This window comes from Serratia sp. CY56464 (assembly GCF_052168435.1).
Lineage (GTDB): Bacteria > Pseudomonadota > Gammaproteobacteria > Enterobacterales > Enterobacteriaceae > Serratia > Serratia marcescens.
Genome location: NZ_JBJNMV010000001.1, coordinates 2,586,901 through 2,643,034 on the forward strand (window position 1 = coordinate 2,586,901; position 56,134 = coordinate 2,643,034).

A 56,134-nucleotide genomic window follows, 5' to 3' on the forward strand; every position below is an offset into this window, starting at 1 on the left:
TTCGGCGTCGTCTTTGGCCAGCTTATCCAGCATCTGCAGCACGCGCTTGGTCAGCGCACCGCGCAGGTTTTGCGTCACGCGGCTGTCTTGCAGGATCTCGCGCGACACGTTCAGCGGCAGATCGTTGGAATCGATCAGGCCACGCACGAAGCGCAGGTAGTTCGGCATGAACTGCTCGGCGTCGTCCATGATGAACACGCGCTGCACATACAGCTTCAGGCCGTGCTTGTGATCGCGGTTCCACATGTCCCACGGCGCCTGCGCCGGGATGTACAGCAGGCTGGTGTATTCCTGCTTGCCCTCCACCCGGTTGTGGCTCCAGCTCAGCGGATCGGTGAAGTCGTGGGCGATGTGTTTGTAGAACTCTTTGTACTCTTCGTCGGTCACGTCAGCCTTGCTGCGAGTCCACAGGGCCTGCGCCTTGTTGATCTTCTCCCAGGTGACGGTGTCGTCTTCTTCGTTTTTGCTTTCGATCTCCACCGGCAAGGCGATGTGATCGGAATATTTGCCGATCACCGAACGCAGGCGCCAGGCGTCGAGGTACTCATCTTCGCCTTCGCGCAGATGCAGGGTGATTTCGGTGCCGCGGGTCTCTTTGGTGATGTCGGCGATGGTGTAGTCGCCTTCGCCGGCGGACTCCCAGAACACGCCTTCGTCATCGGCGGCGCCGGCGGCGCGGGTGCGCACGGTCACTTTGTCCGCCACGATGAACGCCGAATAGAAACCGACGCCGAACTGACCGATCAGTTGGCTGTCTTTCGCCTGATCGGAACCGATGGACTCCAGGAACGCTTTGGTGCCTGACTTGGCGATGGTGCCGAGGTTTTCAATCACTTCTTCGCGGCGCATGCCGATGCCGTTGTCGGCGATGGTCAGGGTGCGCTGCTCTTTATCGAAGGACAAACGTACGCGCAGTTCGCCGTCGCCGGCGTACAGCTCTGGCGCGGACAGGGCGCGGAAGCGCAGCTTGTCGGCGGCGTCAGAGGCGTTGGAAATCAGCTCGCGCAGGAAAATTTCTTTGTTGGAGTACAGCGAATGGATCATCAAATGAAGCAGCTGTTTTACTTCAGACTGGAACCCGCGGGTTTCTTGACCTTTCATACTCATTGATTACCTCAAAAGACAATGGCTACCAAAATCGAACAATGAGGATCAGATGAGGGTCAGGGTGTTGTTTTTCAAGCGGACAGCGGGAATTTTTTGGCAAAAAACGGTGGGGCCGGGCGGCCCCATCCGGGAAAACATCAGAACTTGATGGCGTGGCGCCCGGCCAGCGAATGCGACAGCGTGGTGCCGTCGACCATCTCCAGCTCGCCGCCCACCGGCACGCCGTGGGCGATGCGGCTGGCGAGCACGCCATACTGGCCGCACATCTCGGCGATGTAGTTGGCGGTCGCTTCCCCTTCCACCGTCGGGTTGGTGGCGAGGATCACTTCGGTGATGCTTTCCTTTTCCAGCCGTTGCTCCAGGCGATCCAGACCGATATCGCCCGGCCCGATGCCGTCCAGCGGCGACAGATGCCCCATCAGCACAAAGTAGCGCCCGGCGAACTGGCCGGTCTGCTCGATGGCGTGGATATCCGCCGGGCTTTCCACCACGCAAATCTGGCCGTTTTGCTGACGGCGCGGATTGGCGCAAATAGTGCAGACGTCCTGTTCGGTGAAGGTGCGGCAGTCGGCGCAGTGGCCGATCTCCGACATCGCGCGCGTCAACGCCTGCGCCAGGCGCATCCCGCCGCTGCGATCGCGCTGCAGCAGCTGAAACGCCATGCGCTGCGCCGATTTCGGGCCGACGCCCGGCAGGCAGCGCAACGCCTCCATCAGGGATTCAAGGAGCGGGCTGGTTTGCATCAGAACGGCATCTTGAAGCCAGGCGGCAACTGCATGCCGCTGGAGACGGAAGCCATTTTCTCTTTCTGAGTCTCTTCGATGCGGCGCGCGGCGTCGTTAAACGCAGCGGCGATCAGATCTTCCAGCATCTCTTTGTCGTCTTCCATCAGGCTAGGATCGATCTCCACGCGGCGGCAGTTGTGCGCGCCGTTGATGGTGACTTTCACCAGGCCCGCGCCGGATTCGCCGGTCACTTCCAATTTGGCGACTTCTTCCTGCATCTGCTGCATTTTTTCTTGCATTTGCTGGGCTTGCTTCATCAGGTTGCCCAGACCGCCTTTACCAAACATAGTCGTCTCTCGTCGCTAGGGCCGCGCACCTCGCGCGGCGTTTAAAGGGGGCGAATACTCTCTTCATCCAGATCCGCGTCGAAGAATCGGCGCAGCGTCTGAATGTTGGTATCCGCTTCGATGGACTGGCGCGCCTGCGCCAGCTTTTCTTCATAGATGGCTTGTCGCCATTCCAGCGGGGTCCGCCCCGCCGGATTATCGTCCTCCACCACGGTCAGCTCAATCGGGCCGCCGTACAACTCACCGAGCGCGTCGGCCAGCGTCTTCTGCGCCGAAGGCGAATTCAGATGGCGCTGCGAAGACCGCAGATGGAGGTTAATTTTGCCCGGCTCCGGCTGCTGCTTGAAGGCGTTCAACGCCAGCTGCTGCACCAATTTCGGGATCTTCAGCTTATCGATTTCCGCCGCCCAGGCGTCGCGCTCCAGCGACTCCACCACCAGCTTGGCGGCCAGCTCCGGTGTTTTCTCGTGCTCCAACGCCGTGCGCAGCGCTTTCGGCGTCGCCAGTGGTTCCGGCGCCGCTTCCGGCTCGGTCTGCGCGCGCCAGCGATAGGCTTCCGGTTTCGCCGGTTTTTCCAGCACCTTCTTCTCCGCCAGGCGCTGCTGGCTGCGCTCGGTCACGGAAGCCAAACGCCCCAGCGCCGAGTTTGCCGGCCGCGCTATTCCTGGCGCCGCCGGCTCATTCTTTTTTGGTGTGGATGCTCCCTGCTGCCGTTGCAGCTGGGACCGCGCTTTCAACAGCTGGGCGGTGGCATCCGGTAAAGGGGCCGATGATTGTCGCTGTGGCGCGGCCGGCTGCCCTAGCGGCGGCGGCGCGTCCTGAAACTGCGGCGGCTGTTGTGAAGCGGCGGCCTGCGGCTGCGCCATCGGCGCCGGCGCGGTCTGCACCAACGCCACCGGCTCCGGGATCACCGCTTTCGGGTGAAACGCCAGCGCACGCAGCAGGGTCATCTCAACCCCCATGCGGCGATCCGGCGCATAGGCCAGCTCTTTGCGGCCCACCAACAGCGTCTGGTAGTAAAGTTGCACATCGGCCGGCGGCAGGGTTCGCGCCAGCTCGCGCAGCCGTTGCTCCACGGCGGCGTACTGGTTGTCGAGCATCGAAGGCAACAGCTGCACCATCGCAATGCGATGCAGCAGCGCCAACGTCTCCACCAGCAGATTTTCCCAGTCCACGCCGCGCGAAGCGGCCTGCGCGACCTGCGCCATCACCTTTTCGCCGTCGGCGCTGACCAGCGCTTCGAGGATCGCCAGCGGTTGCTCGTCATCGAGCGTGCCGAGCATCTGGCTGACGGTGGCGGCGGTCACCTGCCCCTGCCCCATGGCGATCGCCTGATCGGTCAGGCTCAGCGCGTCGCGCATGCTGCCGTCGGCGGCGCGCGCCAGAAGCTGCAGCGCACGCGCGTCGCTGGTGATCTGCTCCGCCGTCAGCACCGTTTCCAGCTGCTGACGGATCTGATCGACGTCCAGCGCTTTGAGGTGGAACTGCAGACAGCGCGAGAGAATGGTCACCGGCAGCTTTTGCGGATCGGTGGTGGCCAACAGGAATTTGACGTGCGGCGGCGGCTCTTCCAACGTCTTCAGCAACGCGTTGAAGCTGTGGCGCGAGAGCATGTGCACTTCGTCGATCAGGTAGACCTTGAAGCGGCCGCGCGCCGGCGCGTACTGGACGTTGTCCAGCAGATCGCGGGTATCTTCCACCTTGGTTCGGGAAGCGGCGTCGATCTCGATCAGATCGACGAAGCGCCCCTGCTCGATCTCGCGGCAGTTGTCGCATTGGCCGCACGGCGTGGCGGTGATGCCGGTTTCACAGTTCAGGCCTTTGGCCAGCAAGCGGGCGATGGTGGTTTTCCCCACGCCGCGCGTGCCCGAGAACAGATAGGCGTGATGGATCCGCCCCAGTGAGAGGCCGTTGGCCAGCGCGGTCAGGACATGTTCCTGGCCGACCACGTCTGCGAACGTTTGAGGGCGCCACTTACGGGCGAGAACCTGATAGCTCATTAATACCGGAGAAGTCGAGGAATCTGGAGGGTCATGCTAACACAGCCCCGCGGCGATCCGCGAGGCCGTTGTGCCCAAGGGGCAATGCCGCATCAATGGCCGGCGAAGTCCACCAGGCAGTAGCAATCGATGCCCAGCTTGTTCAGACGCGCTTCCCCGCCCAGATCCGGCAGGTTGATGATGAACGCGGCGTCGTTCACTTCACCGCCCAGACGGCGGATCAGTTTGGTGGTCGCTTCGATGGTGCCGCCGGTCGCCAGCAGATCGTCCACCACCAGCACTTTGTCACCCGCAGTGATGGCGTCGGTGTGGATCTCCAGCTTGTCGGTGCCGTACTCCAGCTCATAGCTTTCGCTGAGCGTGGCGCGCGGCAGTTTGCCCGGTTTGCGCACCGGCACGAAACCGACGCCCAGCGCCAGCGCGACGGGCGCGCCGAACAGGAAACCGCGCGCTTCGGTACCCACCACCTTGGTCACGCCCGCTTCGCGATAGCGCTCAACCAGCAGCTCGATGCTGGCGGCGTAGGCCAACGGGTTTTCCAGCAGGCTGGTCACGTCGCGGAACAGGATGCCCGGCTTCGGATAATCCGGGATGGTTTTGATACTGTCTTTAATAAACTGAAGCTGCTGCGCAGTAGCGGTCATAATTGTTGCCTGATAAAACTGCCTGAAAACCGGCGCGCCGCTCACCCGCCGCCCCCGGGTGAAACACACCGGAGAAGAAATGGCAGGCGATCCGCGCACGAAAACGCCCAAATCTATGCAAACTGGCGGACAAATGCAACCAGCGGCGCACAATCAGCGCTGTTTTTGTTGCGACAGGTCAATAACCGGCAGGCGCAGCATAAAGGTCAGCAAAATAGCCAGCATCAGCAGCAACAGCCCGCGCACCCACCAGATTTTCACCAGCCACAGCGAACAGGCGAAGGTAAGTACAATAACCAGCACCGCCTTCCACTTCGCCCCCGGCGGCAGCGCGCGATGCTGCTGCCAGTGGCGCAGATAAGGGCCGAACCAGGAGCGGTACAGCAGCCAGTGATGAAAGCGCGGCGAAGAGCGGGCGAAACACCAGGCGGCCAACAGCAGGAACGGCGTGGTCGGCAGCAATGGCAGCACCACGCCCAACGTCGCCAGCACCACCGCCAGCCAACCCAAAATGATCAATAACCCACGCGTCATGCGGCTCTTCGCTCCTCAATCGGTTGCCGCCTACTGTAGCATCGGCGCCGCGCCGGCGGAATATGCGTACGGCGCTTGTTTCACGGCAGGATCGCGGGCAAGCTTACGCCTGTTGAAATCAAGAGGGAGCTTATGTGAGCACTCAGCGTCTATTACAGGTGTTGGCACAGCAGATCGCGGCGCTGGCGGCCGAAGTGACCCCGCGCGGCGACGTTCCGATCCCGCAGGCGCGCTTCGACGCCGCCCTGTTCGCCAATCGCGGCACGCGGCTGCGCGACTACCTGGCCGAAGTGGAGAAAAATTTCGCCCAATTGCAAAGCGCCGCCAACGACAACCGCACCAGCCAGGTGGCCTTTCTGGCCGAAAAACTGGTGGCTCAAATCTCTGCCCTGCAGCGCGAGCTGGCAACCCAGGCGCTGCGGCGCAAGAACCAGCCGAAAGAAGCCCCCGAGGCCGATCTGTACCACAAACTGGCCGAACATCAGGACTACGAACGCCGGCTGATCGCCATGATTCAGGATCGGGAAAGCCTGCTGGGGCGCCAGACCACGCTGGCGGCGCAGCAAAAGCTGCAGCACGAGCTGGCGGCGCTGGAGGGGAGACTGATGCGCTGCCGTCAGGCGCTGGCGCGCATCGAGCGCAATATCGAGCGCAAAGAAAACGGTTTTTGAAGATTTATCACAATATTTTAATGATTATTCCCGGTTGCGCGCCGGGTTCACTATACTCTGCCGAGACACGAGTTTTTCATCCCATTAATTAATAAGCGCAGGTGCTATGTCTCTGGAAAACGCCTCACCCGAACTGCAGCTGGCGGTAGACTTGATTTACCTGCTGGAATGCAACGAGATCGATCCGGCTACCGCGCTGGCGGCGCTGGATATCGTCAAACGGGATTATCAGGAAAAGCTGCAGCGCGCCGGCGTCACCTCGCCCTATCTGCCCGCCGGACAGTAACCGGGGACAGCGCCGCTGTCCCTTTCGCCTCTCATTGCTTATCCGCCGCCGTCTGGCCGCCGTCGTCCGGCGACAGCGTTCTTTTCACTTCCTGCACTTCATTGCCCTGCTGGTTATGCAGATACACCTCCAGCTGGTTGAAAGCGATGTCGATGTCGTTTTCCCGGCACAAGCGGTCGATTGAGCGATTCAGTTCATCCACCGTGTAGCTGCGATCGCGCAGTTCGCGCACATAGAGCCGCAGTTCGTGATCCAGCGTGCTGGCGCCGAAGTTGAGGAAGAACACCTGCGGTTCGGGATCGGTCATCACCCGCGGGTTGTCGTGCGCCGCCTGCAGCAGCACCTTTTTCACCTTGTCGAGATCGGAACCGTAGGCCACGCCGACCTTGATCAGCACGCGGGTGATGGTATCGGACAACGACCAGTTGATCAGCCGCTCGGTGACGAACGCCTTGTTCGGAATGATCACCTCTTTGCGGTCGAAGTCGGTAATGGTGGTGGCGCGAATGCGGATCTTGCTGACCGAACCGGAGAAGGTGCCGATGGTGATGGTATCGCCGATGCGGATCGGGCGTTCGAACAGAATGATCAGACCGGAGACGAAATTGGCGAAGATCTCCTGCAGGCCGAAGCCCAGCCCGACCGTCAGACCGGCGGCCAGCCATTGCAGTTTGTCCCAGGATACGCCGAGCGATCCCAGCGCAACCACGGCGCCCACGGCGGTAATCAGGTAAGTGAGCACGGTGGTGATGGCATAGGACGCCCCCTGCCGCAGCTGCAGCCGCGACAGCACCACCACCTCCAACAAACCGGGCAGGTTGCGGGTGAGCACGTAGGCGACGATCACCGCGGCGATCGCCACCATCATGTTGCCCAGCGTCACCGCCTGCGCCACGCTGCTGCCCGCCACGGTGCTGGTGTAATGCCACAGCGTGATGCTGTCCAGGTAAGCGATGACCGTCACCAGATCCGACCAAATGGCGTAGAAGGCGCTGGCGAAGATGGCGAACAGCACCAGGGTGGTCAGGCGCAGCGACTGTTGGTTGATCTGATCGAGCGCCAGCGGCGGCTCTTCCACCACCGGTTCACCGCCTTCGGCCCCCTCTTTCGCCACGTTTTGCCGCCGCGCCAACGCGCGCCGGTAGGCCAGACGCCGCGCCGCCACGCTCAGGCCGCGCAGGGCAGTCAGGTACACAATATTCCACAGGAAAAACAGATACAGGCTGTCTATCCAGCGGCTGGCCAGCCGCAGCGTGGTATAAAAGTAGCCGGCGAACATCAGCCCCAGCAGGATCAGCGGCGTGGCGGCCAGCGCAGTGACCATCACCAGCCGCACGGCGTGCGAGCCCTTTTCACGCCAGCTGTCGCGACACAGCGGGAACACCAGCACCGTGAGCAGCGCCAGCGTCAACATCACCACGATCTGGCCGATAACGTCTTCCACCAGGCGCAGCGGCGCTTTTTCGCCCAATACCGACCAGAAGATCAGCGGCTGCAGCGCCAGCCCCAGCCGCAGCGTCTGGCGGCGGTAATGCGCGCACAGGTTGGCGCCGAAGTTGAAATGCCGCTCGGCGATGCCGCCCGGTTTCAGCATGCGGTAACTGAAAGCGAATACCAGCCATGACAGCGCCAGCTGCTGCGACAATGCCCAGATAAAGTCGCTGATGCCAAAATCTGCGCGATACATCCAGAAACCGACGCCAAGGAGCAACGCGGCGCCGGGCAACACCTTCAGCAAGGTCAGCGCGATGGCCTTCGGCGTATGCAGTTGGCCGTCGCGCTTCAGTTGCCCCACATCGTTGGCCAGCTTTTGTAAATGGCCGTCGATCAGCCGGTAGCGCCAACGCAATACCCCGATCGCCAACAGCAGCGGGATCAGGAACACCAGCGCATTCACCCCGCCCTGCAATAGCTTGCCGCCGTCGAATTTGAGATCGAGCCCGGCAATCTGATCGCGCACCGCCTCCGGCATCGCCTTCAGCCACGCCAGATCGACCGGCTTGTTGCTGTTGACCCAGAAAATCTGCTGGGTCAGCGTATCCTGCAGCGATCCGTAGACGCTGGTGAGCTGCTGTTGGTTAATCTGCAGGTTGATCGACAGCGACAGCTGGTTGCTGAGCTGCTTGTTCAACTGATCCAGCAGTTCGCGGCGCATGTCGACGATCTCGTTCAACGCGTCGATCACTTCCGGGCCGGCCTTTTCCTTGCTCTCGGTCACCAGCTGGTTGATGTAATCTTCGCCCTTGAACAGATCGTCGCGTTGCTGATTGATATCGAACTGCTCCAGCCGCAGATCGGCGATGCGCGTATCCATATCCGCCAGCAGCGTGCCCTGCGGCAGGCTTTGCTGCTGCTGATACAGAATGCGCGACAGCACCAGGCTGCCTTTCAGCACCTGGATCTGCTCTTTCAGGTTACGCTCCGCCTGCAGCCCGCGGTCGAGCCAGTTCTTGACCCGAATGTTCTGCTGGAACAGGGTGTTGCTCTCTTCGGTGGCGGCGATCAGCCGCTGGCTCAGTTGGCGGTTGACGTCCAGCTGCTTGCTGACCAGCTGATCGTGCTGAATATCGGTGGCGTCTTCCGGGTTCTGCGCCTCTTTGGCGGTCTTTTCGGACAGCGTCAACCGCTTGCTGTTGACGATCTCCTGCAGCAGTTGCACCGACCGATCGAGCGCATCGATATGCGCGGTGGTGTAATCGCGCTGCTTTTGCAGCAGATCCTGCAGCGTGGTATTGGCCTCCAGGCTTTTACGCTGCAGCTCCAGCTGCGCATTGAGCAGCGCCTGCTCGGTGCTCAGCATCACCTGCTGACTGTTGCGCAGCGAATCTTGCCCCGGCGTCTGGCCGCTGAGCTGGCTGCGGATCTCCTGCAGGCGCTGCGAGGCGGCGTACATGGTGCTTTGTACCCGCTCGGGCTGGGTTTGCAGCGACACCAGTTGGCTGTTGTAGGTGGAGAGGCTCTCCTGCGCGCTTTGCAGCTCGTCGAGCGTTTGATACAGCCGGCTTTCCAACTGACGCAGCGACAGCGGCAACAGCGCAGCGCGCGCCGCCGCATTGTCTACCGGCTGCTTCAGCGCATCCAATTCGGCGGTGACCTGACTGAGTTTCGCCGGAGCCTGCTGCACCTGCTGTTTAAGCTGCGCGGCGTCTTGCCGGTTGCGCTCAAGGGCATCCAGCAGCTCCAGCGTGCGAGTCAAATCCTGCTGGGAGAGCTTTTCGACCGGCGTCAGGGCTTTTTGCTTGTTCAGCATTTCCAGCTGGCTTTGCACTTCGCTGCGCTGCGGCAGATCGCCGCTCAGCGCCGCCTGCGCCGGCGAGCTGAACGCGTAAATAAGGAAAAGGAGAGTCGCGGCGGCGATGCGCCGCCGGCATGCGCCGACAAACATGAGCGGCGCCAGAGAAGGCAGAGTCAACCAGCGATGCATGATTTAGCTTCGGATCGGTTAAGAAGCCTGAAGATTATCACGATCGCCGGCAGGCAACGAACAACAAAAGCGTTGCCGGTGATGTCCCATTGTCGCGAAATCAGAAAGTCAGCACTTTCTCCGCCGCCAGCGTCCACTGCGCCAGCTCGACCAAGGTGCCGATCGCCACGCCGTCCGCCAGCGGCAAGCGGCTGACGCCGCGCGCGTCGGCGCAGGTCTTGCACAGCTTGACCGGCACCTGCTGCGCGGTGAGGATTTCCAGCATCTGCTGCAGGTGGTACCCCTCGTGCGGCTGCTGCCCGGCCAACCCGGCCACCACCGCATCGGACATCAGAAACAGCCGCAGATCGAGATCGCTCTGCTGCTCTTTCATGGCGATGGCCAACCGCAGCGCATTGAACAAGGATTCGTGGCCATAGGCGGCGCCATTGGCGATGAGAACGACTGATGACATGAAATCTCTCCTTATAAAGGCAGGGAGCCGGCGTTGGACGGTGCTGCCGTCGGCATATCGGATTTGAGGCGCAAGGTGGGGCAAAACTGCAGCATCTCCAAAAACGCATCCACCAGCGCTTCGGCTTCAGCCCGCAAATCGAAACTTTCCGGCATAAACAGCCAGTTTTCCAGCAGGCCGGTGATATAACCGCGCAGGATGATCGCCGCGCGACGAGTGTGCAGATCGGCCGGCAATTGCCCGTGGTGAATGCAGTTGCACAGCACCGCCTCGATGCGTTCGTAACCGGCGAGGTACAGCACCTTGCGCGAATCCAGCAGCGGCATCATTTCACCGACAAACTCGCATTTGTGGAATATAATTTCCATCAACGCCCGCCTGCGGCCGTCTTCAACCGTAGACGTCAGAATGTAAATCAGAATTTCTCGGATAACCCGCAGTGGATTATCGGGAAACTTTGCCTGATACTCTGTTTCGAGCTGGTCAATTTTCGGCTCGGTAGATTCCCAAACTTCATTAAACAGGTCTACCTTATTCTTGAAGTGCCAGTAAATGGCTCCACGCGTAACCCCAGCAGCGGTGGCAATATCTGTCAGTGACGTTGCAGCAACGCCACGTTCAGAGAACTCTCTCACCGCAGCATCGAGGATTTGCTGTCGGGTTTCTTGCGCCTGCTGTTTGGTTTTTCGTGCCATGGCATTGTTATTTAGGGGGAGTGTGATTTACATACATTCGCGAATGTATGTACCATAGCACGCACATATAATTAACGCAGCAATGGGTTTTAAAGCTTGTGATCCATTGATCATTTTGAAATCGGACACTTGAGGTTTTTCTATGAACAAAAACAGAGGGTTAACGCCTCTGGCGGCCGTTCTGATGCTTTCAGGCAGCTTAGTGCTAACAGGATGTAACGATAAAGAAACCCAACAGCAAGGTGCCCAACAACAGGCACCTGAAGTGGGCGTAGTCACCTTGAAGGCCGAGCCTCTCAACATCACTACCGATCTTCCTGGCCGCACCGCTGCGTATCGTATCGCCGAAGTTCGCCCTCAGGTCAGCGGCATCATCCTGAAGCGCAACTTCGTCGAAGGCAGCGATATCAAGGCCGGGACGTCTCTGTACCAAATCGATCCCGCAACCTATCAAGCCAGCTACGACAGCGCGAAAGGCGATTTGGCCAAAGCACAGGCCAGCGCTTCCATCGCACGCGTGACGGTAAACCGCTACAAGCCATTGCTGGGTACCAGCTATATCAGTAAGCAGGACTACGACAACGCCGTCTCCACGCTGCAGCAAGCGGATGCCGCCGTCGTGGCCGCCAAGGCCGCCGTCGAAACCGCGCGCATTAATCTGGCGTACACCAAAGTGACCTCCCCGATCTCCGGCCGCATCGGCAAATCCGCCGTGACCGAAGGCGCGCTGGTCAGCAACGGCCAGGCGACCGCCCTGTCCACCGTGCAGCAGTTGGATCCGATGTATGTCGACGTCACCCAGTCGAGCACCGACTTCCTGCGCCTGAAGCAAGAACTGGCCAGCGGCGCGCTGAAGCAGGAAAACGGCAAGGCCAAGGTGAAACTGATGCTGGAAAACGGCACCGAATATGCGCAGGAAGGCACGCTGGAATTCTCTGACGTCACCGTCGATGAGACCACCGGTTCCATTACCATTCGCGCCCTGTTCCCTAACCCGAACGATACGCTGTTGCCTGGCATGTTCGTGCGCGCCCGTCTGGACGAAGGCGTGCGCAGCGATGCGCTGCTGGTGCCGCAGCAAGGCGTCACCCGCAACCCGCGTGGTGAAGCGACGGCGTTAGTGGTCGGTGCAGACGATAAAGTTGAGCTGCGCACGCTGAAGGCGGATCAGGCGATTGGCGACAAATGGCTGGTTACCGATGGCCTGAAAGCCGGCGATCGCGTGATCGTCTCCGGCCTGATGAAAGTGCATCCAGGCGCGCAGGTAAAGGTGCAGGAAGTTGACACTCAGGCGCAAAAACAGCCGCAGTCTGAAGCGCAGAAGTCATAAAAAGGAGCCTGTAATACATGGCTAAGTTCTTTATAGACCGCCCAATTTTCGCCTGGGTAATCGCCATCATCGTCATGTTGGCGGGGGTGCTTGCAATAATGAAACTGCCGATCGCGCAGTATCCCACTATTGCACCGCCGGCGGTGAGTATTTCCGCCACCTACCCGGGCGCAGATGCCAAAACGGTGCAGGATACCGTCACGCAGATTATCGAACAGAACATGAACGGTATCGATAACCTGATGTACATGTCCTCCACCAGTGATTCCTCTGGTAGCGTCACCATTACCCTGACGTTTGATTCCGGCACCGATCCTGACATCGCGCAGGTTCAGGTTCAGAACAAACTGTCGTTGGCCACCCCATTGCTGCCGCAAGAAGTTCAGCAACAGGGCCTGAAAGTAGAAAAATCCAGCAGCAGCTTCCTGATGGTGGCCGGCTTCGTTTCCGACGATCCGAACATGACGCAGGACGATATTGCGGACTACGTGGCGTCCAACATCAAGGATCCGATCAGCCGTTCGTCCGGCGTGGGCGAGGTGCAGCTGTTCGGTGCCCAGTACGCGATGCGTATCTGGCTGGATCCGAACAAGCTGAACAACTACCAGCTGACGACTACGGACGTGACCTCCGCCATCACCGAGCAGAACAACCAGATCGCCGCAGGCCAGCTGGGCGGCCTGCCGCCGGTGCCGGGGCAACAGTTGAACGCCTCGATCATCGCGCAGACCCGTCTGACTTCGCCGGAAGAGTTCGGCAAGATCCTGCTGAAGGTGAATACCGACGGTTCCCAGGTGCGCCTGCGCGACGTCGCTCACATCGAGCGCGGCGCGGAAAGCTATGCCGTTACCGCGCGTTATAACGGCAAGCCTGCCGCCGGCCTGGGTATCAAACTGGCAACCGGCGCCAACGCCTTGAACACCGCCAAAGGTGTGAAAGACGAGCTGGCCAAGATGGCGCCATTCTTCCCGCAAGGGATGAAAGTGGTTTATCCGTACGACACCACCCCGTTCGTTAAAATCTCCATCAACGAAGTGGTGAAAACGCTGATCGAAGCCATCATCCTGGTGTTCCTGGTGATGTATCTGTTCCTGCAGAACTTCCGCGCGACGCTGATCCCAACCATCGCGGTGCCGGTAGTACTGCTGGGGACCTTTGCGATACTCGCGGCGTTCGGCTTCTCGATAAACACCCTGACGATGTTCGGCATGGTGTTGGCGATCGGCCTGCTGGTGGATGACGCCATCGTGGTGGTGGAAAACGTCGAGCGCGTCATGTCCGAAGAGGGGCTGCCGCCGAAAGAAGCCACCCGTAAATCGATGGGCCAGATCCAGGGCGCGCTGGTGGGCATCGCCATGGTGCTGTCGGCGGTATTCGTGCCGATGGCGTTCTTTGGCGGCTCAACCGGCGCCATCTATCGCCAGTTCTCGATCACCATCGTGTCCGCGATGGCGCTGTCGGTGCTGGTGGCCTTGATCCTGACGCCGGCGCTGTGCGCCACCATGCTCAAACCGATCCCGAAAGGCGATCACGGGGTTAAAACAGGCTTCTTCGGCTGGTTTAACCGCATGTTCGAGAAGAGCACGCATCACTACACCGACAGCGTGGGCAACATCCTGCGCAGCACCGGCCGCTATCTGATCATCTACCTGCTGATCGTGGTTGGCATGGGCCTGCTGTTCCTGCGCCTGCCTTCCTCGTTCCTGCCGGACGAAGATCAGGGCATCCTGTTGACCATGGTGCAGTTGCCTGCCGGTGCCACCGAGTCCCGCACCAACAAAGTGCTGGAAGAAGTCTCCGACTACTTCCTGAACAAGGAAAAGGACAACGTGGTTTCGGTGTTTACCGTCGCGGGCTTCGGCTTCAACGGTAACGGCCAGAACAACGGCCTGGCATTCGTCAGCCTGAAAGACTGGGGCGAGCGTCCGGGGGCCGGGAACAAGGTCGAAGCGATCGCGGGTCGCGCCATGGGCGCCTTCTCGCAGATTAAAGAAGGCCTGGTGTTCCCGTTCAACCTGCCGGCGATCATCGAACTCGGTACCGCAACCGGCTTCGACTTCGAGCTGATTGACCAGGGCGGCCTGGGGCACGAAAAACTGACCGAAGCGCGTAACCAGCTGTTGGGCATGGTTGCTCAGCATCCGGACGTGCTGGTGGGCGTGCGCCCGAACGGCCTGGAAGATACGCCGCAGTTCAAACTGATCGTCGATCAGGAGAAAGCCAAGGCGCTGGGCGTGAGCATCACCACCATCAACAGCACGCTGAGCACTGCACTGGGTGGTTCGTACGTCAACGACTTCATCGACCGCGGTCGTGTGAAGAAGGTGTACGTACAGGCCGAAGCGCCGTTCCGCATGCTGCCGGAAGACATCAACAAGTGGTACGTGCGCGGTACCAGCGGCCAGATGGTGCCATTCTCCGCCTTCTCTTCGGCTAAGTGGGAATACGGCTCACCGCGTCTGGAACGCTATAACGGCTTGCCGTCGATGGAAATTCTGGGCCAGGCCGCACCGGGCAAGAGTACCGGTGAAGCGATGAACCTGATGGAGCAACTGGCGTCCAAACTGCCAAGCGGCATCGGTTACGACTGGACCGGCATGTCCTATCAGGAACGTCTGTCGGGCAACCAGGCGCCGGCGCTGTACGCCATCTCGATTCTGGTGGTGTTCCTGTGTCTGGCGGCGCTGTATGAAAGCTGGTCCGTGCCGTTCTCGGTCATGCTGGTATTGCCGCTGGGGGTTATCGGTGCGTTGTTGGCCGCGACGATGCGCGGCATGAACAACGACGTGTACTTCCAGGTGGGGCTGCTGACCACCATCGGTCTATCGGCGAAGAACGCCATCCTGATCGTGGAATTCGCCAAAGACCTGATGGAAAAAGAAGGCAAAGGCCTGATCGAAGCGACATTGGAAGCGGTGCGTATGCGTCTGCGTCCAATCCTGATGACGTCCCTGGCCTTCATCCTCGGGGTTCTGCCGCTGGTTATCAGCAGCGGTGCGGGCTCCGGCGCACAGAACGCGGTTGGTACCGGCGTAATGGGCGGGATGATCACCGCTACCGTCTTGGCGATCTTCTTCGTACCGGTGTTCTTCGTGGTGGTTCGCCGCCGCTTCAGCAAGAAGAACGAAGACCTGGAACACAGCCATCCGGTAGAGCACCACTGATCGCTCAGTGATGTGAGCTCCACCTGATAATCGAAAAGGCCGCGCATGCGGCCTTTTTATTTTTTTTCAGTTACTTAATGCAAACCATTCTCATTAATTCACTTTTGTGTGCAATTTGCGCTTGATCGCGATGCCAGGTCGGCGCATAATTATTGTTATAGTATAACATTACACTAGAAGGCCATTATGAAACCCGGCATCCACCCCGATTACCGCACCGTGGTGTTCCACGACGTCAGCGCCAATGCCTACTTCAAAGTGGGATCGACCATCAAAACCGATCGCACTATCGAACTGGACGGCGAAAGCTGGCCGTATGTCACCCTCGACGTCTCTTCCGCTTCGCATCCGTATTACACCGGCAAGCAGAAAGACTATTCCAAAGAAGGCAGCACGGCGCGCTTCCAGCAGCGCTTTGGCCGCTTTATCGGCAATAAGTAACAAGGAAACCCCATGCAGGTATTGAGTTCATTGCGTTCGGCGAAAAACCGCCACCCGGATTGCAAAGTCGTGCGTCGTCGTGGCCGCATCTATGTGATCTGTAAAAGCAATCCGCGATTCAAAGCGGTACAGGGACGTAAGAAAAAGCGTTAACTCCCAAGTGTCATCTGTCGCAAAGCCCCGTTGCTGCTCAACGGGGCTTTTTTTATGGCGAGAAAGTGCCTGCAAGCTGTCCCCCACCCGCGGGCGGGGGGCAGAGATTACTTCATGCTGCTCAGCAGCGTGTCGACATTGTGTTTGAACGCCTGCTCATAGGTGGCCGCCGGGCCGCCGGCGCGGGAGAGCGCTTCAGGGTACAGCTCGCCGCCCGCCTTGGCGCCGGTGGCGGCGGCAATCTGTTTCACCAGCCGCGGATCGGTCTGGTTTTCGATAAAGTAAGCGTTAACCTTCTCCTGTTTAATCTGCTTAATCAGGTTCGCCACGTCGCTGGCGCTGGCTTCCGCTTCGGTGGAAAATCCGACCGGGGCAAGGAAGGTGACGCCATACTCTTGCCCAAAGTAGCCAAAAGCATCATGGCTGGTCAGCACCTTACGTTTCTGCGGCGGCACTGCGGCGAACTGGGTTTTGGCCCACAGATCCAACTTTTGCAGCTGCTGAATGTAGTCGGCGCCGCGCTGGCGAAAATAGTTGGCATCCTCAGGATCGGCGGCGATCAGGGCGTTCATCACGTTGGTGGCGTACTGCACGCCGTTTTTCATGCTGTTCCAGGCGTGAGGATCGGTAATCGGTTTGCCATCCTCTTCCATCTGGCGGGTGTTGATGCTCTGTGAAGCGGTGATCACCTGCCCTTTATAACCCGAAGCGCTGACCAGGCGATCGATCCACCCTTCCAGCCCCAGGCCGCTGACGAAGACCACATCAGCCTGAGCCAGCGTCTTGCCGTCCTGCGGCGAAGGCTCGAAACTGTGCGGATCGCCATCCGGCCCCACCAGCGTGCTGACCTTGACGTGATCGCCGCCCACCTGCTTGACGATATCTCCCAGAATGGAAAAGCTGGCGACGGCGTCGACGGTCTTCGCCATCGCCAATGGGCTGGCCAGCAGAGCAGCAACCGCCAGCGATATAGGTAAACGTTTCATACTTTCTCCTTGCAAATGGCACTTCTCAACGGCGCGCAAAGGCGTAAATGCCTCCGCGCGTTCCAAACAGGATTGAGACAAAAAAGAGGATGCTGGCGCTGAGCACGATCGCCGGGCCGGCGGGCAGCGAAGCGTGATAGGACCACACCAGCCCAATCAGACTGGAAAGCGCGCCGATGCCCATCGCCGTCGCCAGCGTCTGCGGCAGATTGCGCGCCCAGAAGCGCGCGCTGGCGGCGGGCAACATCATTAACCCAACCGACATCAGGGTGCCGAGGATCTGGAATCCCGCCACCAGATTGACCACCACCAGCGCCAAAAACAGGCCGTGGATCAGCGCCAACCGGCGCGGCGCGTTAACGCGCAGGAAAGTGACGTCGAAGGATTCGATCACCAGCGCGCGGTACAGCGCCGCCAGCGCCAGCAGCGAAACCGAGGCGATCGCACCGACCATCAGCATCGCCTGCGCATCCACCGCCAGGATCGAACCGAACAACACGTGCAGCAGATCCACGCTGGAACCGCGCAGCGAGACCAGCGTGACCCCCAGCGCCAGTGAACCCAGATAGAATCCGGCGAAGCTAGCGTCCTCTTTCAGCGGCGTGCGGCGGCTCACCAGGCCGGACAACATCGCCACCGCCAGCCCGGCGATAAAGCCGCCTACGCCCATCGCCACCAGCGACATGCCGGAGATCAGATAGCCGATCGCCGCGCCCGGCAACACCGCGTGGGACAAGGCATCCCCGACCAGACTCATGCGGCGCAGCAGCAGAAACACGCCCAGCGGGGCGGCGCTGAGCGACAACGCCAGGCAAGCCATCAGCGCGCGACGCATAAAACCGAAAGAGAGAAAAGGATCGATAAGCCCATGCAACAGCATCATGGCGCCACCGCCCGCAGATCCGGCTGCCGTTCGGCGGCGTGATGCCTCGGCACCTGCTCCAGCACTTGCTCGGCCGCGCCCCAGTGGCAAGCCTGCGGCGTCAGCAACAGCGCCTGCGGAAAATGCTCGGCGACCATCGACATATCGTGCAGCACGGCGATCACCGTTTTCCCCTGCCGGTGCAGTTGCGCGATCGCCTGCAGCAGGATCTGCGTGGTGGCGCTGTCGATACCGGTGAAAGGTTCATCCAGCAAAATCAGCGGCGCTTGTTGGACCAGCAGGCGCGCAAACAACACCCGCTGCAGCTGACCGCCGGACAGCTCGCCCACCGGGTTGCGCACCAGCGCGCTCATGCCAACGCTCGCCAACGCCTCATTGACCTGGCTCGCCGCACGCTTGTTCATGCCTCCGAACATGCCGCTTTGCGGCCAACAGCCCATCGCCACCAGATCGCTCACCGCGATCGGGAATTGCCGATCCAATTCCGCCTGCTGCGGCAAATAAGCTCTGCGCGGCGGCTTTCCGCCGCTAAAATTCAGGCTGCCGCTCATCGGCGGCAGCAAACCTGCGAGCGTTTTCAGCAATGTCGATTTTCCGGCCCCATTGACGCCCACCACCGCGGTCAACGAGCCGGTGGTAAACTGCCCGCTCAGCGGCGGAAAAAGCGGCGTGGCGCCATAGCCCAGCACCAACTGGCGCAGGGTGATCATGGCAGCGATACCGCCCAAAAGATGCCGAGCCACAGCAGAGCCAGCAGCACAGCGGCACCCGCACAACGCGCGGCAGCGGAGGTGGTGAACAACGAATTCAGTGACGACGCGGCGCCATGTTGCGAAGTGGGAATCAATGTGGTGACCAAAATGACGGGTTAATGGTTATAATATAACATCACAACAACTACCGTATCTCAAGCTATGGCGCGACAATAATGCAACGGAACGTAACAATCCCTCGCACAGCGGATCTTCCCCCGTCCCCCTTACAAAACTCAGGGCTATTTCCATTCGGTTGGAATGTTGGCGTAAGGTAAAGAACAGCGGTAAATCGAAAAATTTACCGACGAGGGCGGAAAAGGAGTAAGATAAGCAGATAACATTGTTGTTGGCCGAGATTAATGCTTGTTACCCTTGCCTGTAACCTGGAAGTCAACGCACTTTCTGTTAAAAAATTAAAGAAAGTGATTAATGACAATAGCGCGGAGTTAGTGCCGGCGCTGACCAGCGGACTCAGCTTTTATTCTGAAAGCGCACGCTATGCCGAAGATTCATTAGAAATACTTGATATAGTGCAACAAGGTGGCGGCGATTATTCAATGAGTTATCGTTATAAGTGGGGCATTTTTAATGCCTGCCTGGATATCAACAGCGAAGATATCATCAACGACAGCGTCCGGTTTCAAGTGACGTCACGGGGTTTAATCTTCGACATCATTGATAACTCACGCCCATCAACTGCGGATGAATTGTAAGTTTACGTAATAACTACAGGCCAAACGCGAAAAAATGATTTATATTCATTTTACGGGAAGTTTATTTTACCACCGTTAAGCTGCCTCCGTTCATGATGTAAATCAGCTTACTCACATAGTGTTATCACACCGCAATTAAGACTTACGGAGGGGATGATATGGATGAGTATTCGCCTAAGCGGCACGACATTGCTCAGCTCAAATTCTTGTGCGAAAATTTGTATGATGAAGGTATCGCTACCCTGGGAGACAGTCATCATGGGTGGGTCAACGATCCGACGTCCTCCGTCAACCTGCAGCTTAATGAGTTGATCGAACATATCGCTTCGTTTGTGATGAGTTATAAAATTAAATACATGGACGAATCTGACCTGTCGGAGTTAGTCGAAGAATATCTCGACGATACCTATACGCTGTTCAGCAGCTATGGTATCAATGATTCCGACCTGCGCCGCTGGCAAAAAACCAAGGCGAGATTATTCAGAATGTTCTCAGGAGAGGACATCTGTACGACAATGAAAACTTAGGGGATAATTATTCCCAAGCTATTTTACGGTTATTAAACTAAAGGCCACCATGACTAAAACCGACTATCTGATGCGTTTACGTAAATGCACCACGATTGATACTCTCGAACGTGTTATTGAGAAAAATAAGTACGAGCTTTCCGATGATGAACTGGAGCTGTTTTACTCAGCGGCCGATCACCGTCTGGCAGAGCTCACCATGAACAAACTGTATGACAAAATCCCCACCTCCGTTTGGAAATATGTCAGATAATCAGCCCCCCAACGCGTTGAGCCGATGCTTTTATCGGCCTCAATGTTCAAGTTAAATACGTACTTTTCCTATTGACAGTAAAACTTCATTTACGTTCCCTCTTTCGATAATAATATTTCCGGAAACAATTTTCTTTTTTAATCGAGACAGGTTACCTCATCGCCCGCCTCACTATGCCTGCCCCCAGCACAGCTAATTCATTATCCAAAAGAATTGAGGGCGGGAAGAAAAGAAATGCGTGTCGCTCTGCCTGATGACAGAAATGGATAATAGATACGTGGAAGAGAGGTGACAAAAGCGCGGATTGGCGAAGCCCAAATGGGTGGGGACCCTGCCAGCTACATCCCGGCACACACGTCACCTGCTGCGGCTGCTTCCTTCCGGACCTGACCGAGTTCACAAGTTAGTGTTGCGGGAGAACCAACAGGGCCCCCATTGACGGCTTCTGTACTCTGAAGCGGTGGGCATTATCGGCGATGCCCCACCAAATAGCAAGCCAACCGGGGCCAACCGCTGTTTTCTTACCCACCTGCGCTGTGGCACACTCTTCACCTGGGTTTTGACTCGTGCAGGAACAGCAATATGCAACCAGAAGACGCCTCTTTCAGCCAGCGGGTTTTCCATATCGTGGCCGCCATCCCGTTCGGCAAAGTCACCACTTACGGTGAAGTCGCCCGGCTGGCCGGCTCGCCGCGCGCCGCGCGTCAGGTTGGCGGCGTGCTGCGGCGTTTGCCCGAAGGCAGCACGCTGCCCTGGCACCGGGTGATCAACCGGCACGGACAGATCTCGCAGCAGGGGGAGGATTTTCAACGGCAACGGCAGGCACTGCTGGCGGAGGGGATAATTTTCGGCCCGCACAGCACGGTCGATTTCGAACGCTACGGCTGGCGCTGGTAAAACAAAACAGCCTTTGGCCGAAGCGCAAAGGCTGTTGATTTCATCTTGCTGTACCGCAGTAAGTTTACTGCATGGCGGTTGGCGCAGCCTGAATCGGCACACCCTGAACCGGAACCAGCAGCAGATCGGCGCGGGTGCCGTTGCGGTTAACCACTTCCTGGATGGTGTCGGTAATGAACATCAGGCGCCCGTTGACCGTCACCGCCGCGCTCAGAATGATGCGCGCATTCGGTTGGATGTCGGACGGGTTGTACGGCAGCGTAAAGCTGAATGGCGCCTGCTGCCCTTCAGTACGTACCGCGCGCTGTGCAATCACTTTGGACGGCGCATCTGCCAGCGAAGCGTCAGAGAGGGTGACCGTCAGTACGGCGTCCGGCGGCAGCGCAATGCGCTGACGTATATTAACCGAACCTGTCACCGCCGGGCCCTGAATCTGCGTTTGCGCAGCCGCCGGGTTACCGGCCGCCTGTGTAGGCACATCGGCACTCTTTTGCGCGCATCCTGCCAGCGTGATCGTCAGTGCCGCGGCACCGCCTACGATTTGCCAGAGTTTCATGGATCGGTCTCCTTTTTTATTATCAACATGTTGGTGGCTTTCACCACCTCACCTATTAAACCTAGCACAAAACACTGATAAATCCACTTTACCCCGTCTATTAATCACTTAAACAGCCCAAGGCGTCCATGATTAAGAGCATTCTCATCGGCCCTTAACGCAAAATGTTGACGCCGCGCCGTGATATTCCGCACACTGCGCAAAATGATTATTAGAAAGGTAACAACTTTATGAGCCAGGCATTGCAAAACCTCCTCGATCTGCTGGATCTGGAGAAAATCGAAGAAGGATTGTTCCGCGGTCAGAGTGAAGATCTGGGGCTGCGCCAGGTGTTCGGCGGGCAGGTGGTCGGTCAGGCGTTGTACGCCGCCAAACAAACGGTGCCGGACGAGCGCAGCGTGCATTCGTTCCACAGCTACTTCCTGCGCCCGGGCGACAGCAGCAAACCTATCGTTTACGACGTGGAAACCCTGCGCGACGGCAACAGCTTCAGCGCGCGCCGCGTTAGCGCCATCCAGCACGGCAAACCTATCTTCTATATGACCGCCTCCTTCCAAAGTCCGGAAACGGGCTTCGAGCATCAGAACCTGATGCCGGACGTGCCGCCGCCGGAAGGGCTGCTATCTGAATCAGAGATCGCCCAGAAGCTGGCGCATATGCTGCCGGAAAAAGTGCGCGAAAAATTTATCGGCCAGAAGCCGATCGAAATGCGCCCGGTGAAATTCCATAACCCGCTGAAAGGCAGCGTGGAAGAACCGCATCGCTATGTGTGGTTCCGCGCCAACGGCAGCATGCCGGACGATCAGCGCATCCACCAATATCTGCTGGGCTACGCGTCGGACTTTAATTTCCTGCCGACGGCGCTGCAGCCGCACGGCGTCGGTTTCCTCGAGCCGGGCATGCAGGTGGCCACCATTGACCACTCAATGTGGTTCCACCGCCCGTTCCGCATGGATGACTGGCTGCTGTACGCGGTGGAGAGCTCCTCCGCCTCCGGCGCACGAGGCTTTGTGCGCGGCCAGATTTATACCCGCGACGGCGTACTGGTCGCCACCACCGTGCAGGAAGGGGTGATTCGCCAACGCGACGCCTGATCCGCAGCATAAAGAAAGGGGCGATGTTTCCATCGCCCCTTTTGGCTTCATCATTATTTTAGTCTTTAGCGCACTGCCCTGCTTTGAGCCTTACTGGTTGTAGGCGCTCTCGCCGTGGCTGTTGACGTCCAGCCCCTCGCGTTCCTGCTCCTCCGGCACTCTCAATCCAACCATGGCGCCCGCGATCTTGAAGGCGATAAAGGCGGCGACGCTCGACCACACCAGCGTGATCAGCACGCTCACCAGTTGGATCCAGACCTGATGGCCCATCGTCACCCCTTCGGCGTAACCGGTGCCGCCCAGTGAAGAGGCGGTGAACACCCCGGTCAACAGGCAGCCGACGATGCCGCACACCCCGTGCACACCGAACACGTCACAGGTGTCGTCCACTTTCAGCCATTTTTTCAGCGTCACGACGCCCCACAGGCCTGCGACGCCGCCCACCAGGCCGATGATCAACGCCCCGCCCACCCCCACGGTGCCCGCCGCCGGCGTCACTGCAACCAGCCCGGCGATCATGCCGGAGCAGGCGCCCAGCAATGAAGGCTTGCCGCGCAGCACCCACTCGGCGAAGGTCCAGGAGAGAATGGCGCCCGCAGTGGCAACCACGGTATTGAGGAATGCCAAGGCCGCAATGCCGTTGGCCGCACTGGCGGAACCGGCATTGAAGCCGAACCAGCCGATATACAGGATGGACGCCCCGGTAAACACCATCGGCAGGTTGTGCGGTTTGAAGGCCTCTTTACCGAAGCCGGCGCGTTTGCCAATCAGGTAGGCGCCGATCAACCCGGCGCTGGCGGCGTTGATGTGCACCACGGTGCCGCCGGCGAAGTCCAATGCGCCGTCGGCGGCCAGGTAGCCTCCGCCCCACACCATGTGCGCGATCGGCAGATAAGACAGCGTGAACCACAGGATCGCGAAGATCAGCACCGCCGAGAAACGAATGCGTTCGGCGAAGCCGCCCACCACCAACGCCACGGTGATACAGGCGAAGGAGGCCTGGAAAGCGACGTGGATCATCTGGCTGATGCTGCCGGTGACGCTGTCGATGCCGATGCCTTTCAGCATCGCCGTCTCGAATCCGCCGAACACCGCATTGCCTTCGCTGAACGCCAGGCTGTAGCCATACAGCACCCACAGCACGCAGACCAACGCGAAGGTGACGGTGACCTGCGTCAGCATCGACAGCACGTTTTTACCGCGCAGCAGACCGCCGTAAAACAGCGCGATGCCCGGCAGCGTCATGAACAGCACCAACGCGGTGCAGATCATCATAAAGGCGTTGTCGGCCTTATCGGCGACCGCCGGGGCGGCCAGGGCCAAAGAAGGAACCAGGGTTACCGAACTCAGGCCCAACATGGATAACAGTCTTTTCATTATCAATCATCCCCATCACTTAACTGAGTTCGCGGTTACAGTGCCGATTCGTCGGTTTCGCCGGTGCGAATGCGGATCACGCGTTGCAATTCGGCAACGAAAATTTTGCCGTCGCCGATTTTGCCGGTGTAGGCAGCTTTGCTAATCACCTCAACCACTTCATCCAACTGATCGTCGGCGATGGCGATATCGATTTTGACCTTGGGCAGGAAGTTGACGTTATATTCGGCGCCGCGATACAGCTCGGCGTGCCCCTTCTGGCGGCCAAAGCCCTTCACTTCGGTTACGGTCAACCCCTGAATGCCCACGGAGGACAAGGCCTCGCGCACGTCCTCCAGCTTGAACGGTTTGATTACCACGGTCACCAGCTTCATATTGCCCCTCCACGAATTAAGCCCAAACTCACCCCTGGTACGCGTCATATGTAGCAAGGGCTGTGCCAAATTTAATTTTGCAGGGCGATTCAGCGGATTAGCGGGCACGCGGGCGCAGCCGCGAGGCAGCACGGCGCCAATACCTTGGATAGGTTAAATAATGCGCACCGATTTGGTGCGCATCGCGTCGAAAAAGTGCAGAAAGGGGGCGTGGCCCAGATGGTTTGCCTGCTTATGGTGCGTTGGAAAGAAAGAAGGGCCGCGAGCGCGGCCCATGTTCAGGCGGGTTGGCTCTCCTCGCGCACCGCTTCCGCCAGTTGTTCGCCCGCCAACTGCAGCTGGTACATCTGGTAGTAACGCCCCTGCTGCGCCAGCAGCTGCTGATGGTTGCCCTGCTCCACCGCCTGGCCGCGATGCAGCACCAAAATGGAATCGGCATCGACGATGGTCGACAGCCGGTGGGCGATCACCACCAGCGTGGTGTGCTCGCGGATCGCACGCAGCGCGCGCTGGATAGCCTGTTCGGTGCCCGAGTCGATATTGGCGGTCGCCTCGTCGAGGATCAGGATCTGCGGCGCCTGCACCAAGACCCGCGCCATCGCCAGCAGCTGTTTCTGCCCGACCGACAGGTTATTGCCCTGCTCTCCCAGGCGGGTGTGGATACCCTGCGGGAAGCCGCGCACCAGATCCGCCAGCTGCACCGTTTCCAGCGCCCGCCAAACGGCGTCTTCCTCGATATTGCGCCCCAACGTGACGTTGGCCAGCACCGAATCGGCGATCACCACCGGATCCTGCTGCACCATCGCTACGCCCTGGCGCAGCGTGCGGTGCGACAAGCTGGAGATCGGGCGGCCATCGAGACGCACTTCCCCCTCGCTGACCGGGTAATAACCCATCAGCAGGTTAGCCAAGGTGCTCTTGCCGCTGCCGGTGTGCCCGACCAGCGCCACGAAGCCGCGCGACGGCACCGACAGCGAAATATGCTGCAGCACCTTTTTATCCGCACGGTAAGCGAAGCTCAGATCGGTGATATCGATACGGCCGCCGGCCAATGGACTATCGTCGGCGCCGTAGCTCTGCTGGCTGCGATCCATCAGTTCGAAAATACGTTCGCCAGCCACCACCGCCTGCTGCAGGATCGACTGTTGTGACGTCAGCTCGATCAGCGGTTCGTTCAAACGCCCCAGGTAGTTGATGAAGGCATAGAGCACGCCGACGCCAATCACGCCTTCGCCGCTGAAGCCGAACAACATCAGCAAACCGCACAGCACCAGTGCCGAAAACAGGCTGAGCAGCGGCCGCAGCAGGAAACCGTCGAGCCGCAGGGTCTGCATGCGCGCGAGATAGTGCGACTGGCTGGCGGCGCTCATGCGCTCGCCGAAGCGCACCTGCTGGCGGAATTGCTGGATCACGCCCATGCCGTTGATCACTTCGTTGAAACCGTCGTTGATGTCCGCCAGATAACTGCGCACCCGGCGCACGATCGGCGTACTGTAATATTGATAAATGCCCATCACCACGAACACCGCCGGGAAGATGCAGATGGCCACCAGCGCCATGCGCCAGTCGAGGCTGAACATCGCCACCAGCATGGCGCCGATCAGCGCGGCGCTTTTCAGCACCGTGGAGACCACCATCACGTACAGATCCTTGATCACTTCGGTGTCGTTGGTAACGCGCGAGATCAATTGCCCGACCGGTTGCGTGTCGAAGGCGCTGAGCGGCTGGCGCAGCGCGGCGTCCATCACGTCGGTGCGCAGCCGCTGCACCACCCCCACCGCCGCCTGGTTGAACAGCAGCGCCTGGAAGTAGTGCAGCGCCGCCGCCAGCAGCTCCAGCAGAATGTAGGCCGCCGCCAGCCCGCCGACGATCATCAGCGGTAGTTGCCCTTTGGCGACGTAATTATCGATAAAATAGCTCACCAGGATCGGCCCGGCGACTTCCGCCGCCGCCGCGATCCACAGCATCAGCACCGCCAGCCCCAGCGGTTTGCGGTACGGCGAGCCGTAGGCCAGCAGCCGCTTCAGCGTCGGCCACAGCTTTTGCACTTTATTCATCGGCCAACGCCTCCTCGCCGTTTTCCGGCGCTTCGTCCAGCGCCGCTTCCAGCTGCTGATAACGGTACATATCGCGATACCAGCCCGGCTGCGCCGCCAACGCAGCCGGATCGCCGCGCTGCGCCACGCCGCCGTGCTGCATCACCAGGATCTCGCTGGCTTCGGTCAATGCCGACAGCCGGTGCGCGCTGATGATCACCGTGCGATCTTGTCCCCAGCTGCGCAGGTTGTGCAGGATCTGGTGTTCGGTACGGCCATCCACCGCCGACAGCGCATCGTCGAGGATCAGGATTTCCGCATCCAGCAGCAGCGCTCGTGCAATGGAGATGCGCTGTTTCTGCCCGCCCGACAGCATCACGCCGCGTTCGCCCACCTCGGTGTCATAGCCCTGCGGCAGCCGCAGAATGTCCTCATGGACGCTGGCCAACCGCGCCGCCTGTTCGATCTGCGCCTGCGTCGCCCCCGGATGGCCCAGCGCGATGTTGTTCGCCACGGTATCGGAGAACAGGAACGGCGTTTGGCTCACCACCGACAGCCGCGAACGCCAGTCGTCGAGTTTGACCTGCGGCAACGGCAGGCCGTGATAGCGGATCTGCCCTTGGTCGACGTCGAACTGGCGCTGGATCAGCGACAGTAATGTCGACTTACCGGCCCCGGTCGGCCCGCACAGCCCCAGCATCTGCCCCGGCTTCAACGTCAGCGCCACATCGTGCAGCGCCGGATGTGGGTTGTCCGGGTAGTGGAACGCGCGGATATCCACGTCCAGCACGCCGCGCCCGGCCGGCAACGCCTGCGGGCCATCCTGCACCGCCGGCGCCTCATCGAGCAGGCTGCGGATGCGGCTGTAGGCCGCGCTGCCGCGCTCGACGATATTGAACATCCAGGCCAGCGCCAGCATCGGCCAGATCATCAGGCCGAGGTACATCACAAAGCTGGTCAGTTGCCCGAGCGTCAGTGAACCGTTCACCACCATCCAGCTGCCGCCGCCGATGGCCAACAGGTTAGACGCGCCGATGGCGATATAAATGGTCGGATCGAAGCGCGCATCCACCCGCGCCACGTGCATGTTCTTGGCCCCGGTCTGCGCCGCGACATCGGCGAAGCGGTTCGATTGGTGATCTTCCAGCCCAAAGGCCTTGATCATGCGTATGCTGGTCATGCTTTCCTGCGCCTGATCGTTCAGGCTGGAAAACGCCGCCTGCGCCGATTTAAAGCGCTGGTGCAGCTGGTCGCCATAATATTTGATGGCGATCGCCATCAGCGGCATCGGGATTAACGCCAACACCGTCAGCTGCCAGCTGATTTGGGTGCTCATCACCACCAGCACCACCACCCCCATCACGAGCGAATCCACCAACGTCAGCACGCCTTCACCGGCGGCGAACACCACGCGATCCACATCGTTGGTGGCGCGCGCCATCAGGTCGCCGGTGCGGTGGCGCAGGTAGAACGCCGGGTTTTGTCGGCTGAGCTGGCGGTAAAAGTTTTCGCGCAGTTCGACCGCCAGCTGGTAGGAGGCGCCGAACAGCAATACCCGCCACACATAGCGCAGCAGGTAAACGACGATCGCGGTGCCGATCATCAGCCCGAGCCAGGCCATCAGCACGCCGGTGGACATCTGTTTTTCGGTGACGCCGTCCACGATGATGCCGACCAGCTTAGGCGGCAACAGTTGCAGGATGGCGATGACGATCAGCAGCACCACCGCCCCGAGGTAGCGGCGCCACTCCCGGCGGAAGTACCAGCCGATTTGTGCAAATAATCTCACGCAGTTTGATTCCAGGATTTTATGGGATTTGTCTCTTTTTCTGCTTCAGCAGAGCAGGATACCATCGTTGAGCCGCCCGTCCGGTGAACTTTTCACTCCGGCACCGGCAGCGCGGTGGTGTATTTGATTTTTTCCATGGCAAAGCTCGAGGTGACGTCAATAAGGCCCGGTACGCCGTTCACCAGGCGCTTATAAAAGCCGTCGTAGCTTTTCATGTCCGCCACTTCGACCTGCATCAGGTAGTCGTACTCCCCCGCCATCCGGTAGAACGCCAGCACCTCGGGCATTTGGCTGGTCAACTGCACAAACGCCTGATACCACTCGCTGCTGTGCTGCTGGGTCTTGATCAGCACGAACGCCGTCAACCCCAGGCCGAGCTTTTCATTATCCAGCAAGGCCACTCGGCCGCGAATATAGCCCTCGTCCTCCAGGCGCTTCAGCCGTTTCCAGCACGGCGTCGAGGTCAAATTGACCGCATCGGCCAGCGCCTGCAGCGACTGGGTGCAATCTTGCTGCAGCATGCACAGCAGCTTACGGTCTGTTTTATCTAACATAGCGGCCACCAGGAGAAAAATTTTCTCTCATTAGGCGATTAAACAGGGAAAATGGCAATCCTTTTTTCCCGCCGACAGGCTATGCTACGCCATAAACCAGCCCCCTATTCTGAGGCCAAATCATGACAAACTCTTGGGTAAAATATGCTATCGGTGAAATAGAAGCGGATTTTCAGCGCTCCGCCGATACGCATCTGATTCGCCTGAACCTGCCGGCGTTTCCCGGCATCTGCCTGTACCTGAAAGATGAGAGCACCCACCCGACCGGCAGCCTGAAACACCGCCTGGCGCGCTCGCTGTTCCTTTATGGCCTGTGCAACGGCTGGATCACCGAGAACACCACCATCATCGAGGCCTCTTCGGGCAGCACCGCGGTGTCCGAAGCCTACTTCGCCCGTCTGATCGGCCTGCCGTTCATCGCGGTGATGCCGTCCTGCACCGCGCGCCGCAAGGTGGAGCAGATCGCCTTCTATGGCGGCCGCTGTCACTTCGTCGATCACGCCGCCCAGATCTACGCCGCCTCCGAACAGCTGGCGAAAGAGCTGAATGGCCACTATATGGATCAGTTCACCTACGCCGAGCGCGCCACCGACTGGCGCGGCAACAACAACATCGCCGACAGCATCTTCCGCCAGATGGCGCGCGAACCCTTCCCGGTGCCGAAACACATCGTGATGAGCGCCGGCACCGGCGGCACCTCCGCCACGCTGGGGCGCTATATCCGCTATCAGGGGCACGACACCCAATTGACGGTGGTCGATCCGGAAAACTCGGTGTTCTATGACTGCTTCCACCACGGCGATCGCACCCTGATCGGCAGCTGCGGCAGCCGTATCGAAGGCATCGGCCGCCCGCGCGCCGAGCCGTCGTTCATCCCGTCGGTGGTCGACAACATGCTGCGCGTGCCGGATGCCGCCAGCGTCGCCACCATTCACTGGCTGGAAGGCGTGCTGGGCCGCAAGGTTGGCGCCTCTACCGGCACCAACGTTTGGGGTGCGCTGCAGTTGGCGAAGCAGATGCGGGAAAACGGCGAGCAAGGGGCGATCGTTACCCTGCTGTGCGACAGCGGCGAGCGTTATCTGGATACCTATTACAACCCGGAATGGGTCAGCAACAACATCGGCGATCTGCAGCCGTATCTCGCGCAGCTGGCGGATTTGTAACGCCAGGCTTCGGGTAAAAAAAAGCCGGGTAGTCATACCCGGCCGGCTGTAAGGAGAACCTCATTCTTCGGGGGAATAGGTGAGGCAAGGTGAACGCAGCCAATGTTGTAAATAGTGGGCCACCGCCTGTTGTTGGCAATGGCCGATAACCGGTAGCTGCGGCAGCAGGGATTTCAGCTGCGGCAGGGCATTGCCCATCACCACGCCGTGCCCCACCGCTCCCAGCATCTCTTTGTCGTTCATCGCGTCGCCGAACGCCATGCAGTCGGCCATCGTCAGCCCCAGATGACGGCTCAGCCGCTCCAGCGCCGTGCCTTTGTTGCAACCGAGCGGCAGCACCTCCAGACAGTCGTAGGCGGAAAAGCACAGGTCTGCCTCGTCGCCCAACTGCGCCCGCAGCTGCACCTGCAACGCCAGCAACTCTTCATGCGGCGCGACAAAGCACACCTTGCTGTTGCCGAACGCCGGCAGACGGCGCACATCGGCCAGTTGAAAACGAAAGCCGCTCAGGTGGTGCGCCCGCAGCATCTCTTCCGGCACGGGAAACTCGGTCAGCCAACCTTCGTCGCGGAATACATGCATGCTGGCGCGGGTGCGCCAATGATGATGCAGCACCTCTTCGGCAATCTCCGCCGGCAGGTCGGTGGCGTGCAGCTGTTGGCCGCGGTTGTCATATACCCGCGTGCCGTTGCCGGTGATCAGGTAACCGTGCAGCCCCAGTTGCGCCATGATCGGTTGCGCATCGAGGTAGTGCCGCCCGGTGGCGAACGTCACCACCATCTCCCGCTCCACCAGCTGGTTCAGCACCGCCAGCGTTTCCGGACCAACCCGGTGATCCGGCATCAACAGCGTGCCGTCCATATCGAAAGCTGCCAGGCGATACATAAAGACCTCTTGAATGTGAACGCGATTACAATCACTGCAGTATGGGATGGCATTTGCGGAAGTAATAGTGAACAATTTGAGAAAACTGTTCCGGATTTCTGCCCATGCGCCTGGTTCACCGTCTCAGCCAATATCAACGCCTGTACCATCAGCTCGGCAGCGCGCCGGTCGCCGTGACCATCGGCGAGCTGGCGGCGATGTTCTACTGCAGCGAACGCCATGCCCGCACGTTGGTGCAACAGCTGCAGGATCAAGGCTGGCTGAGCTGGCATTCGCAGCCCGGCCGCGGCAAACGCGCTCGCCTGCACTGCCTGAAAACCCCGGATGAACTGCGCGCGCAGCTGTTGCAGCAGCTGTTGCAACAGGGCAATCATCAGGGGGCGCTGGAGATGGCGCAGCTCGATCCGCAGCACCTGCAGGATCTGCTCAGCCCGCACCTCGGCGGACAATGGCAGGCCGGCAGCCCGACGCTGCGCATTCCCTATTACCGCACGCTGGAGGCGCTCGACCCGCTCACGCTGACCGGCCGCGCCGAACAACATCTGGTGTCGACCCTGCACGCCGGACTGACGCGCCTGATGACCGGTAACCCGGAACCGCAACCCGATCTGGCGCACCATTGGCAGATTAGCGATCGCGGCCTGCGCTGGCGCTTCTTTCTGCGCAGCCAGCTACGCTGGCACAACGGCGAACTGTTGACCGGCCACCAGCTGCTGCAAACGCTGGAAAAACTGCAGCGCCATCCGCGCAGCCAACCGAGCCTGACTAACGTCGCGCGCATCAGCCTGCCGCATCCGCTGTGCATTCAGTTCGATCTGCAGTTGCCGGACTATTGGCTGGCCCACCGGCTGGCGGAGCTGCCTTGTCTGATGACCCATCCGGAGCTGCCGGCCATCGGCGCCGGCCCGTTCAAGCTGACGTTGAATGAACCGCAGCTGGTGCGGCTGGAACAGCACGCCGGTTACCATCTGCAGCATCCGTATCTGGACACCATCGAATACTGGATCACCCCCGATCTGCCCACCGCCGGCGCCGACACCAGCTGCCAGCATCCGGTACGCATCACCATAGGCCAGCAAGACGATTTGGCGCAGGCCCGGCCAGTGCAGCGCAGCATGAGCCTGGGCTGGTGTTATTTGGCGCTGAACCTGCGCCACGGCGTGCTGAGCGAAGCCCAGGGGCAAAAGCTGCTGATGCTGATCCAGCAGTCCGGCCTGCTGAACCATCTGCCGATCCCCAACAGCGTGATCACCCCCAGCCATGAAATGCTGCCCGGCTGGCGCATCCCGCACCAACAGGTCGAAGAGGACGTCGCCCTGCCCGCCCGGCTGACGCTGCTGTATCGGCCGCCGGTCGAGCTGGAAACGGTGACGGCCGCGCTACAGCGGTTGCTCGCGCAGCACGGCTGCGAGCTGGAAGTGCGCTACTACGCCGGCAAGCGCTGGCAAAGCGAGGAACAGATCGCCCAGGCCGACCTGCTGCTGGCGGACAACTTGATCGGCGAGGCGCCGGAGGCGACGCTGGAGAGCTGGCTGCGTCAGGATACGCTGTGGCGCGGCATCCTCACGGAAAGCCGCTGGCAGCAGCAACAGGATATGCTGCGGCAGATCCAGCAGCTGCAGGCGCAGCAACCGCGCTTCGAACAACTGCAGGCCTATTATCAACAGCTGATGGCCGCCGCCATCATCACGCCGCTGTTTCACTACCAGTATCAGATCAGCGCACCGCCGCGCATGCATGGCGTGACGCTGACCGCGCACGGCTGGTTCGATTTTTGCCAGGCGTGGCTGCCGCCGCCGGTGGATGACGCACCGGCCTGAGCCGAACCGCCCTGCGCCTGGCGGCCCTTTCTGCTACTATTGTCGCCGCAACGCAATTTTTATCCTGCCGCCCGAATGTGTATCGGGAGAGGCCAAAGCCCAAAAAGGTGATTTTATGAAGCGCGCGGTTGTCGTTTTCAGCGGTGGACAAGACTCCACGACCTGCTTGATCCAGGCATTGCAACAGTATGACGAAGTTCACTGCGTCACGTTCGATTACGGCCAGCGCCATCGCGCCGAGATTGAAGTGGCTCAAGCGCTGTCGGTAGCCCTCGGCGCCAAGGCGCACAAGGTGCTGGACGTGACGCTGCTCAATGAGCTGGCCGTCAGCAGCCTGACGCGCGACAATATTCCGGTTCCCGCCTACGATCCCAACCAGAAAAATGCGCTGCCGAGCACCTTCGTGCCGGGCCGCAACATCCTGTTCCTGACGCTGGCGGCGATCTACGCCTACCAGGTCGAAGCGGAAGCGGTGATCACCGGCGTGTGTGAAACCGATTTCTCCGGCTACCCGGATTGCCGCGACGAGTTCGTTAAAGCGCTGAACAAGGCGGTGACGCTGGGCATCGCCCGCGATATCCGCTTCGAAACGCCGCTGATGTGGCTGAACAAGGCCGAGACCTGGGCGCTGGCGGATTATTACCACCAGCTGGATCGCGTACGCCAGGATACGCTGACCTGCTACAACGGCATCAAGGGTGACGGCTGCGGCGAGTGCGCCGCCTGCAACCTGCGCGCCAATGGCCTGACGCAGTACCGGGCCAACCAGGCAGAAGTGATGGCGGCGTTGAAACAGAAAGCCGGCCTGGCCTGAGGGCAGTGACGGCGGCAGCCTCTGCCGCCCGTGAGCTTACTGCGGATTATCCTTCAGCGTGAGCGCCTCCAGGTGCTCGCGCAATTCGCCTTCGATCGGCAGCGCCCGCTGCGTTTTCAGATCGACGCACACGAAAGTCAGCAGCGCGTCTGCCACCGGCGTCCCCGCCGGATCCTGCGTCACCTTTTGGCTCAGCACCCCGCTCTTGCCGTTGAGCTGCACCATCTGGCTGTCGATACGCAGCTTATCCCCCAATACCGCCGGGCTGCGGTAATTGATATTGATGTTCACCACGATGAAAGCGATGTTGTTTTCCGTCATCCAGCGGAACCCGGCTTCGTTCTCCAACCACTCCCAACGCGCCTCTTCCAGAAACTCCAGATAGCGGGCGTTGTTAACGTGCTGGTAAACATCAAGGTGATAACCGCGAACTTTGATAAAGGTTTGCATAGGGAACGATCGCTCCTGCCTGGTGATTACAGAAAGAGGGAGCCACGCTGGCTCCCTCGCCCGTTTGGTCAACGCGCCAAACTGGTAAGACCTGTAAAATGTAGCAGAGGAGTCACGGCCTCAGCGGCCTTTTGCCACGCAGCCGCGACCGGGATCACATTTTCAGCCGGGTGCGGTTCTTCTCAAACAGCGCCGGCCCGATGCCCGGCACCTCCTGCAACTGCTCAACCTGGGTGAACGGCCCGTTCTGTTCGCGATAGCGCACGATGCCTTCCGCCTTCTTCAGACCGACGCCGCTCAAGGCGGCGGCCAGCTGTTCGGCGGTGGCCTGATTGATGCTGACCGCCGCCTCTTCGGTTGCCTTGGTCATCACCGATTGCCCGCCATTGCCCACCGGTGTTGAGAGCATGGGCGCCTCGTTTTTTTCCACCGCGGCGGCCGGCCCGGCCAGGCATAACAACAGCGCGGTCAGCGCGGCGTTAACGTGACGACGGTAACCGAAAAACGCTTTTTTCTCTGAATATTGCATGCTGTATCCTCCTTGTGTGTGACAGCACGGCTACCTTGCCGCGGCGGCGGATATTCAGCAATCGACGGATATCAGATATGGAAAAGGCCGCGAAAGCGGCCTTTGTTTGTTGCACTGCGTTGCAGAAAAATGCGGCGATTACTGAGGCTGTTGCTCAGAGGCGCCCATTTTGATCTTGGCTTCTTTACGCAGGCTCGCCAGCAGCGAATCGAAGGAGACGCCGGTCGCGCCCTCTACCATCTTGCCGACGAAGGTTTTCATTTCGTCTTCCGGCAGCGTGCCCGGCTTCACCGCATCAAGCGCAATCAGCACCACGTTGTCCTGGCGATCCTGCGACATGCCGTACACCGGTTTGCCGTCCTGCGGGTGCGGCAGCGCGAACACGCTCTCCACCAGCTGGCTGTCTTCCGGCGCGCGCGCCATCTTCTGCACGGCGCCAAAGCTCAGGCCGGCGGCTTTCATCGCTTCGTCGCCCTTGCCCTGCTTCAGCTCAACCAACAGCTTCTCGCCCTGCAGCTTCGCTGCCTGCAGCGCCTTGTTGCGTTTCACCAGTTCCGCCACGCGGTCTTTTACCTGGTCGAACGGTTCGATGCCTTCCGGCTTGTGGCCGCTCACGCGCACCACGAAGGCGCGGTCGCCGTCTACGGTGATCACGTCGGAGTTGCTGCCCGGCGCGCCGTTCTCGCCGATCAGCGAGCCGTCGAAGATCGCCTGCACCACCGGCTTGAAGTTCAGCGCGGCAGGAATGTTGTCACGGGTGAACCAGTCGCTTTGCGCCGCTTTCACGCCGGCCGCTTCTTCAGCCGAGGCCAGAGATTCGTTGTCGCTGGTCGCCGCTTCGCTCACCTTCTGCTGCAGCGCGTAATACGCGTCTACCGCTTTCTCCTGCTGCACCTGCTTGGCGATAGCGTCATGCACGTCGCTCAGCGGTTTCAGTTTCTCAGGTTCGATGTCGTTCAAACGCACGATCAGGAAGCCGACAGAGGATTTCACCACGCCGGACAGCTGCCCTTTCTCGGTCAGGTTAGCCTGCTTCAGCTCATCGGCGGTGGTTTCCGGCTCCAGCCACCCCAGTTCGCCGCCGGTGCGGCGCGAGATGATGTCGGTGGATTTCTCTTTCGCCAGCGTGGCGAAATCGGCGCCCTTCTTCAGCTCGTCCAGCGCCGCGTTGGCTTCCGCCTCGGTTTTCAACTGGATCACGCTGTAGTTTTTACGCTCAGGCTGGCCGTAGCTGCTCTTGTGCTGGTCGTAGTAAGCGCTGATGTCCTCTTCGCTCACTTTCACCTTGTCCTGCATGGACGCGGCGTCCAGCGGGATATAGCTCACCTTCACCTGCTCCGGGGCGATGAAGCTGTTCTTGTTCTGATCGTAATACGCCTTCAGTTCGTCGTCGCCGGCGCTTTGTTTCGCCTGCAGCGCTTTCAAATCGATGGTCGCCAGGCGCACGTCGCGCTCCTGCAGCACCAGCGCCGCCATGGCTTGCGATTCAGACGGCAGCACGAAACCGGACTCGCCGAAGGCCTGGATCACCTGCTGATTGACCAACTGCTGACGCATCGACTGCGCGAAGTTGTCGGCGGTGTAACCCATGCGGCCGATCAGATCGAGATATTTGGCGTTATCGAACTGGCCGTTGGTCTGGAAGTAAGGCGCCTTGCGGATGGCGTCCTTGATCTGATCGTCGCTGACCGCCAGGCCCAGCTTTTTGGCGTACTGGTCGAGCAGCATGTTGTCGATCAACTGGGACAACACCTGACGGCGCATCTGCTGCATGTAGCCTTCGTTGCCGGCCAGCGCAGAGAACTGGTCACCCAGCTGCTGCTGCATGCGGCTGCGCTCGCTTTGGAAAGCCTGTTCCAGCTGAGCGCGTTCGATCGTCTGACCATTTACTTTCGCAGCATAATCGCCGGAGCCGCCGATCAGGTAGTTACCCACCCCGGTCAGAACGAATGACAGGATGATCAGGGCCAGGATGATTTTGAGCACGACGTGATTGGCAGCCGCGCGTAAATTGTCCATCATAGTGTGACAACACTCCGCTGTGATGTGGATTAACAACCCTTGCGCAGGCGCGTTCCCTGCGACAAAAATAAAAAAAGCGCATCAGTCCGATGCGCCTTGTATCTTACCTTACCAGCACCGCTGCGTCAGGTGATTGTTTATTACAAAACCCTGTTACGCTAAACGGTTAGACGCTAAATCAGTTTACAGCGTCTTTCAGCGCTTTCCCTGCACGGAAGGCAGGTACTTTGGCTGCCGCGATCTTGATCTCTTTACCGGTCTGCGGGTTGCGGCCGGTACGGGCCGAACGTTCACGCACGGTAAAGGAACCGAAACCTACCAGAGCCACGTCATCCCCTGCTTTCAGGGAGTCGGTAACGGAAGCGATTACTGCGTCTAAAGCACGTCCCGCTGCCGCTTTGGAAATATCAGCACCTGCGGCAATCTTGTCGATCAGTTGTGACTTATTCACTCTATCATCCCCTCTAGAATTCTATCGTCGCACCGAAAAATCCCTACGGTTGCGACAGCGCAGCTGTTATATCAATCCCATCGAACCTTGGCAAGCCACCGACTGGGTGACAAAACGCGGGCCGACAGAGATCTAACTTAGCGGTACAAAAAAATACTGGCAAGTCCGAAATGGCTTGCCAGTATAAGTTTTATCAATGGTTTTTGCGATTCGTCACTATTTTGCCGCTACCGGCAGTGCGCCGAAGGCCGGGTTTTGCAACGCAATGTTCAAAACTTCATCGATTCGCTGCACCGGATGAATCTCCAGATCGGCGATAACATTGTCCGGAATCTCTTCCAGATCGCGCTTGTTCTCGTAAGGGATCAGCACGGTTTTGATGCCGCCACGATGCGCCGCCAACAGTTTCTCTTTCAGGCCGCCGATCGGCAACACCTGACCGCGCAGCGTGATCTCGCCGGTCATCGCCACATCGGCGCGTACCGGGTTGCCGGTCAGGCAGGAGACCAGCGCGGTGCACATCGCGATACCGGCGCTCGGGCCGTCTTTCGGCGTCGCCCCTTCCGGCACGTGCACGTGGATGTCGCGTTTCTCGTAGAAATCGGCGTTGATGCCCAATTTCTCCGCGCGCGCGCGCACCACGGTCAGCGCCGCCTGAATCGATTCCTGCATCACTTCACCCAGAGAACCGGTGTAGGTCAGCTTGCCTTTGCCCGGCACGCAGGCGGTTTCGATGGTCAGCAGATCGCCGCCCACTTCCGTCCACGCCAGCCCGGTGACTTCGCCCACGCGGTTTTCGGTATCCGCACGGCCGTAATCGACGCGCTGCACGCCCAGGTAATCCTTCAGGTTGTCGCCGTTGATCTCGATATGCTTGCGCTTCTTGTCCATCAGCAACGTTTTCACCGCTTTACGGCACAGCTTGGAGATTTCACGCTCCAGGCTACGCACCCCGGCTTCGCGGGTGTAGAAGCGAATGATGCCGATGATGGCGCTGTCGTCGACCGTCAGTTCGCCTTTTTTCAGCGCATTGCGCTCAAGCTGCTTCGGCAGCAGGTGCTGTTTGGCGATGTTGAGCTTCTCGTCCTCGGTATAACCCGACAGGCGGATCACTTCCATACGGTCCAGCAGCGGCGCAGGAATGTTCATCGAGTTCGAGGTGGCGACGAACATCACGTCGGACAGATCGTAATCCACTTCCAGATAGTGGTCGTTGAACGCCACGTTCTGTTCCGGATCCAGCACCTCCAGCAGAGCGGAAGCCGGATCGCCGCGCATGTCGGAAGACATCTTGTCGATCTCATCCAGCAGGAACAGCGGGTTCTTCACCCCAACCTTGGCCATCTTCTGGATCAGTTTGCCCGGCATCGAACCGATGTAGGTACGACGGTGACCGCGGATTTCCGCTTCGTCACGCACGCCGCCCAGCGCCATGCGCACGTACTGGCGACCGGTCGCTTTGGCGATCGACTGCCCCAGCGAGGTTTTACCCACGCCCGGCGGCCCCACCAGACACAGGATCGGCCCCTTGATTTTGCTGACGCGACTCTGCACCGCGAGGTACTCGAGGATGCGATCCTTGACGCGCTCCAGGCCGTAGTGATCGGTATCGAGCACTTCCTGCGCCTTGTTCAGGTCTTTTTTCACCTTGCTGCGCGCATTCCACGGCACCTGCAGCATCCAGTCGATGTAGCCGCGCACCACGGTCGCTTCCGCCGACATCGGCGACATCATCTTCAGCTTTTGCAGTTCCGCTTCGGTTTTTTCGCGCGCCTCTTTCGGCATTTTCGCCGCATCGATCTTGCGCTTCAGCGCTTCGTGCTCGTCCGGCGCGTCGTCCATCTCGCCCAGTTCTTTCTGAATCGCCTTCATCTGCTCATTCAGATAGTACTCGCGCTGGCTCTTCTCCATCTGCTTCTTGACGCGGTTACGGATGCGTTTCTCAACCTGCAGCAGGTCGATCTCCGATTCCATCATCGCCATCAGGTATTCCAGACGCTCGGTGATGTCGGACATCTCGAGCACCGACTGCTTATCGCTGAGTTTCAGCGGCATATGGGCGGCGATGGTGTCCGCCAGGCGCGCGGCGTCGTCGATGCTGTTGAGTGAAGTCAGCACCTCCGGCGGGATTTTTTTGTTCAGTTTGATATAGCCTTCAAACTGATTGATCGCGGTGCGCACCAGCACTTCCTGCTCGCGCTCGTCGATAGCCGGCGACTCAAGGTATTCCGCCTGCGCGGCGAAATGCTCACCGCTGTCGGACAGCGTAGTGATGCGTGCGCGCTGCAGCCCCTCGACCAGCACTTTTACCGTGCCGTCCGGCAGCTTCAGCATCTGCAGGATCGACGCTACGGTGCCGACCGAGAACAAGTCGTTAATGCCAGGTTCATCCGTTGAGGCCTCTTTCTGTGCCACCAGCATGATCTTCTTATCGTGATCCATTGCGGCTTCGAGGCACCGAATCGATTTTTCCCGGCCAACAAATAACGGGATCACCATGTGCGGATAAACCACCACGTCGCGCAATGGCAAAACGGGGATTTCAATGCGTTCGGAACGCTCAGGGTTCATAGAGCTCTCTCTTAGTTTAATTTCCGCCAGGTTGAGGGGGAATCTCATGAGACGCAAGCATCTAACGTTTCATAAAATCTGGTTAATGAGTATATGGGGATGAATCTCTTACATTCAACGGCAAGAATGCAGGAAAAAGAAATGGGGGATGAAATCCCCCATTTTGCTGATAACGCGCTGGTTTAACTGGCTAATTATTCGCCAGACGCCTGGGCTTCAGGCTTGCCGTAAATCAGCAGCGGTTTGGATTGGCCGGCGATCACCGACTCGTCGATCACCACTTTGTCTACGCTGTCCATCGACGGCAGATCGTACATGGTGTCGAGCAGCGCGCCTTCCACGATGGAACGCAGGCCGCGTGCGCCGGTTTTGCGCGCCATGGCTTTCTTGGCGATGGCGTTCAGCGCTTCGTCGCGGAACTCCAGCTCCACGCCTTCCAGATTGAACAGCGCCTGATACTGCTTGGTCAGGGCGTTCTTCGGCTCTTTCAGGATCTGAATCAGCGCGTCTTCGCTCAGCTCGCTCAGGGTCGCCACCACCGGCAGACGGCCGATGAACTCAGGGATCAGACCAAACTTGATCAAATCTTCCGGTTCGGCCTGCAGCAGCAGTTCGCCTTCGGTGGCCTTCTCGGACTCGCCCTTGACGGTCGCGCCGAAGCCGATGCCGGAGCCGGTGTTGACGCGTTGACCGATCACCTTATCCAGGCCGGCGAATGCGCCGCCGCAGATAAACAGGATCTTGGAAGTATCGACCTGCAGGAATTCCTGTTGCGGATGCTTGCGCCCGCCCTGCGGCGGAACCGCGGCGATGGTGCCTTCAATCAGCTTCAGCAGCGCCTGCTGCACGCCTTCACCCGAGACGTCACGCGTGATCGACGGGTTGTCGGACTTACGGGAAATCTTATCGATTTCATCGATATAAACGATGCCGCGCTGCGCTTTCTGCACGTCATAGTCGCATTTTTGCAACAGCTTCTGGATAATATTTTCCACGTCCTCGCCCACATAACCGGCTTCGGTCAGCGTGGTGGCGTCGGCCATGGTGAACGGCACGTCCAGGAAGCGCGCCAGCGTTTCCGCCAGCAGAGTTTTGCCGCTGCCGGTCGGGCCGATCAGCAAGATGTTGCTCTTGCCCAACTCGATACCGTTGCTGGTATCGCCGTTGCGCAGGCGTTTGTAGTGGTTGTACACCGCAACCGCCAGCACTTTCTTCGCCTGCTCCTGGCCGATGACGTAGTCATCCAGGTGGTGGCGGATCTCGTGCGGCGTCGGCAGCGCACTGCGCTCACGATGCGGGGCAACTTCTTTAATCTCTTCGCGAATAATGTCGTTACACAGATCGACACATTCATCGCAGATATACACTGACGGCCCGGCAATCAGCTTACGCACTTCATGCTGGCTTTTGCCGCAAAAAGAGCAGTACAGCAGCTTTCCTGAACCGTCTTTGCGCTTATCTGTCATCAGTCAAACCTCTTCTTTAGTCTTGTCCCGCAGGAAAATCACGGCGGCAGTGCGCCCAAACTCATATCGGGAACGCCGAGGGGCTACAACAGAGCGAGCCCCTGCCCACTCTGATTACTATAGTCCATCGGCGCCGCGTGGTTCTAGCTGCGGTGTGTCAGAATGCCGTCAACCAGGCCGTATTCCACGGCTTCTTCCGCGGTCATAAAGCGATCGCGTTCGGTGTCGCGCTCGATCTGCTCCAGCGGCTGGCCGGTATGCTCGGCCATCAGTTCGTTCATGCGCGCTTTCACCTTGAGGATTTCACGCGCGTGGATTTCGATGTCCGTCGCCTGGCCCTGGTAGCCGCCCAGCGGCTGGTGAATCATCACGCGCGAGTTCGGCAGGCAGAAACGTTTGCCTTTGGCGCCCGCGGTCAGCAGGAAGGAGCCCATCGAGCACGCCTGGCCCATACAGATGGTGCTGACGTCAGGCTTGATGAACTTCATGGTGTCGTAAATCGACATGCCCGCGGTGATCACCCCGCCCGGCGAGTTGATGTAGAGGAAAATGTCTTTTTCCGGGCTTTCCGCTTCGAGGAACAGCATTTGCGCCACGATCAGGTTGGCCATGTGATCTTCCACCTGGCCGGTCAGGAAAATGATGCGCTCTTTCAGCAGGCGGGAATAAATGTCGTAAGAACGCTCCCCGCGTGAAGTCTGCTCTACCACCATCGGCACCAGCGCCATGTTCGGTGCAAATTGATCTCGTTCGCCACTGTATGACATTACCGTCTCCTAATAGAAATTGCCTTGGCGGCCAGGGTGTCACCCTAATACGCCGATTCTACTTGAGAACGGCCATGATGACTATGCTCAAGCATTCGACCCGCGCCGCACGTACCCGACGGTTAGTTTATCCCGCGCACTTTGGCAAACAGCCCCAGAATCATTCTTTACAGATTGGGGGATCGCGGCGCAATTTCAAGCCCAGGGGCCGATTTTCTCCGCGCGCCGAAAACGATGCCGTTAATCTGACCGTTATCATGCCAGCCAGTTCCCCAGGCAACAGGGTAAATATAGTGCATATTAACCCGCTTAACCTGAGATTAATCAGCAACGTGGCAAAAAGAAAAGCCCGCAACCTGAGGTTGCGGGCTTTTTCATCGTGCGCCGGTTCGCCAGGCGAAACCGGGGGCGCCGTTCATCGCGCCCGGCACGCCGGCATTACGCCTGTTGAGTCTGGTTCATCAGCTCGCTGAAGGTAGTGGCTTTTTCAGTCACTTTCGCTTTTGCCAGCAGGGCTTCAACCGCTTGCTCTTCCAGAGCCACGTTGCGCATGTTGTTCATCAGCTCTTTGTTTTTGCTGTAGAACTCGATGACTTCGCTTGGATCTTCGTAGGCAGAAGCCATTTCTTCGATCAGCGTCTTCACGCGGTCTTCGTCAGCTTTCAGATCGTTGGTGCTGATCACTTCGCCCAGCAGCAGGCCAACCACTACGCGGCGTTTCGCTTGCTCTTCGAACAGTTCACGTGGCAGTTCCAGCGCTTGCTTCTCGTTGCCGCCGAAACGCTGTGCAGCCTGACGACGCAGCACGTCGATTTCGCCGTCGATCAGGGCAGCAGGCACGTCGATTTCGTTCGCGCTCACCAGGCCGTCGATCGCCTGAGACTTGATACGGTTACGCACGGCGCCTTTCAGCTCGCGCTCCATGTTCTTGCGAACTTCGGTGCGCAGGCCGGCAACGGAACCGTCCGCCACGCCGAAACGCTTGATGAACTCTTCGGTCAGTTCCGGCAGCTCGCGCTCTTCAACTTTCTTCAGCACGATAGCGAATTTGGCCGCTTTGCCCTTCAGGTTTTCCGCGTGGTAGTCTTCCGGGAAATTCACGTCGATGGAGAACTCTTCGCCCGCTTTGTGACCAACCAGACCTTCTTCGAAGCCTGGGATCATGCGGCCCTGGCCCATTGCCAGCACGAAGTCGGACGCTTTGCCGCCTTCGAACTCTTCACCGTCGATAGAACCGGTGAAGTCAACGGTCACGCGATCTTCAGCTTCCGCTGCGCGATCGGTTTCTTTCCAGGTTGCCTGCTGCTTGCGCAGGGTATCCAGCATCGCGTCGACGTCTTCGTCGTTCACTTCAACCACGGGTTTTTCAACTTCGATGTTTTCCAGGCCTTTCAGCTCAACTTCTGGATACACTTCGAACTCAACGGCGAAAGTGAAGTCTTCACCTTCTTTGTACTCGCCCGGCACGTAGTTTGGTGCGCCGGCCGGATTAATCTTTTCTTTGATGATCGCGTCAACGAAGCTGCGCTGCATCGCTTCGCCCAGCACGTCCTGACGAACAGAGGCGCCGTAACGCTGTTCCACGATGTTCATCGGCACTTTGCCTTTGCGGAAGCCGTCGATACGCACGCTTTTCGCTGCGTTGATCAGCTCTTTCTTCACCGCCTGCTTGATAGTATCAGCCGGTACAGTAATAGAGAGACGGCGCCCAAGGCCTTGAGTGGTTTCTACTGAAACTTGCATCTTGTTACCTCAAAAAAATCACAGTGCTCGGTCAACTCCGTTCCAAGAACCAGGACGGCTACAGATAAGAACCGAGTTCCCTGATGACAGAAGCGTCCCGAAACCATTCCGGAAAAATAAGACGCGACATTATAGCGGCGCATGCGTGGCGAGTCGAGGAAAGCTAGGCGGCGCAGGCGCGCTAAAACTCACACTTTTGCCGATTCGATCGCCAAAAGGCCGCCAAAACAGACCGAACGTTGGCCACATTGCGCGTCGGCCGTGTCGTCGTCAAAAACAGAAACGGCCCGCAGGCCGTTTCAAAATTCGTCAGTAGTAATACCCTAATTCAAGGGCAAAGTTCCACTGATACCTGAAAATTTCCCCCTCAGGCCAGCGTGCCCGCGCCGCGGCACGGCGGCGAGGCCGGCACGGTATCCTGCAGACCTTCCCACTCTTTGAGCGTATAGGTATGCAGCGCCAGCGCGTGTACGCCGTCCGCCAGCTCCTCCGACAATACGCCGTAGATGGAGCGGTGGCGCGTCAAAAAACGTTCGCCGACGAAGCGATCGCTGACCAATACCACTTTGAAATGGCTTTCTGAACCCGCCGGAACGTTATGACGATAGCTTTCATCAACGACTTCCAGATACGCGGGCTCAAACGCCGCCCTTAACTTTGCTTCTATTTGCTCGCGAATCATAGGATCTCCTTACAACACCGGCAGAGGACCGTGCCCATCTAGTTCAATATTAGCCGGTTTTCCCCCGTTTAGACCATCGCCGGGACAAATTTCTCTTTTCTGCGGTCAAATGATGAGCGCCATCCCCGCCGCTTGGGGGATTATCCGATTGAGCGGGCCAAAAAAGCGTGTTTTTATCAACGGCAGGTAAAAATTTGTCACTCAGGCGCCTTCCGCGCTTCCACCGCACGGCGGCGATGCTATGATGTCGGCAATTTGTTGTCGGCTATCCCGCTCTGATTATTGCTAAATCCATCGAGAATGAGACAGAAAACATGTTAAAGAAACTTTGTCTTCCTTTGCTGGCCGCCCTGCTGCTGGCCGGCTGCGCGACCAGCAGCAACACCCTGAACGTCACGCCGAAAATCGTTCTGCCGCAGCAGGATCCTACCCTGCAGGGCATCACTGTCAGCATCAACGGCGCGGATCAGCGCACCGACCAGGCGCTGGCCAAGGTGAACCGCGACGGCCAGTTGGTCACGCTGACGCCATCGCGCGATCTGCGTTTCCTGCTGCAGGAAGTGCTGGAGAAACAGATGGGCGCACGTGGCTACATGATCGGCGCCGACGGCCCGGTGGCGCTGCAAATCGTCGTCAATAATCTGTACGCGGACGTCGCCGAAGGTAACCTGCGCTACAACATCACCACCAAAGCCGACATCTCGATCATCGCCCAGGCGAAGAACGGCAACAAGCAGGTGAAGAATTACCGCTCGACCTATAACGTGCAGGGCGCCTTCACGGCGACCAACGAGAAGATCACCGACGCCGTCAACTCCGTGCTGGGCGACGTGATCGCCGACATGGCTCAGGACACCAGCGTCAACGATTTCATCAAGCAAAACGCGCGTTAATCGCCGCGCCTTGTGCCGCCCGGCGGATCGGGCGGCGCAGACAGGGAACTCATGTCGAAACACTATTTGAACATCTTCACCCAGCGTAACTCCGCCATTCTGCTGCTGCTGGGCTTCGCGTCGGGTCTGCCGCTGGCATTGACCTCCGGCACGCTGCAAGCCTGGATGACCGTCGAAAATATCGATCTGAAAACCATCGGCATCTTCTCGCTGGTGGGCCAGGCCTACGTCTTCAAATTCCTCTGGTCGCCGTTCATGGACCGTTATACCCCGCCGTTTCTCGGGCGGCGGCGCGGTTGGCTGCTGATCAGCCAGCTGTTGCTGGTGGCGGCGATTGTGGCGATGGGCTTTATGCAGCCCGCGCAGCACCTGTGGTGGCTGGCGGCGTTGGCGGTGCTGGTGGCGTTCTGCTCCGCCTCGCAAGATATCGTGTTCGACGCCTATAAAACCGATCTGCTGAAAGCCGAAGAACGGGGCACGGGCGCGGCGATCTCGGTGCTGGGTTATCGGCTGGCGATGCTGGTTTCCGGCGGCCTGGCGCTGTGGCTGGCGGATCGCTATTTCGGCTGGCAAGCCACCTACTGGCTGATGGCCGGGTTGATGCTGATCGGCGTGGCCGCCACGCTGCTGGCGCCGGAGCCGGACGAAAACATCCCGGCGCCGCGCACCATGGAACAGGCGGTCGTCGCGCCGCTGCGCGATTTCTTCGGCCGCAACAACGCCTGGCTGATCCTGCTGCTGATCGTGATGTACAAAATGGGCGACGCTTTCGCCGGCAGCCTGAGCACCACTTTCCTGATCCGCGGCGTGGGGTTCGACGCCGGTGAAGTCGGGCTGGTGAACAAAACCCTCGGCCTGTTCGCGACCATCGTCGGCGCCCTGTTCGGCGGCGTGCTGATGCAGCGTCTCAGCCTGTTCCGCGCGCTGATGCTGTTCGGCGTCCTGCAGGCGGTCTCCAATCTCGGGTATTGGATCCTGGCGGTGACCGACAAGAGCCTGCTCACCATGGGCAGCGCCATCTTCCTCGAAAATCTGTGTGGCGGCATGGGCACCGCGGCCTTCGTGGCGTTGCTGATGACGCTGTGCAACCGGTCGTTCTCCGCCACCCAGTTCGCGCTGCTGTCGGCGCTGTCCGCCGTAGGGCGTGTCTATGTCGGCCCGATCGCCGGCTGGTTCGTCGAAGCCCACGGTTGGCCGTTGTTCTACCTGTTCTCTATCGCCGCTGCCCTGCCCGGCTTGCTGCTGCTCGGTATCTGTCGTCAGACGCTGGAGCACACCCAGCAGCATGGCAATTTTATGCCGCGCACCGAGTTTTCAGAATCTTACCGTTGGGCACTGCGCTTGCTGACGCTAGGCTGTTCGCTGTTGGGCCTGTGGTTGCTGTTGCTTATCGCCAATGCGCTGGATTGGACGCAGGCCCCGCAGTTGGCCGATCGGCTGCTGCAGGTCGGTGCCGCGCTGAGCCTGCTCGGCGTCGCAATGGGCAGTACGTTGGATTACCTCGCCCTGCGCCGCACCCGTTTGGCATAATCTGAACGGCCGGTGATTTCGCCGGCCGAAAAAAAAGCGATCCGGGGGTATATTTATTTCGGTAAAAAAAGATAATCGGCGCGGAAATTATTTTTTTATCCGACTGCCGCGCTCGGAAATAAAATTAAATTCACCTTTAAGACACAATTATTTTACATTAAATAAACCTTTTCTGCGTATTTCCCCGCCGCGCATTTCTTCGCCAAATTCATCATACCTTTAGTTTTCCTTAACATACGGGCTGCTCGTCACGATTCAGCGTGCCAACGCGTTGTTGTCATTGGTAAATTGTCACGCAGGGTTACATCTGTGACCCCCTTAACAGAAAGTGTCAACAAGCCGCTGACACTCCCTTAAGCATGTTTACAGTACTGCAACCTTCCCGTAAAATGCCCGCACACATGAAACGACAATTGAGCCTTTGTTATTGAGGTCGTTAGATGAGACTTAAGAAATACAATAAAAGTATTGGGATGCTGTCATTAATCGCAGGCACTGTATTGCTCAGTGGCTGCGATATGGTTTTGATGAATCCCAAAGGAGCAATTGGTGTTGAGCAACGGACACTGATTATCACTGCAATCGCGTTGATGTTGATCGTAGTGGTGCCAGTTATCTTCATGGCGTTCGCCTTTGCCTGGAAGTATCGCGCTTCCAACAAAGACGCCAAGTACAGTCCGAACTGGGCCCACTCCAACAAGATCGAAGCGGTCGTCTGGACCATTCCTATCATTATCATCGCCATCCTTGGCACCATTACCTGGAAGACCACCCACGAACTCGATCCGTTCAAGCCGATTGTCACTGACAAGAAGCCGATGACGATCGAAGTGGTGTCGCTCGACTGGAAATGGCTGTTCATCTACCCGGAACAAGGCATTGCGACCGTTAATGAGCTGGCTTTCCCGAAAGATGTTCCAGTCGAATTCAAGATCACCTCTAACTCGGTAATGAACTCGTTCTTTATCCCGCAGTTGGGTGGACAGATTTATGCGATGGCCGGCATGCAGACCAAACTGCACCTGATCGGCAACGAAGCCGGTGCCTACAAAGGTATCTCCAGCAGCTACAGCGGCGCAGGCTTCTCCGGTATGAAATTCACCGCGATCGTTACCCCGACCGAAGGCGACTTCGATCAGTGGGTGGCCAAGGTGAAGGCATCGTCTAAAAACCTGAACACCACCGACGACTTTAACAAACTGGCAGAGCCGAGTGAAAACAACCCGGTTGAGTACTTTGCCGCTGTCAAACCGAATTTGTTCAAAGAAACAATTGCCAAATTCATGGGCGACATGGATATGCACAAGGGCGCTGGCGCGCACGAAGGCATGGACATGAGCCAAGGTATGGACATGGGTGAACATGCTGCTCACGCCGGAGCCGAGGAATAACTGATGTTGGGAAAATTAACACTTGATGCGGTTCCGTACCACGAACCGATCATCATGGTCACCGTAGCCGCAATTATTGTCGGGGGCTTGGCAGTGCTGGCGCTGCTGACGTATTTCGGCAAATGGAAGTGGCTGTGGAGCGAATGGCTGACTTCGGTCGACCATAAAAAAATTGGTATCATGTACATCATCGTGGCGATGGTCATGCTGCTGCGCGGCTTCGCCGACGCCATCATGATGCGTAGCCAGCAGGCGTTGGCGTCCGCCGGCGAAGCCGGGTTCCTGCCGCCGCACCACTACGACCAGATCTTCACCGCGCACGGCGTTATCATGATCTTCTTCATGGCGATGCCTTTCGTGGTCGGCCTGATGAACGTCGTGGTGCCGCTGCAAATCGGTGCGCGCGACGTCGCCTTCCCGTTCCTGAACTCCCTGAGCTTCTGGTTCTTCGTGGTGGGCGTTGTGCTGATCAACATCTCCCTGGGGGTCGGTGAATTCGCTCAGACCGGTTGGCTGGCGTATCCGCCGCTGTCGGGTAAAGAGTACAGTCCTGGCGTCGGAGTCGATTACTGGATCTGGAGTCTGCAGATTTCCGGTCTGGGTACCCTGCTGACCGGCGTGAACTTCTTCGCCACCATTCTGAAGATGCGTGCCCCTGGCATGCCTATGATGAAGATGCCGGTGTTCACCTGGGCGGCGTTGTGTACTAACGTCCTGATCATCGTTTCTTTCCCAATTCTGACCGTCACCATCGCGCTGCTGACCCTGGATCGCTATCTGGGCACCCATTTCTTCACCAATGATATGGGCGGCAACATGATGATGTACATCAACCTGATTTGGGCCTGGGGTCACCCAGAGGTGTATATCCTGGTTCTGCCGGTGTTCGGCGTGTTCTCCGAAGTCACCGCGACCTTCTCCAGAAAACGCCTGTTCGGCTATACCTCACTGGTATGGGCAACCATCGCGATCACCGTTCTGTCGTTCATCGTCTGGCTGCACCACTTCTTCACCATGGGGTCCGGCGCGAACGTTAACGCCTTCTTCGGTATCGCCACCATGATCATTTCCATCCCGACCGGGGTGAAAATCTTCAACTGGCTGTTCACCATGTATCAGGGCCGTATCAAGCTCAACTCCGCGATGCTGTGGACCGTTGGCTTCATCATCACCTTCTCCGTGGGTGGTATGACCGGCGTTCTGCTGGCGGTGCCGGGCGCGAACTTCGTGCTGCACAACAGCCTGTTCCTGATCGCTCACTTCCACAACGTCATCATCGGCGGCGTGGTGTTCGGTTGCTTCGCGGGCCTGACCTACTGGTTCCCGAAATCCTTCGGCTTCACGCTGAACGAAAAATGGGGCATCCGCGCGTTCTGGTTCTGGATCATCGGCTTCTTCACCGCCTTCATGCCGCTGTACGCATTGGGCTTTATGGGCATGACCCGTCGTATCAGCCAGAACATCAACCCTGAGTTCCACCCTCTGCTGCTGGTTGCAGCCGGCGGTGCGGCGCTGATCGCCTGCGGCATCCTGTGCCAGCTGACCCAGATCTTCGTCAGTATCCGTGACCGCGAACAGAACCGCGATCTGACCGGTGACCCATGGGGTGCTCGTACTCTGGAGTGGTCAACCTCGTCTCCACCGCCGTTCTATAACTTTGCCGTAGTGCCGCAGATTCATGACCGTGATGAATTCTGGGACATGAAAGAAAAAGGCGAAGCGTATAAGAAACCGGCTAAATACGAACCGATTCATATGCCTAAGAACACCGGCGCCGGCGTTATCATCGCCTTCTTCAGCCTGGTATTCGGTTTCGCAATGATTTGGGAAATCTGGTGGATGGCTCTGGCCGGCTTCATCGGTATGATCGTTGTCTGGATCGGCAAGAGCTTCGATCACGATGTTGACTACTATGTGCAGGTTGATGAAATCGAGCGCATTGAGAACCAACACTACGAACAAATCCGTAAAGCAGGCGTGAACCATGTCAACTGAAACTCTGACCAATCATAACGCAGCCCATGCAGAGCATGGGCACCATGACGCGGGAGAGACCAAAGTCTTCGGATTCTGGATCTACCTGATGAGCGACTGTATTTTGTTTGCGAGCTTGTTCGCGACTTATGCAGTCCTGGTGAACGGGACCGCTGGCGGTCCCTCAGGCAAAGACATCTTCGACCTGAAGTTTGTCCTGGTCGAAACTTTCCTGCTGCTGTTCAGCTCCATCACCTACGGCATGGCGATGATCGCCATGAACAAAGGTAAAGTTGGCGGTGTAAACACCTGGTTGTTCCTGACCTTCCTGTTTGGTCTGGGCTTCGTGGCGATGGAAATCTATGAATTCCATCACCTGATCGCCGAAGGCTTCGGTCCGGATCGCAGCGCGTTCCTGTCCAGCTTCTTCGCGCTGGTCGGCACCCACGGTCTGCACGTGACTTCCGGCCTGATTTGGATCATCGTGCTGATGATTCAGGTGAGCAAGTTCGGCCTGACCGCGACCAACAAAACCCGCCTGATGTGCCTGAGCCTGTTCTGGCACTTCCTGGACGTGGTCTGGATCTGCGTATTTACCGTTGTCTACCTGCTGGGGGTTATGTAATGAGCCATTCATCCCATGAAACCTCTCACGGCGGCGCAAGCCACGGCAGCGTGAAGTCATACCTGATCGGCTTTATCCTGTCGATCATCCTGACGGTAATTCCATTTGCGATGGTAATGAACGGCTCCGCCTCTCATTCCACCATCCTGGCGGTTGTTGTCGGTATGGCGGTTATCCAGGTGATTGTTCACCTGGTTTACTTCCTGCACATGAACACCTCATCGGAAGAGCGCTGGAACCTGGTGGCATTGCTGTTCACCGCTATGATCATCGGTATCGTTGTTGTAGGTTCACTCTGGATTATGTACAACCTCAACATCAATATGATGGTCGATTAAGAGCTGAGCTGCACGTGATGATTAAGCAATACCTGCAAGTCACTAAACCAGGAATTATTTTCGGCAATTTAATTTCTGTCGTTGGGGGATTCCTGCTCGCTTCCAAAGGGAGCATCGACTATCCCCTGTTTCTCGCCACCCTGGTGGGTGTCTCGTTGGTGGTCGCGTCGGGCTGTGTGTTTAACAACTACATCGACCGCGACATCGACAAGAAAATGGAGAGAACGAAGAATCGGGTGCTGGTAAAAGGCCTGATCGCGCCGAGTGTCACCCTGGTTTATGCGACCGTGTTGGGTATTGCGGGCTTCGCGTTGCTGTATATCGCGGCCAACCCGCTGGCCATGTGGCTGGCGGTGATGGGCTTCGTGGTTTATGTCGGCGTTTACAGCCTGTACATGAAACGCCATTCGGTCTACGGCACGCTGATCGGCAGCCTGTCGGGCGCCGCGCCGCCGGTTATCGGCTACTGCGCGGTGACCAACGAGTTCGACGCCGGCGCGTTGATCCTGCTGGCTATCTTTAGCCTGTGGCAGATGCCGCATTCTTATGCGATCGCTATCTTCCGCTTTAAAGATTACCAGGCGGCCAACATTCCGGTGCTGCCGGTGGTGAAAGGCATTTCCGTCGCCAAGAACCACATCACGGTCTACATCCTGGCATTTATGATCGCCACGCTGATGCTGACCCTGGTAGGTTATGCCGGCTACAAGTACCTGATCGTCGCTGCGGCGGTGAGCGTATGGTGGCTGGGCATGGCGCTGCGCGGTTACAAGACCGAAAACGACAGTGTCTGGGCGCGTAAACTGTTCGTGTTCTCCATCGTCGCCATCACCTCGCTGAGCGTGATGATGTCGATCGACTTCAGCGCCACGGCGGCGCCTGAAGCGCTGGTGACCTACGTTTGGTAAGCCAAATCATCTGTGAATGGGCCGCTTTTGCGGCCCATTTTATTTGTCACGCCGAAAAGCGGCCAAACTGTAATATCTGTTAAACAACATTCGATTTACCCCCCCTGCCCCGCACACTAAAATGACGCAGCTTTACAGAAATCATGCCATCAGGCGCTGTCTCAACGTCTGATGGCATGGTTTTTACCGAGGTTTGATGTGAACGATAATTCAATGACCCCGCAGGAGCGCCGCGCTACCTGGGGATTGGGCACCGTATTCTCCCTGCGCATGCTCGGCATGTTTATGGTATTGCCGGTGCTGACCACCTACGGCATGGCGCTCAACGGCGCCAGCGAAGCGCTGATCGGCATCGCCATCGGCATCTACGGCCTGGCGCAGGCGGTGTTTCAGATCCCGTTCGGCCTGGTGTCCGATCGCATCGGCCGCAAGCCGCTGATCGTCGGCGGCCTGCTGATTTTTGCCCTCGGCAGCGTGATCGCCGCGGTCACTGACTCTATCTGGGGCGTGATCCTCGGCCGCGCGTTGCAAGGCTCCGGCGCGATCGCCGCCGCGGTAATGGCGCTGCTCTCCGATCTGACCCGCGAGCAGAACCGCACCAAAGCGATGGCGTTCATCGGCGTCAGCTTCGGTATCACCTTCGCCATCGCCATGGTTCTGGGCCCTATCATCACTCATGCCTTTGGCTTACATGCGTTGTTCTGGATGATCGCCGTGCTGGCGCTGGCCGGCATCGTCATCACTCTGGCAGTAGTGCCTTCCGCCGATACCCATCTGTTGAACCGCGAGTCCAGCATCGTGCGCGGCAGCTTCCGCAAAGTGCTGAGTAACTCGCGCCTGCTGAAGCTCAACTTCGGCATCATGTGCCTGCATATCCTGCTGATGTCGAGCTTCGTGGCGCTGCCGCTGGCGATGGAGAAAGCCGGGCTGGCGGCCAGCGAACACTGGATCGTCTACCTGGTGACCATGCTGGTGTCGTTCGCCGCCGTAGTGCCGTTCATCATCTATGCCGAAAAGTATCGCCGCATGAAGCAGGTGTTTATGGGCTGCGTGGCGGTGCTGTTTTGCGCCGAAGTGCTGCTGTGGCTCTCCGGCGCGCACCTGTGGGGCATCATCGCCGGCGTACAGCTGTTCTTTATGGCCTTCAACGTGATGGAAGCCATTCTGCCTTCGCTGATCAGCAAAGAGTCACCGGCCGGCTACAAAGGCACCGCGATGGGGGTCTACTCCACCAGCCAGTTTATCGGCGTGGCGATCGGCGGCAGCCTCGGCGGCTGGCTGTACGGTTTGCAGGGGGCAGGCTTGGTGTTTATCGCTGGTGCCGTGTTGGCCGCCGTCTGGTTCCTGGTCAGCAGCACCATGAAAGAGCCGCCGTATGTCAGCAGCCTGCGCATTACGCTGTCGGAACTGGCGGTGAAGGATTCGGCGCTGGAAAGCCGCCTGAAGGCGCAGCCCGGCGTGGCCGAGGCGATCGTGGTGCCGGAAGAGCGCAGCGCCTACGTCAAGGTGGACACCAAGCAGACCAATCGCGGTCAGTTGGAAGCGCTGGTCAATTCGCTGTAAAGAAACGGGGCCGGCAATGCCGGCCCCGTAGAGATTAATCGCGGAAGTTCTTGAACTGGAACGGCTGCCCCAGATCGCCGCCGCGCACCAGCGCCATCACGCTCTGCAAGTCGTCGCGTGATTTGCCGGTCACCCGCACTTCTTCGCCCTGGATCTGCGCCTGCACCTTCAGCTTGCTGTCTTTGATCAGCTTGACGATTTTCTTCGCTACAGAGGTTTCAATCCCCTGCTTCAGCTTGGCTTCCACGCTGTAGGTTTTACCGCTGTGGGTAAACTCTTCCGGGATCTCCAGCGCGGCGCCGTCGATGCTGCGCTTGCTCAGCTTTTCGCGCAGAATGTCGAGCAGCTGCTGCACCTGAAAATCAGACTCGGTGGCAACCTTAATGCTTTGGTTTTTCTCGTTTAGCTCAAAGCTGGCCGGCACGTTGCGAAAATCCCAGCGGGTGCCGAGATCGCGGGTGGCGTTCTCAACGGCGTTACGCACTTCCTGCATATCAATTTCGGAAACGATGTCGAAAGATGGCATACTTCTTCCTCCTGAATGAGTGCCTAATAGCTTAGGCGATTTTGATGCCGAGCATGATAACCGCTTTGCCGCCTCAGACAAAATCTGCTGAACGCACGCAGGGATAGCGCTTCAGGCTGCCATAAAGCCTATAGTTAAATCACGGTAATTGAGCGGTATTCCCGTGTTTCCAAGGAGACTGAATGAAAATAACCATTCTTGGTTGCGGCGCGCTCGGACAACTGTGGCTCTCCCGGCTGTATCAGCAGGGCCACGATGTACAGGGATGGCTAAGAGTGCCGCAGCCTTTTTGCGCCGTGAACGTGATCGAGCCGGAAGGCGTCTCGTTTAATCGCAATTTGCCCACCAACGATCCTGAGCACCTCGCGCAGAGCGAGCTGCTGCTGGTGACGCTGAAAGCCTGGCAGGTGTCCAGTGCGGTCAGCGCGCTGCTGCCGAAGCTGAACCCTCAGTGCGCCATTTTGCTGTTGCATAACGGCATGGGCACCCAGGAGGAACTGCCGCCAAACGGCCAGCCCATCCTGCAGGGCACCACCACCCACGCCGCGCGCCACGAAGGCAGCACCATTATCCACGTCGCCACCGGCATCACCCACATCGGCCCAACCTCGCCGGCCGCCCAGCACCTCAGCCACCTGGCGGAAGTGCTGCATCAGGCTTTGCCTGACGTTGCCTGGCACAACAATATCGCCTCGGCCAACTGGCGCAAGCTGGCGGTCAACTGCGTGATCAACCCGCTGACGGCGCTCTACGGCTGTCGCAACGGCGATCTGCAGCGCTACCCGGAGCAAATCGAAGCGCTGTGTCGTGAAGTCGCCAGCGTGATGGCGATGGAGGGCTACCACACCTCCTGCGAAGGCCTGATGCAATATGTGATGGACGTGATCCACAGCACCGCCGACAACGTTTCGTCGATGCTGCAGGATATCCGCAGCCAGCGACACACCGAGATCGACTACATCACCGGCTACCTGCTGCGCCGCGCGCGCAGCCACGGCCTCACGCTGCCGGAGAATGCGCGGCTGTTTGAATTGATTAAACGAAAGGAAAATGAATATGAGCGTATCGGCGCTGGTTTGCCTGGCACCTGGTAGCGAAGAAACCGAAGCCGTCACCACCATCGATCTGCTGGTGCGGGCGGGCGTAAAAGTCACTACCGCCAGCGTCGCCGGCGACGGCGAGCTGACTATCGTCTGTTCACGCGGCGTCAAACTGCTGGCCGATGCGCCGCTGGTGGCGATCGTCGATGAGCCTTTCGACGCCATCGTGCTGCCCGGCGGCCTGAAAGGCGCAGAATGCTTCCGCGACAGCCCGTTGCTGGTGGAAAAAGTGCGGCAGATGCACCTGCAGGGGAATATCGTCGCCGCCATCTGTGCGGCGCCGGCGCTGGTGCTGCAGCACCACGCTCTGTTCCCGGTCGGCAACATGACCGGCTTCCCGGGCCTGAAAGACCAGATACCGGCGGAAAAATGGATGGAGCGCCGCGTGGTGTACGACGCGCGCGTCAACCTGCTCACCAGCCAGGGGCCGGGCACCGCGATGGAGTTCGCGCTGAAGCTGATAGACCTGCTGCTCGGCAAGGCCAAAGCGGCGGAGATCGCCGCGCAGCTGGTGCTGATCCCGGGAATGTACGATTTCCGCGACTGAGCGGCTTGCCGATAAAAAAGGGCTGAACATCGGTTCAGCCCTCATCGTTTATGGCGCTCCGCGCGTTACGGGCGATAAACCTTCACGTTGCTGAAGCCCTGCTCCAGCAGGTACAACGCCTGCAGACGGCTCATCACGCCGCGCTCGCAGTACAGCAGGTAGGTTTTGCTTTGGTCCAGATCGCCGAACTGGGTGCTCAGCTTGTAGAACGGCAACGCTTTAACTTCAACCTGTTCCAGCTGCAACGGCTTCTCTTCCTGCTCGTCGTTGGAACGGATATCCAGGATCACCTCGTCGGCGCCGAAGGCCGCAACGGTTTCTACCTCGGTCACCTGCTCCTGCGCCTGCTCGGCGATGGAGCGAATATCGACATTCTTCGCCTCGCTCACCACCCGATCGAGAATGCTGAAATCGAAGTGGCTTTCTTCCTCTTCAATCTTCGCCTTGACGGCTTTTACCGTCGGGCTCTTCGAAATCACGCCGCAGTATTCCGGCATGGTTTTGGCGAAGTCTTCGGTGCCGATTTCACGCGCCAGTTTGATGATGTGCTCTTTATCGTGCGAGATCAGCGGACGCAGGATCAGCGTATCGGACGCATTGTCGATCA

Annotated in this window: 54 protein-coding genes, 1 other RNA gene and 1 other annotated feature (2 of these 56 running past the window's edge); of the genes, 24 read left to right on the forward strand and 31 right to left on the reverse strand. The window is 58.9% G+C overall.

Going from position 1 to position 56,134, the window contains the following annotated elements; all coding sequences use genetic code 11:
* The 6 genes from htpG to ACJ8KE_RS12630 all read right to left on the reverse strand — a co-directional run.
* A protein-coding gene (gene htpG / locus ACJ8KE_RS12605; protein WP_016928833.1) for a molecular chaperone HtpG crosses the window boundary here: on the reverse strand, nt 1-1,101 show its 5' portion. 765 nt of this gene lie to the left of the window's left edge; only the first 1,101 of its 1,866 coding nucleotides appear in the window; it begins with the start codon at nt 1,099-1,101; its stop codon lies off the left edge, out of view.
* A 143-nt stretch (nt 1,102-1,244) separates the two neighbouring features.
* Nucleotides 1,245-1,850 carry a recombination mediator RecR gene (gene recR, locus ACJ8KE_RS12610; protein ID WP_004940263.1) on the reverse strand — a complete coding sequence of 202 codons (606 nt, stop codon included), beginning with the start codon at nt 1,848-1,850 and terminating at the stop codon, nt 1,245-1,247.
* Entirely contained in the window at nt 1,850-2,179 is a 330-nt protein-coding gene (locus tag ACJ8KE_RS12615; protein ID WP_004940264.1) for a YbaB/EbfC family nucleoid-associated protein, read from the reverse strand. The genes recR and ACJ8KE_RS12615 overlap by 1 nt, the downstream gene beginning before the upstream one ends.
* A gap of 41 nt (nt 2,180-2,220) precedes the next feature.
* Nucleotides 2,221-4,179 carry a DNA polymerase III subunit gamma/tau gene (dnaX, locus tag ACJ8KE_RS12620; RefSeq protein WP_442517254.1) on the reverse strand — a complete coding sequence of 653 codons (1,959 nt, stop codon included), beginning with the start codon at nt 4,177-4,179 and terminating at the stop codon, nt 2,221-2,223.
* Nucleotides 2,824-2,888: a sequence feature (DnaX frameshifting element), on the reverse strand. Its footprint overlaps the gene before it by 65 nt.
* Before the next feature lie 92 nt (nt 4,180-4,271).
* The gene (gene apt / locus ACJ8KE_RS12625; protein ID WP_015376864.1) at nt 4,272-4,823 is read right to left on the reverse strand and encodes an adenine phosphoribosyltransferase; all 552 of its coding nucleotides are present in this window, start codon (nt 4,821-4,823) and stop codon (nt 4,272-4,274) included.
* Between the two features lie 153 nt (nt 4,824-4,976).
* Nucleotides 4,977-5,357, reverse strand: coding sequence for a DUF454 family protein (locus ACJ8KE_RS12630; protein WP_049299671.1), 381 nt, complete (start codon nt 5,355-5,357; stop codon nt 4,977-4,979).
* A 134-nt stretch (nt 5,358-5,491) separates the two neighbouring features.
* On the opposite strand from ACJ8KE_RS12630, the gene priC reads away from it, so the two are divergent.
* Together priC and rsmS are read left to right on the forward strand one after the other, a co-directional pair.
* Nucleotides 5,492-6,028 carry a primosomal replication protein PriC gene (gene priC, locus ACJ8KE_RS12635; protein ID WP_033641136.1) on the forward strand — a complete coding sequence of 179 codons (537 nt, stop codon included), beginning with the start codon at nt 5,492-5,494 and terminating at the stop codon, nt 6,026-6,028.
* Nucleotides 6,029-6,134: 106 nt separating this feature from the next.
* Nucleotides 6,135-6,314, forward strand: a complete 180-nt coding sequence (rsmS, locus tag ACJ8KE_RS12640) for a pleiotropic regulatory protein RsmS (RefSeq protein WP_016928837.1) — start codon at nt 6,135-6,137, stop codon at nt 6,312-6,314.
* Between the two features lie 31 nt (nt 6,315-6,345).
* Here the strand turns inward: rsmS and mscK are convergent, their stop codons facing one another.
* The 3 genes from mscK to acrR all read right to left on the reverse strand — a co-directional run bounded on the left by mscK (nt 6,346) and on the right by acrR (nt 10,887).
* Entirely contained in the window at nt 6,346-9,738 is a 3,393-nt protein-coding gene (gene mscK / locus ACJ8KE_RS12645) for a mechanosensitive channel MscK (protein WP_049299672.1), read from the reverse strand.
* A gap of 100 nt (nt 9,739-9,838) precedes the next feature.
* Nucleotides 9,839-10,192 (reverse strand): DsrE/DsrF/TusD sulfur relay family protein, encoded by a 354-nt coding sequence (locus tag ACJ8KE_RS12650; RefSeq protein ID WP_016928839.1) that lies wholly within the window; start codon nt 10,190-10,192, stop codon nt 9,839-9,841.
* An 11-nt stretch (nt 10,193-10,203) separates the two neighbouring features.
* Nucleotides 10,204-10,887, reverse strand: coding sequence for a multidrug efflux transporter transcriptional repressor AcrR (acrR, locus tag ACJ8KE_RS12655; RefSeq protein WP_042705619.1), 684 nt, complete (start codon nt 10,885-10,887; stop codon nt 10,204-10,206).
* 142 nt (nt 10,888-11,029) lie between these two features.
* Here acrR and sdeX point away from each other — a divergent pair, with 142 nt between their 5' ends.
* The 4 genes from sdeX (at nt 11,030) to ykgO (ending at nt 15,975) form a co-directional block, all read left to right on the forward strand.
* Complete coding sequence (gene sdeX, locus ACJ8KE_RS12660) at nt 11,030-12,217, forward strand: multidrug efflux RND transporter periplasmic adaptor subunit SdeX (protein WP_004940290.1); 1,188 nt, start codon at nt 11,030-11,032, stop codon at nt 12,215-12,217.
* A gap of 17 nt (nt 12,218-12,234) precedes the next feature.
* Nucleotides 12,235-15,381, forward strand: a complete 3,147-nt coding sequence (gene sdeY, locus ACJ8KE_RS12665; protein ID WP_016928842.1) for a multidrug efflux RND transporter permease subunit SdeY — start codon at nt 12,235-12,237, stop codon at nt 15,379-15,381.
* Nucleotides 15,382-15,567: 186 nt separating this feature from the next.
* A complete protein-coding gene (locus ACJ8KE_RS12670) occupies nt 15,568-15,822 on the forward strand; it encodes a type B 50S ribosomal protein L31 (protein ID WP_004940303.1) in 255 nt (84 codons plus the stop codon).
* 12 nt (nt 15,823-15,834) lie between these two features.
* Nucleotides 15,835-15,975 carry a type B 50S ribosomal protein L36 gene (gene ykgO / locus ACJ8KE_RS12675; protein ID WP_004940304.1) on the forward strand — a complete coding sequence of 47 codons (141 nt, stop codon included), beginning with the start codon at nt 15,835-15,837 and terminating at the stop codon, nt 15,973-15,975.
* 107 nt (nt 15,976-16,082) lie between these two features.
* On the opposite strand, the gene ACJ8KE_RS12680 is transcribed toward ykgO, so the two are convergent.
* Genes ACJ8KE_RS12680 through ACJ8KE_RS12690 form a run of 3 tightly spaced genes read right to left on the reverse strand, consistent with a single transcriptional unit; the run spans nt 16,083 to nt 18,554 of the window.
* On the reverse strand, nt 16,083-16,961 hold the full coding sequence (locus tag ACJ8KE_RS12680; protein WP_442517255.1) for a metal ABC transporter substrate-binding protein: 879 nt from the start codon (nt 16,959-16,961) through the stop codon (nt 16,083-16,085).
* Between the two features lie 25 nt (nt 16,962-16,986).
* Nucleotides 16,987-17,844: a metal ABC transporter permease gene (locus ACJ8KE_RS12685; protein WP_004940309.1), complete on the reverse strand. Its 858-nt coding sequence runs from the start codon at nt 17,842-17,844 to the stop codon at nt 16,987-16,989.
* The gene (locus tag ACJ8KE_RS12690) at nt 17,841-18,554 is read right to left on the reverse strand and encodes a metal ABC transporter ATP-binding protein (protein WP_028128219.1); all 714 of its coding nucleotides are present in this window, start codon (nt 18,552-18,554) and stop codon (nt 17,841-17,843) included. Before ACJ8KE_RS12690 ends, ACJ8KE_RS12685 begins: the two co-directional genes overlap by 4 nt.
* 404 nt (nt 18,555-18,958) lie before the next feature.
* Here ACJ8KE_RS12690 and ACJ8KE_RS12695 point away from each other — a divergent pair, with 404 nt between their 5' ends.
* The 3 genes from ACJ8KE_RS12695 (at nt 18,959) to ACJ8KE_RS12705 (ending at nt 20,092) form a co-directional block, all read left to right on the forward strand.
* Nucleotides 18,959-19,312, forward strand: a complete 354-nt coding sequence (locus ACJ8KE_RS12695; protein WP_016928845.1) for a hypothetical protein — start codon at nt 18,959-18,961, stop codon at nt 19,310-19,312.
* A 158-nt stretch (nt 19,313-19,470) separates the two neighbouring features.
* On the forward strand, nt 19,471-19,839 hold the full coding sequence (gene tomB, locus ACJ8KE_RS12700) for an Hha toxicity modulator TomB (RefSeq protein ID WP_004940312.1): 369 nt from the start codon (nt 19,471-19,473) through the stop codon (nt 19,837-19,839).
* Between the two features lie 49 nt (nt 19,840-19,888).
* Entirely contained in the window at nt 19,889-20,092 is a 204-nt protein-coding gene (locus ACJ8KE_RS12705; RefSeq protein ID WP_004940313.1) for an HHA domain-containing protein, read from the forward strand.
* A 329-nt stretch (nt 20,093-20,421) separates the two neighbouring features.
* Here ACJ8KE_RS12705 and ffs read toward each other — a convergent pair.
* Nucleotides 20,422-20,518, reverse strand: an RNA gene (gene ffs, locus ACJ8KE_RS12710) — signal recognition particle sRNA small type.
* A gap of 156 nt (nt 20,519-20,674) precedes the next feature.
* On the opposite strand from ffs, the gene ACJ8KE_RS12715 reads away from it, so the two are divergent.
* Nucleotides 20,675-20,989 carry an MGMT family protein gene (locus ACJ8KE_RS12715; RefSeq protein WP_004940317.1) on the forward strand — a complete coding sequence of 105 codons (315 nt, stop codon included), beginning with the start codon at nt 20,675-20,677 and terminating at the stop codon, nt 20,987-20,989.
* A 64-nt stretch (nt 20,990-21,053) separates the two neighbouring features.
* Here the strand turns inward: ACJ8KE_RS12715 and ACJ8KE_RS12720 are convergent, their stop codons facing one another.
* Nucleotides 21,054-21,545: a YbaY family lipoprotein gene (locus tag ACJ8KE_RS12720; RefSeq protein ID WP_016928846.1), complete on the reverse strand. Its 492-nt coding sequence runs from the start codon at nt 21,543-21,545 to the stop codon at nt 21,054-21,056.
* Nucleotides 21,546-21,775: 230 nt separating this feature from the next.
* On the opposite strand from ACJ8KE_RS12720, the gene tesB reads away from it, so the two are divergent.
* Nucleotides 21,776-22,639, forward strand: coding sequence for an acyl-CoA thioesterase II (tesB, locus tag ACJ8KE_RS12725; RefSeq protein WP_016928847.1), 864 nt, complete (start codon nt 21,776-21,778; stop codon nt 22,637-22,639).
* Between the two features lie 90 nt (nt 22,640-22,729).
* Here the strand turns inward: tesB and amtB are convergent, their stop codons facing one another.
* The 5 genes from amtB to ACJ8KE_RS12750 form a co-directional block, all read right to left on the reverse strand.
* The gene (gene amtB, locus ACJ8KE_RS12730; RefSeq protein ID WP_004940322.1) at nt 22,730-24,016 is read right to left on the reverse strand and encodes an ammonium transporter AmtB; all 1,287 of its coding nucleotides are present in this window, start codon (nt 24,014-24,016) and stop codon (nt 22,730-22,732) included.
* Nucleotides 24,017-24,051: 35 nt separating this feature from the next.
* The gene (gene glnK / locus ACJ8KE_RS12735; protein ID WP_049299676.1) at nt 24,052-24,390 is read right to left on the reverse strand and encodes a P-II family nitrogen regulator; all 339 of its coding nucleotides are present in this window, start codon (nt 24,388-24,390) and stop codon (nt 24,052-24,054) included.
* A gap of 278 nt (nt 24,391-24,668) precedes the next feature.
* The gene (gene smdB, locus ACJ8KE_RS12740) at nt 24,669-26,447 is read right to left on the reverse strand and encodes a multidrug efflux ABC transporter permease/ATP-binding subunit SmdB (protein ID WP_016928850.1); all 1,779 of its coding nucleotides are present in this window, start codon (nt 26,445-26,447) and stop codon (nt 24,669-24,671) included.
* Nucleotides 26,440-28,215 carry a multidrug efflux ABC transporter permease/ATP-binding subunit SmdA gene (smdA, locus tag ACJ8KE_RS12745; protein ID WP_016928851.1) on the reverse strand — a complete coding sequence of 592 codons (1,776 nt, stop codon included), beginning with the start codon at nt 28,213-28,215 and terminating at the stop codon, nt 26,440-26,442. Before smdA ends, smdB begins: the two co-directional genes overlap by 8 nt.
* Nucleotides 28,216-28,307: 92 nt before the next feature.
* Nucleotides 28,308-28,769 (reverse strand): Lrp/AsnC family transcriptional regulator, encoded by a 462-nt coding sequence (locus ACJ8KE_RS12750; protein ID WP_004940330.1) that lies wholly within the window; start codon nt 28,767-28,769, stop codon nt 28,308-28,310.
* 122 nt (nt 28,770-28,891) lie between these two features.
* Between ACJ8KE_RS12750 and ACJ8KE_RS12755 the strand changes: the two genes are divergently transcribed.
* Nucleotides 28,892-29,932 carry a PLP-dependent cysteine synthase family protein gene (locus ACJ8KE_RS12755; RefSeq protein ID WP_004940335.1) on the forward strand — a complete coding sequence of 347 codons (1,041 nt, stop codon included), beginning with the start codon at nt 28,892-28,894 and terminating at the stop codon, nt 29,930-29,932.
* A gap of 60 nt (nt 29,933-29,992) precedes the next feature.
* On the opposite strand, the gene cof is transcribed toward ACJ8KE_RS12755, so the two are convergent.
* Nucleotides 29,993-30,817 carry an HMP-PP phosphatase gene (gene cof / locus ACJ8KE_RS12760; RefSeq protein ID WP_049299678.1) on the reverse strand — a complete coding sequence of 275 codons (825 nt, stop codon included), beginning with the start codon at nt 30,815-30,817 and terminating at the stop codon, nt 29,993-29,995.
* A 104-nt stretch (nt 30,818-30,921) separates the two neighbouring features.
* On the opposite strand from cof, the gene ACJ8KE_RS12765 reads away from it, so the two are divergent.
* Nucleotides 30,922-32,637, forward strand: a complete 1,716-nt coding sequence (locus ACJ8KE_RS12765) for an SgrR family transcriptional regulator (protein ID WP_079450876.1) — start codon at nt 30,922-30,924, stop codon at nt 32,635-32,637.
* A 115-nt stretch (nt 32,638-32,752) separates the two neighbouring features.
* On the forward strand, nt 32,753-33,451 hold the full coding sequence (queC, locus tag ACJ8KE_RS12770) for a 7-cyano-7-deazaguanine synthase QueC (protein ID WP_016928855.1): 699 nt from the start codon (nt 32,753-32,755) through the stop codon (nt 33,449-33,451).
* Between the two features lie 36 nt (nt 33,452-33,487).
* Here the strand turns inward: queC and ACJ8KE_RS12775 are convergent, their stop codons facing one another.
* The 9 genes from ACJ8KE_RS12775 to bolA form a co-directional block, all read right to left on the reverse strand.
* On the reverse strand, nt 33,488-33,901 hold the full coding sequence (locus ACJ8KE_RS12775) for an acyl-CoA thioesterase (protein WP_004940344.1): 414 nt from the start codon (nt 33,899-33,901) through the stop codon (nt 33,488-33,490).
* Nucleotides 33,902-34,055: 154 nt separating this feature from the next.
* A complete protein-coding gene (locus ACJ8KE_RS12780; protein ID WP_016928856.1) occupies nt 34,056-34,430 on the reverse strand; it encodes a ComEA family DNA-binding protein in 375 nt (124 codons plus the stop codon).
* Nucleotides 34,431-34,568: 138 nt separating this feature from the next.
* Nucleotides 34,569-36,452, reverse strand: a complete 1,884-nt coding sequence (ppiD, locus tag ACJ8KE_RS12785; RefSeq protein WP_079450875.1) for a peptidylprolyl isomerase — start codon at nt 36,450-36,452, stop codon at nt 34,569-34,571.
* Between the two features lie 178 nt (nt 36,453-36,630).
* Complete coding sequence (gene hupB, locus ACJ8KE_RS12790; RefSeq protein WP_004940351.1) at nt 36,631-36,903, reverse strand: nucleoid-associated protein HU-beta; 273 nt, start codon at nt 36,901-36,903, stop codon at nt 36,631-36,633.
* Between the two features lie 216 nt (nt 36,904-37,119).
* The gene (gene lon / locus ACJ8KE_RS12795; protein WP_004940352.1) at nt 37,120-39,474 is read right to left on the reverse strand and encodes an endopeptidase La; all 2,355 of its coding nucleotides are present in this window, start codon (nt 39,472-39,474) and stop codon (nt 37,120-37,122) included.
* 194 nt (nt 39,475-39,668) lie between these two features.
* Nucleotides 39,669-40,940, reverse strand: a complete 1,272-nt coding sequence (clpX, locus tag ACJ8KE_RS12800; protein WP_004940354.1) for an ATP-dependent protease ATP-binding subunit ClpX — start codon at nt 40,938-40,940, stop codon at nt 39,669-39,671.
* Between the two features lie 143 nt (nt 40,941-41,083).
* The gene (gene clpP, locus ACJ8KE_RS12805) at nt 41,084-41,707 is read right to left on the reverse strand and encodes an ATP-dependent Clp endopeptidase proteolytic subunit ClpP (RefSeq protein WP_016928858.1); all 624 of its coding nucleotides are present in this window, start codon (nt 41,705-41,707) and stop codon (nt 41,084-41,086) included.
* Nucleotides 41,708-42,145: 438 nt separating this feature from the next.
* Nucleotides 42,146-43,450, reverse strand: coding sequence for a trigger factor (gene tig / locus ACJ8KE_RS12810; protein ID WP_004940358.1), 1,305 nt, complete (start codon nt 43,448-43,450; stop codon nt 42,146-42,148).
* Nucleotides 43,451-43,817: 367 nt separating this feature from the next.
* The gene (gene bolA, locus ACJ8KE_RS12815) at nt 43,818-44,132 is read right to left on the reverse strand and encodes a transcriptional regulator BolA (protein ID WP_004940361.1); all 315 of its coding nucleotides are present in this window, start codon (nt 44,130-44,132) and stop codon (nt 43,818-43,820) included.
* A 314-nt stretch (nt 44,133-44,446) separates the two neighbouring features.
* On the opposite strand from bolA, the gene ACJ8KE_RS12820 reads away from it, so the two are divergent.
* From ACJ8KE_RS12820 to ACJ8KE_RS12855, 8 genes are all read left to right on the forward strand, one after another.
* On the forward strand, nt 44,447-45,025 hold the full coding sequence (locus ACJ8KE_RS12820) for a lipoprotein (RefSeq protein ID WP_004940363.1): 579 nt from the start codon (nt 44,447-44,449) through the stop codon (nt 45,023-45,025).
* Between the two features lie 51 nt (nt 45,026-45,076).
* Nucleotides 45,077-46,555, forward strand: a complete 1,479-nt coding sequence (gene ampG, locus ACJ8KE_RS12825) for a muropeptide MFS transporter AmpG (RefSeq protein ID WP_048795897.1) — start codon at nt 45,077-45,079, stop codon at nt 46,553-46,555.
* A gap of 440 nt (nt 46,556-46,995) precedes the next feature.
* On the forward strand, nt 46,996-47,946 hold the full coding sequence (cyoA, locus tag ACJ8KE_RS12830) for a cytochrome o ubiquinol oxidase subunit II (RefSeq protein WP_004940365.1): 951 nt from the start codon (nt 46,996-46,998) through the stop codon (nt 47,944-47,946).
* 3 nt (nt 47,947-47,949) lie between these two features.
* On the forward strand, nt 47,950-49,941 hold the full coding sequence (cyoB, locus tag ACJ8KE_RS12835; protein WP_004940366.1) for a cytochrome o ubiquinol oxidase subunit I: 1,992 nt from the start codon (nt 47,950-47,952) through the stop codon (nt 49,939-49,941).
* Complete coding sequence (locus ACJ8KE_RS12840; RefSeq protein WP_004940367.1) at nt 49,931-50,545, forward strand: cytochrome o ubiquinol oxidase subunit III; 615 nt, start codon at nt 49,931-49,933, stop codon at nt 50,543-50,545. The genes cyoB and ACJ8KE_RS12840 overlap by 11 nt, the downstream gene beginning before the upstream one ends.
* Nucleotides 50,545-50,883 (forward strand): cytochrome o ubiquinol oxidase subunit IV, encoded by a 339-nt coding sequence (locus ACJ8KE_RS12845; protein WP_016928864.1) that lies wholly within the window; start codon nt 50,545-50,547, stop codon nt 50,881-50,883. Before ACJ8KE_RS12840 ends, ACJ8KE_RS12845 begins: the two co-directional genes overlap by 1 nt.
* A gap of 17 nt (nt 50,884-50,900) precedes the next feature.
* Complete coding sequence (cyoE, locus tag ACJ8KE_RS12850; protein WP_015376842.1) at nt 50,901-51,791, forward strand: heme o synthase; 891 nt, start codon at nt 50,901-50,903, stop codon at nt 51,789-51,791.
* 198 nt (nt 51,792-51,989) lie between these two features.
* Entirely contained in the window at nt 51,990-53,354 is a 1,365-nt protein-coding gene (locus ACJ8KE_RS12855) for an MFS transporter (RefSeq protein WP_028128216.1), read from the forward strand.
* A 34-nt stretch (nt 53,355-53,388) separates the two neighbouring features.
* Here the strand turns inward: ACJ8KE_RS12855 and ACJ8KE_RS12860 are convergent, their stop codons facing one another.
* On the reverse strand, nt 53,389-53,880 hold the full coding sequence (locus ACJ8KE_RS12860) for a YajQ family cyclic di-GMP-binding protein (protein WP_004940373.1): 492 nt from the start codon (nt 53,878-53,880) through the stop codon (nt 53,389-53,391).
* Nucleotides 53,881-54,062: 182 nt separating this feature from the next.
* Here ACJ8KE_RS12860 and panE point away from each other — a divergent pair, with 182 nt between their 5' ends.
* Nucleotides 54,063-54,974 carry a 2-dehydropantoate 2-reductase gene (gene panE / locus ACJ8KE_RS12865; RefSeq protein ID WP_079449607.1) on the forward strand — a complete coding sequence of 304 codons (912 nt, stop codon included), beginning with the start codon at nt 54,063-54,065 and terminating at the stop codon, nt 54,972-54,974.
* Nucleotides 54,937-55,527 carry a protein deglycase YajL gene (gene yajL / locus ACJ8KE_RS12870; protein ID WP_016928867.1) on the forward strand — a complete coding sequence of 197 codons (591 nt, stop codon included), beginning with the start codon at nt 54,937-54,939 and terminating at the stop codon, nt 55,525-55,527. The genes panE and yajL overlap by 38 nt, the downstream gene beginning before the upstream one ends.
* A 65-nt stretch (nt 55,528-55,592) precedes the next feature.
* On the opposite strand, the gene thiI is transcribed toward yajL, so the two are convergent.
* On the reverse strand, nt 55,593-56,134 hold the 3' portion of the coding sequence (gene thiI / locus ACJ8KE_RS12875) for a tRNA uracil 4-sulfurtransferase ThiI (protein WP_004940377.1). 907 nt of this gene lie beyond the right edge of the window; only the last 542 of its 1,449 coding nucleotides appear in the window; the start codon falls outside the window, past its right edge — the gene reads right to left on this strand; it ends in the stop codon at nt 55,593-55,595.

Bases quoted from the DNA above. Each gene is read 5' to 3' on its own strand.
- ACJ8KE_RS12705 (WP_004940313.1), top strand. From the start codon at position 19,889: ATGACTAAAACCGACTATCTGATGCGTTTACGTAAATGCACCACGATT.
- rsmS (WP_016928837.1), top strand. From the start codon at position 6,135: ATGTCTCTGGAAAACGCCTCACCCGAACTGCAGCTGGCGGTAGACTTG.
- ACJ8KE_RS12860 (WP_004940373.1), bottom strand. From the start codon at position 53,880: ATGCCATCTTTCGACATCGTTTCCGAAATTGATATGCAGGAAGTGCGT.
- ACJ8KE_RS12755 (WP_004940335.1), top strand. From the start codon at position 28,892: ATGACAAACTCTTGGGTAAAATATGCTATCGGTGAAATAGAAGCGGAT.
- ACJ8KE_RS12715 (WP_004940317.1), top strand. From the start codon at position 20,675: ATGCAACCAGAAGACGCCTCTTTCAGCCAGCGGGTTTTCCATATCGTG.
- sdeX (WP_004940290.1), top strand. From the start codon at position 11,030: ATGAACAAAAACAGAGGGTTAACGCCTCTGGCGGCCGTTCTGATGCTT.
- ACJ8KE_RS12845 (WP_016928864.1), top strand. From the start codon at position 50,545: ATGAGCCATTCATCCCATGAAACCTCTCACGGCGGCGCAAGCCACGGC.
- yajL (WP_016928867.1), top strand. From the start codon at position 54,937: ATGAGCGTATCGGCGCTGGTTTGCCTGGCACCTGGTAGCGAAGAAACC.
- ACJ8KE_RS12750 (WP_004940330.1), bottom strand. From the start codon at position 28,769: ATGTTAGATAAAACAGACCGTAAGCTGCTGTGCATGCTGCAGCAAGAT.
- dnaX (WP_442517254.1), bottom strand. From the start codon at position 4,179: ATGAGCTATCAGGTTCTCGCCCGTAAGTGGCGCCCTCAAACGTTCGCA.
- ppiD (WP_079450875.1), bottom strand. From the start codon at position 36,452: ATGATGGACAATTTACGCGCGGCTGCCAATCACGTCGTGCTCAAAATC.
- queC (WP_016928855.1), top strand. From the start codon at position 32,753: ATGAAGCGCGCGGTTGTCGTTTTCAGCGGTGGACAAGACTCCACGACC.
- ACJ8KE_RS12685 (WP_004940309.1), bottom strand. From the start codon at position 17,844: ATGATGCTGTTGCATGGGCTTATCGATCCTTTTCTCTCTTTCGGTTTT.
- ACJ8KE_RS12630 (WP_049299671.1), bottom strand. From the start codon at position 5,357: ATGACGCGTGGGTTATTGATCATTTTGGGTTGGCTGGCGGTGGTGCTG.
- glnK (WP_049299676.1), bottom strand. From the start codon at position 24,390: ATGAAGCTGGTGACCGTGGTAATCAAACCGTTCAAGCTGGAGGACGTG.
- tomB (WP_004940312.1), top strand. From the start codon at position 19,471: ATGGATGAGTATTCGCCTAAGCGGCACGACATTGCTCAGCTCAAATTC.
- acrR (WP_042705619.1), bottom strand. From the start codon at position 10,887: ATGGCACGAAAAACCAAACAGCAGGCGCAAGAAACCCGACAGCAAATC.
- apt (WP_015376864.1), bottom strand. From the start codon at position 4,823: ATGACCGCTACTGCGCAGCAGCTTCAGTTTATTAAAGACAGTATCAAA.
- ACJ8KE_RS12775 (WP_004940344.1), bottom strand. From the start codon at position 33,901: ATGCAAACCTTTATCAAAGTTCGCGGTTATCACCTTGATGTTTACCAG.
- ACJ8KE_RS12680 (WP_442517255.1), bottom strand. From the start codon at position 16,961: ATGAAACGTTTACCTATATCGCTGGCGGTTGCTGCTCTGCTGGCCAGC.
- cyoA (WP_004940365.1), top strand. From the start codon at position 46,996: ATGAGACTTAAGAAATACAATAAAAGTATTGGGATGCTGTCATTAATC.
- clpX (WP_004940354.1), bottom strand. From the start codon at position 40,940: ATGACAGATAAGCGCAAAGACGGTTCAGGAAAGCTGCTGTACTGCTCT.
- tesB (WP_016928847.1), top strand. From the start codon at position 21,776: ATGAGCCAGGCATTGCAAAACCTCCTCGATCTGCTGGATCTGGAGAAA.
- ACJ8KE_RS12780 (WP_016928856.1), bottom strand. From the start codon at position 34,430: ATGCAATATTCAGAGAAAAAAGCGTTTTTCGGTTACCGTCGTCACGTT.
- ACJ8KE_RS12615 (WP_004940264.1), bottom strand. From the start codon at position 2,179: ATGTTTGGTAAAGGCGGTCTGGGCAACCTGATGAAGCAAGCCCAGCAA.
- ykgO (WP_004940304.1), top strand. From the start codon at position 15,835: ATGCAGGTATTGAGTTCATTGCGTTCGGCGAAAAACCGCCACCCGGAT.
- ACJ8KE_RS12690 (WP_028128219.1), bottom strand. From the start codon at position 18,554: ATGATCACCCTGCGCCAGTTGGTGCTGGGCTATGGCGCCACGCCGCTT.
- amtB (WP_004940322.1), bottom strand. From the start codon at position 24,016: ATGAAAAGACTGTTATCCATGTTGGGCCTGAGTTCGGTAACCCTGGTT.
- ACJ8KE_RS12650 (WP_016928839.1), bottom strand. From the start codon at position 10,192: ATGTCATCAGTCGTTCTCATCGCCAATGGCGCCGCCTATGGCCACGAA.
- cyoB (WP_004940366.1), top strand. From the start codon at position 47,950: ATGTTGGGAAAATTAACACTTGATGCGGTTCCGTACCACGAACCGATC.
- panE (WP_079449607.1), top strand. From the start codon at position 54,063: ATGAAAATAACCATTCTTGGTTGCGGCGCGCTCGGACAACTGTGGCTC.
- ampG (WP_048795897.1), top strand. From the start codon at position 45,077: ATGTCGAAACACTATTTGAACATCTTCACCCAGCGTAACTCCGCCATT.
- ACJ8KE_RS12695 (WP_016928845.1), top strand. From the start codon at position 18,959: ATGCTTGTTACCCTTGCCTGTAACCTGGAAGTCAACGCACTTTCTGTT.
- mscK (WP_049299672.1), bottom strand. From the start codon at position 9,738: ATGCATCGCTGGTTGACTCTGCCTTCTCTGGCGCCGCTCATGTTTGTC.
- lon (WP_004940352.1), bottom strand. From the start codon at position 39,474: ATGAACCCTGAGCGTTCCGAACGCATTGAAATCCCCGTTTTGCCATTG.
- sdeY (WP_016928842.1), top strand. From the start codon at position 12,235: ATGGCTAAGTTCTTTATAGACCGCCCAATTTTCGCCTGGGTAATCGCC.
- ACJ8KE_RS12720 (WP_016928846.1), bottom strand. From the start codon at position 21,545: ATGAAACTCTGGCAAATCGTAGGCGGTGCCGCGGCACTGACGATCACG.
- ACJ8KE_RS12670 (WP_004940303.1), top strand. From the start codon at position 15,568: ATGAAACCCGGCATCCACCCCGATTACCGCACCGTGGTGTTCCACGAC.
- bolA (WP_004940361.1), bottom strand. From the start codon at position 44,132: ATGATTCGCGAGCAAATAGAAGCAAAGTTAAGGGCGGCGTTTGAGCCC.
- clpP (WP_016928858.1), bottom strand. From the start codon at position 41,707: ATGTCATACAGTGGCGAACGAGATCAATTTGCACCGAACATGGCGCTG.
- recR (WP_004940263.1), bottom strand. From the start codon at position 1,850: ATGCAAACCAGCCCGCTCCTTGAATCCCTGATGGAGGCGTTGCGCTGC.
- cyoE (WP_015376842.1), top strand. From the start codon at position 50,901: ATGATTAAGCAATACCTGCAAGTCACTAAACCAGGAATTATTTTCGGC.
- tig (WP_004940358.1), bottom strand. From the start codon at position 43,450: ATGCAAGTTTCAGTAGAAACCACTCAAGGCCTTGGGCGCCGTCTCTCT.
- ACJ8KE_RS12840 (WP_004940367.1), top strand. From the start codon at position 49,931: ATGTCAACTGAAACTCTGACCAATCATAACGCAGCCCATGCAGAGCAT.
- cof (WP_049299678.1), bottom strand. From the start codon at position 30,817: ATGTATCGCCTGGCAGCTTTCGATATGGACGGCACGCTGTTGATGCCG.
- ACJ8KE_RS12765 (WP_079450876.1), top strand. From the start codon at position 30,922: ATGCGCCTGGTTCACCGTCTCAGCCAATATCAACGCCTGTACCATCAG.
- smdB (WP_016928850.1), bottom strand. From the start codon at position 26,447: ATGAATAAAGTGCAAAAGCTGTGGCCGACGCTGAAGCGGCTGCTGGCC.
- ACJ8KE_RS12820 (WP_004940363.1), top strand. From the start codon at position 44,447: ATGTTAAAGAAACTTTGTCTTCCTTTGCTGGCCGCCCTGCTGCTGGCC.